This window comes from Marinomonas communis, assembly GCF_004363305.1.
Lineage (GTDB): Bacteria > Pseudomonadota > Gammaproteobacteria > Pseudomonadales > Marinomonadaceae > Marinomonas > Marinomonas communis.
On sequence record NZ_SNZA01000001.1, the window covers coordinates 57,672 to 115,342 of the forward strand.

A 57,671-nucleotide genomic window follows, 5' to 3' on the forward strand; every position below is an offset into this window, starting at 1 on the left:
AAGAATATGCTTCTGAAGATGCAACCGTAGTAATTGGCTGTGCTATTGATCCAAGTGTTGGTGAAGAGATGCGAGTGACAGTTGTAGCGACTGGATTGGAAGGTAAGGGTGGTATGGCGCAAATGCAGTCAGCTGTTGGGTCTTCCTTAACCTCCTCAGCAACTACATCTGCTTCGATTTCTCAGTCTGCTGCACCTGTTGCAAAGCCTGTTGAGTCAAAGGCTGAGATTGCATCACCAGTAAACACCGCCGTGCCTCAGGCTGAGCCTGTTCGAACGAGCTCTGCGGAGTCTGTGTCTCAAAAAGTTGAATCTAAGACAGGTGATAGTGGATCAGCCCAGACAACAGAAGATAAATTGTCATACTTGGATATTCCGGCGTTTTTACGACGTCAGGCTGACTGATAATTTGTTTTGCGCAAAAAATGCGCAGTATTGGGTTTGTGAATTGTATAAAACGAAGCTTGTTGGTATTATCCCGACAAATTTTAATTGTCATCATATTGTAGGAATATAATGGTACGTCAGCGCACGCTAAAAAACATTATTCGCGCTACCGGAGTGGGTTTGCACTCTGGCGAAAAAGTTTACCTAACACTCAAGCCAGCGCCAGTAAATACTGGTGTGGTTTTTGTGCGTACAGATTTAGAGCCAGCTGTAGAGATCTTGGGTACGGCTCAGGCTGTTGGTACGACCAACTTTGCCACGGCTTTGCGTGATGGTGAGGTAACAGTGAGCACTGTTGAGCATCTAATGTCTGCTTTTGCAGGTCTAGGTATTGATAATGCTTATGTTGAGCTGAGCTCTAGCGAAGTGCCTCTAATGGACGGTAGTGCTAGTCCTTTTGTTTTTCTTCTTCAATCTGCTGGTATTGAAGAGCAGAATGCTGCGAAGAAGTTTATTCGTATTAAGAAGTCAGTGCGTGTTGAGGATGGTGATAAATACGCGTCTTTGGAGCCGTTTAATGGTTTCCGTTTGTCATTCACCATAGATTTTCAGCATCCAGCGATTGATGAAGAAGTTCAACATACGTCAGTTGATTTTTCTACAACAACTTTCGTAAAAGAGATTGCTCGTGCCCGTACGTTCGGTTTTATGAAGGATATTGAATACTTCAAAAACAATAATCTAGCTCGCGGTGCGAACATGGAGAATGCGATTGTTCTTGATGATTATCGTGTTCTTAATGATGAAGGTCTTCGTTACCGTGATGAGTTAGTGCGTCACAAAGTGCTTGATGCGATTGGTGATTTGTACTTGCTTGGTCACAGTGTCATCGGTGAGTACAAAGCATTCAAGTCAGGACATGGCTTAAACAACAAGCTGCTACTTGAGCTGCTGCAAAATGAAGATGCTTGGGAATATGTGACATTCGAAGAGGATGAAGCATTGAACCCGATTTCCTTCAAAGAATCTGCTGCAACTGCTTAGTTATTGAGCAATAACATAAAAAGCCAGACATATGTCTGGCTTTTTTCGTTATAAGGGCTTGATAATTCATGTTTTGTAGCTATCTACCATGTTAGACTCTAAATCATTCAAATATTAAGTTGTGTGAAAAATGTTCGGAACAGTCATTAAAAAAATTGTCGGTACTAAAAACGACCGAGAAGTAAAGCGCTATAAAAAAGTCGTCTCTCAAATCAATAAGTTAGAAGATTCTTATAAGCAATTATCCGACGATGATTTGATGGCTAAGTCAGCTGAGTTTCGGGAGCGTCTGGCTAAGGGCGAGTCTCTTGACTCTCTTTTGCCAGAAGCTTTTGCGACCGTTCGTGAGGCAAGTAGCCGTGTGATGGGGATGCGTCACTTTGACGTGCAGATGATCGGTGGCATGGTGCTTAACGATGGTCGTATTGCGGAAATGCGTACGGGTGAAGGTAAAACGCTGGTTGCAACCTTAGCAGTGTATTTAAATGCCCTAACAGGTAAGGGTGTGCATGTTGTCACAGTAAACGATTACTTGGCTCGACGAGATGCTAACTGGATGCGCCCTTTGTACGAATTTCTCGATATGAGTGTAGGTGTCGTGCACGCGGGTCAAGAGCGTGAAGAAAAGCGTGCTGCTTATCAGTCTGATATTACCTATGGTACGAATAATGAATTCGGTTTTGATTATCTTCGAGACAATATGGTGTTCCGTATGGAAGATCGTATGCAACGCGAGCTAGCGTTTGCTGTTGTCGATGAGGTTGACTCGATTCTTATTGATGAGGCACGAACGCCACTTATCATTTCAGGTGCGGTAGAAGACAGCTCTGAACAGTACCGCAAGATTAATGCTCTTGCTCCATTGCTTGTTAAGCAGGAGGAAGAGGGCGAAGAGGTTGGTCACTACACATTTGATGAATCTCAGCGTAATGTTGAGTTAACCGAAGACGGTCACCAGTTTGTTGAAGCATGGCTTGTAGAGCAAGGCATGTTAGAAGAAGGTGACAGTCTTTATGCGGCCAGCAACTTGCAATTGCTGCATCACGTATACGCTTGTATGCGTGCACATGTTGTGTTCAAGAAAAATGTTGATTACGTCGTGCAAGGTGGTCAGGTTGTTATCGTCGATGAGCACACTGGTCGAACAATGGCTGGTCGACGTTGGTCTGAAGGTATTCACCAGGCTGTTGAGGCAAAAGAAGGCGTTACCATTCAAGCTGAAAGTCAAACGCTTGCATCGACAACGTTCCAGAACTATTTCCGTTTATACGACAAGCTGTCAGGTATGACGGGTACGGCAGATACAGAAGCATTTGAGTTTCAGCAAATTTATGCTTTGTCGGTTATCGTTATTCCTACTAACAATCCAGTTCAGCGTAAAGATTTTAACGATTTAATCTTTATGACAACGGAAGAAAAGTTCGAAGCGATTGTTAAGGACATTGAAGAAAATGTCCAAAATGGTCGTCCAGTATTGGTTGGTACCGCTTCGATTGAGTATTCAGAGTTGTTATCTGGCTTCCTAGACAAAAAAGGCGTTAAGCATAATGTATTGAATGCTAAGCAGCATGAGCGAGAAGCAGATATCGTTGCGGAAGCCGGTCGTCCTGGTGCTGTAACCATTGCTACCAACATGGCTGGTCGTGGTACGGATATCGTTTTGGGTGGTAACTTACAAGTTGAGTTGTCACAGCTAGGTGAAGATGCAACTGAAGAGCAGAAAGAAGCTCTGAAAGCGGATTGGCAAACTCGACATGAGGCTGTGTTAGCGGCGGGTGGTTTGCATATTATTGGTACTGAGCGACATGAGTCTCGTCGTATTGATAATCAGCTTCGTGGTCGTGCGGGTCGTCAAGGTGATGTTGGTTCTTCGCGCTTCTACTTGTCTCTAGAAGATAACCTAATGCGTATCTTTATGTCTGAGCGTATCAAGAAAATGATGCAGGCTTTGGGGATGGAGAAAGGTGAAGCGATCGAGCACAAAATGGTATCAAATGCCATTGAGAAAGCTCAACGTAAGGTAGAGGGGCGTAACTTCGATATTCGTAAGCAATTGCTTGAATACGATGATGTTGCAAACGATCAGCGCCAAGTAATTTATCGTCAACGTTACGACATGATGTCTTCTGATGATTTGTCGGCAGCGATTCAGTCTATGCGTGAAGAAGTTGTGGCGGGCTTAATCGATGAATACATTCCACCACAAAGTATCTTTGATCAATGGGATCTTGAAGGTTTAGAAGAGCGCATCCGTAACGAATTCGGCTTAGAGTTAGCGATTCAACAATGGGTGGCAGAAGACAAAAAATTGTATGAAGAGCCGCTGCGTGAAAAGATTCTGCAGTCATTTGTAGATGACTATGAGGCTAAAGAAGCGGTTGCAGGCGCTGAAGGTCTTCGTAACTTTGAGAAGCAGGTTCTTTTGCAAGTTCTTGATACGCTTTGGAAAGAGCATCTTCAAACAATGGATATGTTGCGCCAAGGAATTCACCTGCGTGGCTATGCTCAGAAAAACCCTAAACAAGAGTACAAGCGTGAAGCGTTTGAGTTGTTCCAAGGGTTGCTTGAGCAGATTAAATTTGAAGTAATTCAAGTTGTTACTCGTGTAAAAGTTCAGTCTGCTGAAGAGGCTGAAAAGATCGAAGCTGCTCGTCGTGAGCAAGCTGCTAAAACAACAGTAACGACAAATGTATCTGATTCCAATGAAGGGCAAGCGTCTGCAGGTGATGCAGGTGACGTGCCACGAGTAGGTCGTAATGAACCGTGCCCTTGTGGATCAGGTAAGAAATACAAGCAGTGTCACGGTAGTTTAGTTTAGTCATTTAGTTTAGAGCGAGAGGCCAATATGGCAGTTGGATTAGGTCCTTTTCCTGTGATTCCTTCGATTGAAGGTGTTCGTTTCGCTGCGATGGAAGCAGGTATAAAGAAAGCAAACAAAAAAGATGTTGTTGTTTTTGAGCTGGCTGAAGGATCCGCAGTAGCGGGTGTCTTCACTCAGAATCAGTTCTGTGCGGCACCTGTTCGCGTCTGTCGCGAGCATCTCGCCAAGGCTAAGCCTCGCTATCTTGTGATTAATACTGGCAACGCTAATGCTGGGACGGGTAAATCAGGTATGCAGAACGCTTTGCATACTTGTGAGACGCTTGCCAACTTGACCGGTGTGGCTCTAGAGCAGGTATTGCCATTTTCAACAGGGGTGATTGGTGAGCCGTTGCCTGTGTCAAAAATTACCGGTGTTTTGCCAAGTGCTTTGACATCTCTGGCTTCAGAGGGTTGGGAGAATGTAGGACGCGGTATTATGACAACAGACACCTTACCTAAAGGTGCCTTTCGTCAAATTGAATTAGCGGGTGAAACAATCACTATCGGTGGTATTTCGAAAGGTGCAGGCATGATTCGTCCGAATATGGCGACTATGCTGGGCTTTGTTTTCACGGATGCTGCTGTTGACCCTCTTGCTTTGCAGGCGTTGTTGGCTCAAACAACAAACCAGAGCTTTAACAGGATCACCATCGATAGCGATACATCGACTAATGATTCCTGCATCGCTGTGGCAACGGGTAAGGCTGCTAACCCTGAGATTTCTGATCTTACACAAGGTGACGGTGCTAAGTTTGCTCAGGCATTTCTTGAGGTTATGCAAGAACTTGCACATGCCATTGTTCGCGATGGGGAAGGGGCGACTAAGTTTGTCACAGTAGAAGTGAAGGGTGCTAAGGTTCAGTCAGATGCGACTAAGACCGCATTTGAGATTGCACATTCGCCACTTGTTAAAACTGCTTTATTTGCATCAGATCCGAACTGGGGCAGAATCTTGGCGGTTGTAGGTCGCGCTGGAGTTGAGAATCTAAACGTTGATACGGTTTCTTTGTCTATTAATGGTTGCGAAATTGCTTGTGAGGGCGGTCGTTCTCCTGATTACAATGAAGAAGCGGGTCAAGCAGCAATGAATCCTGAAGAGATTCATATTGTCGTAGATCTTGGTGCAGGTGATGCTTCAGATACGGTCTGGACAACTGATTTCTCCCATGAATACGTAACGATTAACGCAGAGTACCGTACTTGATGGTTATTCGAGTTGCCGCAGGCGTCATTATCCGTAATGAGCAGGTGTTCATTGCGCTACGCTCGCAAGATAAGCATCAAGGCGGTTGCTGGGAGTTTCCAGGAGGGAAGGTCGAAACCGATGAAGAGCCTCAAGCTGCGCTAGAACGTGAGTTGCAAGAAGAGTGTGGGATCGAGGTGATTCATTCGCAGATCTTTAAGCTTATTAAGCATGATTACCCGGATAAATCTGTTGAATTGCACTTTTTCAAAGTCACGGATTTCTCAGGGGAGGCGCATGGGAAAGAAGGTCAAGAAGTGGCTTGGGTGCCTGTAGCCGATCTTGCTAATTATCGCTTTCCAGAAGCTAATGTTCCTGTGGTAGACGCTTTGCTAGATGAGTAGTTGAAGTAAGGTTGTTTGATGCTTTACTAATCTCATTTAATGTAAATGGCCCGCTCAAAGCGGGCCATTTTTTTTAGTCAAGAATCTTATGTAATAGCACTCGTAGGGTTTCTGGCTCAAAGACTTTGTCGCATATTGCGTCAACGCCTTCTTGGGTGATGTTTGCCAATTGAGGTTGGTCAGCATTGGATGCCACCATAAGGATTGGTATATGCGAAAGGTGTTCAGTCATTCTTACGGTGTGTGTAAATTCAATGCCGTCCATTTCAGGCATGTTGTAATCTGTTATCACAAGGTCATAGTTTTCATCGTTCATAAGCGTTATGGCGTCGGCACCATTTACGGCAACATCGATATTAACAATCCCCATGCTTTCTAATACGCGTGTAATGTGCTTTTGAGCAAGGCGGCTGTCATCAACAATCAATACTTGCATTTCGTGTGGATCGATCAGCTCCAAATCTATTTCTTGTTCCATACTCAAATCGAGTGTTGCGTTGATAGCGCGCTGCAGGTCTTTCATGTCAAAGGGTTTCGGCAGGATGGCAATAACACCTGCTTGGCGAAGTGTTTCTAGCATATCGCGATTTCGCTCGCTCGATACCAACATAAAATGTATATGCTCTGTATCAGGGTGTTTTTTGACTAATGTGACGAGCGTTTCGGCTGTGCCATCAGGTAGGTACATTGATGACACAATGAGATCTGGCTCATTTTCCTTAATGGCGTATAGGGCTGCCTTAATAGAGTCAGCAAAGTACAGATGGCGAACGCCTGTTTCCTCAAGTGCCTTTTGAATTATTTTTTGTTGAGTGGAAGACGGTTCTACTAAAAGAATCGACAGCTCTTCCGAAGATGGCATTAGCTCCATACTATCCTCTTTGGCTAAACAAGTTATACTATATCAATGTAACACAGCTTTTGTTGTGAGTGTTTAAAATGAGTCACTAAAGAGGTCATAATGGCGACAGCAAGCGCGTGCCATATTCTGGTTAAGACAAAACAAGAGGCTGAGCAGCTGAAAGGTAAGCTTGATAATGGTGCTGATTTTCACCAGTTAGCTAAGAAATTCTCCACTTGCCCTTCTGGAAAGAAAGGGGGGGACTTAGGTGAGTTTCGTAAAGGTGATATGGTTGCGCCTTTTGATAAAGCGGTCTTTGGTGGTCCTTTGTTGAAGATTCAGGGGCCAGTAAAAACAAAGTTTGGTTTTCACCTGATTAAAGTGCTTTATCGTTCATAAATTAAGGGTTGTGCAGTTATGAAGATCACGGAATTATCTCCTCAATACTCTGTTTCGCCTCAAGTCTCCACGCAAGATATTCCTGAGTTGAAGCGGCTTGGCTTTGATATAGTGGTTAATAACCGCCCCGATGGTGAGTCTGAAGACCAGCCATCAAGTGAGGAAATTCAATCAGCAGTAGAAAGTGCGGGCTTGAGATACGTATATAATCCGATTAACTTAGGTCAGCTTTCATCGACTGAGGTATCTGTTCAAAATGAGCTGATTCAATCAGAAGAAAAAGTGTTTGCCTACTGTCGTACTGGCACTCGATCATCGGTTCTATGGGTATTGGCGCGACATAATGATGATGTTAGTTTTAATCAGCTATTCGCAGAAGTGGCTGAAAAAGGCTTTGATTTAAATCGCTGTTTGCCGGCTATGCAGCCATTGATTAAGTAATTTTTCATAATTTGATTCTAAAAGCTCGCCTTGCGGGCTTTTTTTGTGCTTTTGGATAAGCGGTGGGGCGAATATCCTATAGGTCAATAGAGTTTATTTTAGTAAACTTGTGAAGCGTAAAGGAGAAATGGCTGATGGTAAGTAGACCTTCATTAGAGACTGCAACCGCTTCTGATCCGGATCATTTCGTTGAGCCGCTTGAGCTTGGTAAGCGAGTCAAAGAGATTCGTCTGACGAAAGGTTGGACGTTAGAAGAGGTTAGTAAGCGAACAGGTATCGCACGCTCCACTTTATCGAAAATTGAAAATGATCAAGTATCCCCAAGTTTTGCAATTGTGCAGAAGTTGATTGGTGGGCTTGGTATGGATCTCCCGCAGCTTTTTGTTGAGGCGCAAGAGCACTCGATGGCTGGTCGAAGAGATATTACACGCTATGGGGAGGGGGAACCTCATCCAACGGCTACCTATGAGCATGAACTGCTCAGCTACTCGATTAGCCGAAAAAAAATGGTGCCTTTTAAAACTATCGTAAGGGCGCGTAACTTCTCTGAATTTAAGGAGTGGGTGCGCCATGATGGCGAAGAATTTCTCTTGGTTTTATCGGGTAGCGTGGTATTTTATTCTGAGTTCTATGAGCCAGTAGAACTGAATGAAGGGGACAGTGTTTATTACGATGCGACAATGGGTCACATTGTTGTGTCTTTATCCCCAGAAGATGCGCAGATTTTGTGGGTGGTTGCCCGCTAAATGTACACAGTAAGAAAATTACAATAAGAGGTATAAATGCCTAATTCATGGGACGTACAGAGCTGGCGTCAGAAAACGGCTTTGCAACAACCGGAGTACCCAAATGCTGAAGCATTATTGGGTGTTGAGCAGACATTAGCAGCGATGCCGCCGTTAGTGTTTGCTGGTGAGGCGCGTCAATTGCGTGCTGATCTCGCTCAAGTGGCACAAGGTAAAGCCTTTTTGCTTCAGGGTGGCGACTGCGCGGAGAGCTTTGCTGAGTTTGCAGCTAATAATATTCGCGATACCTTTAAGGTGTTGTTGCAAATGGCTGTTGTGATGACTTATGCAGGGAAGTGTCCTGTTGTTAAAGTTGGGCGAATGGCTGGTCAGTTTGCTAAGCCAAGATCTTCAGGCTCTGAGACTGTGAATGGTGTGGAATTGCCAAGTTATCGTGGTGACATCATCAATGGTATTGAGTTTGATGAGGCTGCTCGTATCCCGGATCCTGAGCGTTTGGTGAAAGTTTATAACCAAAGTGCTGCGACCATGAACTTACTGCGTGCCTTCTCTCAAGGTGGGTTTGCAGACTTGCATCAAGTGCATCAATGGAACTTGGACTTTATTAGTGCGAGCCCTGCAGGTGAGCGTTACAAAACAATTGCAGATAAGATCGATGATGCGTTGCAATTTATGGAAGCGTGTGGGTTGGGTGCGGGAACTTCTCAATTCCGAGAGACTTCTTTCTATACTTCTCATGAGGCATTGCTGTTGCCATATGAACAGGCGCTGACGCGTCAGGATAGTTTGACTGGTAAATGGTATGACTGTTCTGCTCACATGCTATGGATTGGTGATCGAACACGTCAAATTGATGGCGCTCATGTGGAGTTCCTACGTGGTGTTCATAATCCAATCGGCGTGAAAGCTGGACCATCAATGGATCCTGAAGATCTAATTCGTCTTTGCGATATTTTGAACCCAAATAACGAAGAAGGGCGCTTAAATGTCATTGTTCGTATGGGGGCTGACAAAGTTGCTGATGGTATGCCAAACCTAATTCGTGCGATCGAGCGTGAAGGTAAGAAGGTGGTTTGGAGTAGTGATCCAATGCACGGCAATACAGTCAAAGCAAGCACGGGATACAAGACTCGCAAAGTCGATGATGTGTTGCGTGAGGTACAGCAGTTCTTTGAAGTGCATAAAGCTGAAGGGACTTACCCAGGTGGTGTGCACTTTGAAATGACGGGGCAAAATGTGACTGAGTGTGTCGGTGGCGCTTTTCAGGTAACGGAGGCTGATCTGGCTAATCGTTATCACACCCATTGTGATCCGCGTCTAAATGCAGATCAGTCTTTAGAGTTGGCGTTTATGATCGCTGAAACTCTTAAAAAGGCGCGTGGTTAAGCGTAAATTTGGTTTATAAAAAAACCTTGGTAACGAAGTTGCCAAGGTTTTTTTTGGTTTAAGTGCTAACTAAAGCGCTTCAGTCTTAGCCTTTGCGGCGACGGAAAGCTGAGTTTGCAGACTTCGCTGTTATATCTAGTTTGGCCATGATCATTGCCATTTCGTCAGCTTGCTCTGCTTGCTGCTTACGAAGTTGTTCAGCTCGTTCTGCTTTTGCTTGCTTCTCAGCTTCGCGCAGCATTTTTTGGATGTTGCTAGCGCTGCGTGTCGTTGGCTTTTTGGCGCTGGTGGCTGAGCTTGCACTGCGTTTGATAGTTGATGGCTTGGTCGGGTCTTCGATCTGTCCTGTTGCAGGCGTGTCTAGACGATCTTCGCCGATTAGCTCACCAAAAAAAGAAGCGACCGTTGGTTTTGGTGTATCTTTCTTTGGAAGCTCAACTTTTGGCATTTCAGCGGTTTTTTTAGTGGCTGCTGCTTTGCGTGCAGTAGGTTTTTTTACTGGCTCAGCTGTTGAGTTGCCATTGGTGTCAAACATGGCCTTTTTACCAAAATCAAAAGTTTTTGCTTTTGATGTAGTTTGGCCAATCTTGTATCCGCGAAGGCTTTCAGCGTTATAGATGACAATGTAGTCTTGCTCAAGCTCGTATAGTTCTTCTTTGTCGCTGGTTTCAAATAGTTCTTCTACTGAAAAAGCATCAACACCATGTGTGCGGATGTCTTCATAAAGTGGGTAGTCTAGATCTTCACTTGACGCTTCAACGTACTGCTCAAAGCGCTGAAAGCCACTATTGAAGGATGTGCCGACATAGTGCTTTCCGGTGACATTATTTGTGATTTTAAAAACAACCAAAATCCCTGCCTCTTGAATTTCTTACAGTCAAATGCAAAAGCATGCCCAACCTCGCCTATGAGAGACGATGTCTGGGCGCTTGCAATAAATTAATGGGTTTTAAAGCTTGAAAACGAGATTTAAACCGTCTCGCACGTGGAGGTGAACATTTTCCACTCTCGGGTCTTGAGCGATACGTTGGTTCATTGCGTCCACTGCGATATCGCTGTTCTCTTCGGGAGAGAGTACTCGTCCTTGCCAAATAGAATTGTCAATTACGATGAGGCCGCCGCTCCGAACAAGTGGTACAACGGCTTCATAATAATTTAGATAGTTGCGTTTATCGGCATCGATAAAAACAAAATCTAGTGGGCCTTCGAGTGTTTGGATGGTATCCAAAGCTGGGCCAAAGATAGGGGTGATCTTGCTGCCAAAAGGGCTGCGATCAAAAAACTTTTGCGCAAACTCAATTGCACGGGGGTTGGTTTCGCAACAAATAAGCTGGCCGTCCTCAGGCATGCCTTCTGCAATTGAAAGAGCTGAGTAGCCAGTGAACATACCGATCTCTAGTGCTTTTTTAGGTTGGTGGATTTTTGCCAGCAACTTAAGTGTGCGACCGATTGTGCGTCCCGATAACTTGTTCGGGTAGCCCATGTCGGTATAAGTTTTTTCAACTAATTCCAACAAAAGGTCTGGCTCTGGTTGAGTTGTCTCAACGCAGTACTTGTCAATTGCTTCGTAATCCATAGGGCCTAAAAAATAATTTGGAGCGGTTGTTGTGAAACGAGCGCCATTTTACTCGCCTGAGATGGAATGTCTACGGTTGAAAAGCACAAAAAAAGGTTGATTTTTGTGACAGCGGATGTGTCTTTTGATTTTAGTGGGAATGTATCTTTTTCTGGGTCGCATAATATCCCAATTAATGTTAGGTTAATGCGCTTAAATTTACATGTGCTCTTACGTATGGAGCACCACTGACTCCGATAGGGGAAACAAATGCCAGTAATTACTTTGCCAGATGGTAGCCAGCGCTCTTTTGCTGAGCCCGTTACATTAATGCAAGTTGCCGAGGACATTGGTCCTGGTCTAGCGAAAGCCACCGTTGCAGGAAAAATCAATGGTCAATTGGTTGATGCCTGTGAATTGATCACCGAAGACTCTGATGTGAGCTTAGTAACGGGACGTGATGAGGAAGGCCTAGAAATCATTCGCCACTCATTTGCCCACCTGGTAGGTCACGCTGTTAAGCAATTATTTCCAACCGCGAAAATGGCGATTGGTCCAGTAATTGATGAAGGTTTTTATTACGATATCGCTTATGAGCGTCCATTCACGCCTGATGATATGGCGGCAATTGAAAAGCGTATCGGTGAGCTTGTTAAGAAAGATTATGACGTTATCAAAAAGATGACGCCAATTGATCAAGCTCGAGCTCAGTTTGTTGAACGTGGCGAAGATTACAAAGTTCAGTTGATTGATGATATGGACGAGTCTGTTAAGGCAGTTGGTTTGTACCATCATGAAGAATACATGGACATGTGTCGTGGGCCGCACGTTGCCAATACACGTGTTCTACGCCACTTTAAACTGATGAAGTTGGCTGGTGCGTACTGGCGCGGTGATTCAAATAACGAGCAGCTCCAGCGTATTTATGGTACCGCTTGGAATGATAAGAAAGATCTAAAAGCATACCTTACTCGTATTGAAGAAGCTGAAAAGCGCGATCACCGTAAACTAGGTAAAAAACTGGATCTATTCCACGTTCAAGAAGAAGCACCAGGCATGGTGTTCTGGCATCCGAAAGGTTGGAAACTGTACCAAACAGTTGAGCAGTACATGCGCCAGAAACAACTTGATAATGGTTATCAAGAGGTGAAAACACCTCAAATTGTTGACCGAGTTTTGTGGGAGAAGTCTGGTCACTGGGGTAAGTATCATGAAAACATGTTTACTACTCATTCAGAAAACCGCGACTATGCTGTGAAGCCGATGAACTGCCCTTGCCACATTCAAGTGTATAACCAAGGGCTGAAGAGTTACCGTGACCTTCCTTTCCGTATGGCGGAATTCGGATCATGTCACCGTAATGAACCATCAGGTGCATTACATGGTATTATGCGTGTGCGTAACTTCGTACAAGACGATGGTCACATTTTTGTGACAGAAGATCAGATTCAAAATGAAGTGTCTGAGTTCATCGGCTTGCTACACGAAGTGTATGCAGATTTTGGTTTTGATCAAATTATTTACCGTTTATCGACTCGCCCAGAGCAGCGTGTAGGCTCTGATGAAGTGTGGGATAAGGCAGAGAAAGCGTTGTCTGATGCACTGGACTCAGCTCAACTAGATTGGGAAGAGTTACCTGGTGAAGGTGCTTTCTACGGTCCTAAGATCGAGTTCTCTTTGAAAGATGCCATTGGCCGTGTGTGGCAATGTGGTACAATTCAAGTAGACTTCTCGATGCCAACTCGATTGGGTGCTCAATACGTTTCAGAAGATGGCTCTCGCCAAACTCCTGTAATGTTGCACCGTGCAATCGTTGGTTCTCTAGAGCGATTTATCGGTATTTTGATCGAAGAGACGGAAGGTGCGTTCCCTGTTTGGCTAGCGCCAGAGCAGGTTGTTGTGATGAATATCACTGATCGCCAAGCCGATTACTGTGCGAATTTAGAGAAATCTCTAAATTCTAAGGGCTTCCGTGCAAAACTTGACTTGAGAAACGAGAAGATCGGGTTTAAAATCCGCGAGCATACTTTACAACGAGTGCCTTACTTGATCGTTATCGGTGACAAAGAGGTTGAGAACCAGCAAGTTGCTGTTCGTACTCGTACCGGTGAAGATCTAGGTGTGATGAGTATTCAAGAATTTGAAGATTTGCTTCAAAAAGATATCTCACGCCGTAGTCGTAAATAACAAATGGAGATAGAGCTATAAAAGGTAATATGAATCGTGGACGTGCTGCAGCTAAGCAACGTCCTCAAATCAACGAAAACATTCGAGCTACCGAAGTGCGCCTTATCGGTGCTGAAGGTGATCAAATTGGTGTTGTTTCGATTGAAGAAGCACTGGCCGCTGCTGAAGAAGCAGGACTAGATCTAGTGCAGATTGCTGATTCAGATCCGATTGTTTGCAAAATCATGGACTACGGTAAGCATATCTTTGAGCAGAAGAAAGCTAAAGCTGCTCAGAAGAAGAATGCGAAGCAAATCCAAGTAAAAGAAATGAAATTCCGTCCAGGGACGGAGGAAGGGGATTATCAGGTAAAACTCCGCAACCTGATACGTTTCCTTGAAGGAGGGGATAAGGCTAAGGTTTCTCTACGTTACCGCGGTCGTGAAATGGCCCATCAGGAGCTTGGCATGCAACTTATGAACCGAGTCGCTCAAGACTTGGAAGAGTACGGTGTAGTAGAACAAGCTGCGAAAATGGAAGGTCGTCAATTGACTATGGTGCTGGCCCCTAAAAAGAAGAAGTAATAAAAGCGGCTAAGTCTTGAGCTTAGCCCTTGTTATTACATTTAACATTAACGAATGCGAGAGTGGTTTTACCATGCCAAAAATTAAATCTAACAGTAGTGCTCTTAAGCGCTTCAAACGTACCGCTAACGGTTTTAAGCATAAGCAGTCTTTCACTAGTCACATCCTGACTAAAAAGTCTACTAAGCGTAAGCGTCAACTTCGTTCAATGCAGCAAGTTAAATCTTGCGACAAGCCATTGATCGTTCGCATGCTTCCATACGCTTAATCGATATTTTCAGTCAACAACTAGTTAAAGGGTTTATATTATGCCTCGCGTAAAACGTGGTGTTCAGGCTCGTCGCCGTCACAAAAAGATTTTAAAGCAAGCTAAAGGTTACTACGGTGCTCGTAGCCGTGTGTTTCGTGTAGCGAAACAAGCGGTTATCAAAGCAGGTCAATACGCTTACCGTGACCGTCGTCAACGTAAACGTCAATTCCGTGCTCTATGGATTGCTCGTATCAACGCGGCGTCTCGTCTAAACGGTCTATCTTACAGCCGCTTCATTGCTGGTCTTAAGAAAGCTTCTATTGAAATCGACCGTAAAGTATTGGCTGACTTGGCAGTTTACGAAAAAGAAGTTTTTGCTGCGATCGTTGAAAAAGCGAAAGCAAGCTTGGCTTAATTGAGACGTAGTGCCTAGGGTGAACATGCATTTGATGTGTTGTCACTCAAGCAGTCTTTGATAGGGGAAGAGCCAACGCTCTTCCCCTATTTTATTTTTTGGAGTATGAAATGGAGAACCTAAACCAGATTCTTGCTGACGCCTTAGCTGCGGTAGCTGCATCTGAAAATGAGGCCGGTCTTGACGAGGTACGTGTTCAGTACTTAGGTAAGAAAGGTGCTCTGACATCGCTTCTTAAGCAACTAGGTAACGTTGCGCCGGAAGATCGACCTAAGTTCGGTCAATTGGTAAACGAAGCAAAACAGCAAGTTCAAGAGAAAATGAATGAGCGTAAGACTGCTCTAGCAGCTGCCGCATTGAACGCAAAGCTTGCCACGGAAACAATCGATATTTCTTTGTCTGGTAAAGGTCAAGAAATCGGTGGTTTACACCCAGTTACTCGTACTATGGAACGAATTGAAAACTTCTTCCGTGGTATTGGTTTTGATGTCGCCTCTGGCCCTGAAATCGAAGATGACTACCACAACTTCGAAGCGCTAAATATTCCTGCGCACCACCCAGCTCGTGCGATGCAAGACACATTCTACTTTAATCCGAATACGGTTCTTCGTACTCACACTTCTCCTGTGCAAGTGCGTACCATGGAAAACAACCAGCCGCCGATTCGTATTATCTGTCCAGGTCGCGTTTACCGTAGCGACTCGGATCAAACCCATACGCCGATGTTCCACCAAGTGGAAGGTCTACTGATCGACGAAAATATTTCATTCGCTGATCTAAAGGGTATTTTGCAGCAGTTCCTAAACGTATTCTTTGAAGATGATCTAAAAGTACGTTTTCGCCCAAGTTATTTCCCATTCACAGAGCCTTCGATTGAAGTCGACATTATGCGTACTAATAGCAAAGGTGAAGAGTCTTGGTTGGAGGTATTGGGTTGTGGCATGGTGCATCCAAAAGTATTGGAAATGTCTGGTATTGATCCAGAGAAGTACACTGGTTTTGCCTTTGGTATGGGTGTCGAGCGTTTCGCGATGTTGCGTTACAAAGTAGACGACCTACGTATGTTCTTCGAAAACGATCTTCGTTTCCTAACGCAATTCAAGTAAGGACCAAGGCTAACTATGAAATTCAGTGAAAATTGGCTAAGAGAGTGGGTCAATCCAGAAGTCACGACAGATGAGCTTGTGGCTCAAGTGACATTGGCTGGTCTAGAAGTGGATGAAGTGGAAGCCGCTGCGGGTGTGTTCACAGGCGTTGTTGTTGGTGAAATCCTAGCAGCCGAGCAACACCCTAATGCTGACAAGCTGCAAGTATGTACTGTTTCTGATGGTACAGAGCAGTTCCAAGTCGTATGTGGTGCGCCAAATGCTCGTCCAGGCATTAAGATTCCGTTTGCGAAAATCGGCGCGGTGCTTGGTGGCGATTTCAAAATCAAAAAAGCGAAGCTACGCCAAGTTGAGTCGTTTGGTATGCTGTGTTCAGCGTCTGAACTTGAAATCAGCGATGATAACGATGGCATTATGGAGCTTGCTGCGGACGCGCCGGTCGGTGCAGACATCCGTGAATACCTAAACTTAAATGACAGCATCATTGACGTTGATCTAACGCCAAACCGTGCTGACTGCTTGAGTATTGCTGGTCTTGCTCGTGAAGTGGGTGTTATCAATAAGGTCGATCTAACGCCTGTTGCGATTACTGAACAAGCTGTTTCCATCGACGATACCTTCCCAATCCGAGTGGATGCAACAGAAGGCTGTCCACGTTACCTTGGTCGTGTGATCAAAGGTGTTAACGTCAAAGCAGAAACACCGCTTTGGATGGTTGAAAAGTTACGTCGCAGCGGTATCCGTTCTATTGACCCGATAGTCGACATTACAAACTACGTAATGATCGAACTTGGTCAGCCAATGCACGCTTTTGATCTGAACAACCTTTCTGGCTCTATCGTTGTACGTATGGCCGAAGAGGGTGAAAAGCTATTGCTACTGGACGGTCAAGAGATCGCGCTACGCGCTGATACAATGGTGATTGCGGATGAGCAAAAACCATTGGCGATGGCGGGTATCATGGGTGGTGAGCACTCTGGCGTAAACGATCAAACGCAAACCATCTTCCTAGAAAGTGCTTTCTTTGCGCCACTGGCTCTAGCGGGTAAAGCGCGTTCATACGGATTGCATACCGATTCATCTCACCGTTTTGAGCGTGGTGTAGACGCGAGCCTAGCGCCAAAAGCAATTGAGCGTGCGACTCAGTTAATCCTTGAGATTGCAGGCGGCGAAGTGGGCCCTGTCAATGAAGTTGTGACAGAAGCAAACTTGCCGAAAGCGAACCAAGTAACATTGCGTCGCAAGAAGCTTGACCAATACTTGGCGACCTCTCTAGACAAAGATCTAGTGACGGATATTTTGACACGTCTTGACCTTGAAATGGTTGAAGTGACGGATGAGCAGTGGGTAACGGTTGCGCCGTCACACCGCTTTGATATCGAAATTGAAGCCGATTTGATTGAAGAAGTGGCACGTATCTACGGCTACGACAATCTGCCTTCTTCAATGCCTACGGCAGCAGTGAACTTTACTCCAGCGTCTGAAAGCAAAACGCCGATTCAATCGCTACGTGCGACTTTGGTTTCTCAAGGTTACCAAGAAGCGGTGACCTACAGCTTTATTGATCCTGTGATGAGCAAGCAGTTCTTCCCTGCGATCGATCCAGTACCACTAGAAAACCCAATTTCTGGTGACATGGGTGTGATGCGTCCAAGTCTGCTTCCTGGTCTTGTGAAGGTTTACCTTCATAACCAAAACCGTCAGCAGTCTCGCGTTCGTATTTTCGAAACGGGTAGCCGCTTCGTAGGGGATGTGAACAAACTAGATGAACTGGATCAGAAGCATCAAGTAGCCGGTCTAATTGCAGGTTCTCGTTACCCTGAAGGTTGGTATCACAACAACGAAAAAGTGGACTTCTACGACCTTAAAGCGCATGTAGAAGCACTGTTCGCACTAAACCAGGGTCCTAAGCCAGAGTTCGAACGTGCAGATGAGGTGTACTTGCACCCAGGCCGTTCAGCTTATGTATTAGTAAACGGTGAACGCGTTGGTGTGATTGGTGAGCTTCATCCACAACTAGCGAAGCAGCTAGGTACAAACCAAGCGGTTTATGTGTTTGAAATGGATTTGAACACTGTGCTGGGCGCGAAGCTTCCTGAGTACCAGCGTGTATCGAAATTCCCAGAAGTACGTCGTGACCTTGCTCTACTAGTTGATCGTGCAACACCGGTTAACGAACTTGAAAAAGTCATTGCTGATAATGCTGGTGAAGCGTTCCAAAAAGTCGCTGTTTTCGATGTTTATCAAGGCCAAGGCATTGATGAATCTAAAAAAAGTGTCGCTTTGGGCTTGACGTGGCAGCATCCTTCACACACTCTTAGTGATGAAGAAGTGAACAGTGCGGTGGAAACTGTCACTGCAGCATTGGCTGAGAAACTCGGAGCAGTTATTCGGGGGTAATGATATGGCGTCCTTGACGAAAGCAGATATTGCAGAAAACTTAGTAGACTCACTTGGCTTAAGCAAAAAAGATGCGAAAGACCTTGTTGAGAGCTTTTTTGATACCGTTAGAGAAACCTTGGTAGAAAGAGAGCAAGTAAAACTGTCTGGCTTCGGGAATTTCGAAGTGCGTGAAAAGAGCCAACGTCCAGGGCGTAACCCGAAAACGGGAGAGGAAATTCCTATTACGGCTAGAACCGTCGTGACGTTCAAACCTGGTCAAAAGTTAAAATCCAAGGTTGAAAGTTACATGGAAGAGTAATCTTTCAGTTATCAAAAAACCGCTTTAAGTTACGCTTAAAGCGGTTTTTTTTATGGTTCGTGATTGAACTAAATCAATCCTGTTAGAAAAGCTCTATATTTGAGCTGCCCGCTTTTGATTCAGTAAAGACACTTGTTGCTTCTTGTGTTGCCCCTGATCCATCTATTGCGGCTTGATGTCGTTTACGTTGGTCTTCCATTTTATATTCTTTGTGTAGTAACTCTAAATCTAGAGGTTCAAGCTTTCGCAACTCAATTTTGTCCAAGGCTGACTCATCAAGCTCCGAGAAATAGTCATCAATGGTCTTATGAGCAGTAATGACCTGTTCTAGACGTTGTCTGGTGATGTCTTGGAACTGAGCTCCTGCAAAGATCTCTGCAATGGTATTGATCAAGTTAGCAGAGGTTACGTCCACCTTGGTTCTGACAGAATCTTGTAACTCACTAAGATGCTCTAACTCTTTGATGGCTTCCAGAAAAGCATCTGCAAATTCATGCAGCGAGTCATGGGTATCCCCACCTGAATCATTATTAAAGAAACCTTTTAGGCTCTCATGCACTTTTTCAATAACACCACTGATCTCGCCATCAATTCTTGAGGCAACTTCAAGTGATTGGTTCGACAGAGTTCGCACTTCATTGGCGACCACTGCAAAACCTCGACCAGCATCGCCAGCGCGAGCGGCCTCTATAGCAGCGTTTAGCGCCAGTAAATTCGTTTGCTCGGCAATATTTTTAACCAGATCTGTTAGTTCAGAAAGCTTGTCTAATTGCCCTAAAGCATTTTTAACCGATTCCGCACGTTCATGATTGGCACTCACTTGGGTTTTTAAGAATTCACTAAGCTCGTGGGCACTGGTTCTATTTTCTGCGAGTTTCTCGCGGTAGAGGTCAGTAGTCTTAGAGGTACTTGATACCGCATCAAAAATATCGTTCAACGCCTGAGTGGCTTCGTCTTCTGCGGTGCGTATTTTTGTCATGAGATTGATAGCGGCATCGTCTGTCAGCTCAATGATCCCGGTTAACTGCTCATCTAAAATCTTATTGCATTGTTTGACGGTTATATTGGACTCTTTGTAGCGACTGATGCAGTCCAACATATGTTCCTGATCAAGTAAGTCGGACTCCATTAAATGCATACAGCCAAGGTCCACAAATGCAATTTTAATTTTTTGCTTTTGAAGATAAGACTTATAACTCATGCCACAAGCATATGCCGCGATGCATGCAGTAACCAAAATAAGAAGGATTTCTTGTGTTAGTCCTAAATTAAACTCATACCAATTTACAACGGTCTCAAAGGCAATCAAAAGCGAGGCCGTTATTAATGCGGTAAAGGTTGTCAGTTTGAGCACTTCTTTCTTTGAAGAGCGCTGTTCAGTGTTCTGCGGCTTCATCTCAGACATGAGGGCCCCCTTGAATTCAGTTAAAATCTAGGCACCAGGGAGAACTTTTTTGATGACGCCAGTTAGATCTGTTGGTGACACAGGTTTCACGAGCCAACCTGTTGCGCCAGCTGCTTTGGCCTCAACTTTTTTCGATTCTTGCGACTCTGTGGTGAGCATTAATATGGGTTTGAAGCGCATGCTGGCGTTTTGTTTAATCTTTTTGATCAGCTCAATCCCATCCATGCCAGGCATGTTCAAATCGGTGATTACTAAATCAGGCGCGTAGCTATCAATGAGCCCAAGGGCTTGGTTACCGTCAGTCGCTGTTTTGACATCAAAGCCAGCGCGTTTTAAAACACCCTCCATGCTCATCAACATGGTCATAGAGTCATCTACGAGAAGTATCTTTTTCATTGCGTTCTCCTAATGAATCACTAAATCTAGATCATGAGCGAGCATGTGATAATCCATCGCTCCACGGCAGTTGGGAGAATAATCTTGGATCGGTGATCCTTGTTCGAATGCTTCAGCCAACCGTATATTTGTTCTGATTCCTCTTAACAGTTTGTGCGATCCAAACCGATTTGACAGTGTGTTTATTACACGATTTTGTAATCTAATGTGACGGTCTTCCATCACAGGTAACAGTCCCATGAGCTTTAGTGTCGGATTGTGTTTGGTCGCGATATCTTTGAACAACTCGCTAAGTTGCATGATGCCGTTCAAGGATAATGCGTGAGGAATAAAGGGAATTAACACCCATTGCGAACAGACTAAAGCGGATAACAGGGCATTACTGAGGGAAGGGGGAGTGTCGATGACAACCAGATCAAAATCGTATTGAGGTAGACCGCGTAACAACTCTCGCAATCTTGTAATGTCCGCAGTCAAATCTGACTCGTTAAAATTCAAGTCTGCTGGCAGTACACTCAACTGCTCAAAATCAGTTGCTAATATATGTGGCTCAATGACCGAATTAGCCCTACTCAGTATCGAATGAATCCCCAGTTGAGGGCTCGTCAGGTACTTTGTGCCCAGTAAACCAAGGGTAGCGTGACCTTGCGAGTCTAAATCTATCACGAGCACTTTCTTGCCCTGTAGAGCCCATTGTCTGGCTAAGTTAACTACGGTGGTGGATTTCCCCATACCTCCTTTGCGATTGCATACCGTGATCACGTTCATTAAGTCGTCTCCGTCTCCGCTGACATCACTGTTGCGATTGACTCACGCCAGAATATTTCAAATTCAGGATCTTCTGGCGTAACAGACACTGTAGGCTGCTGACACATGATGATTTGAATCAGTGCTGTGTGAATATGCGTGGACTGTTTCAAATTGATTTTGCCTTTGGGATGTTCACTAAACCATTGCAGTAAGTCATCGCCTTCTTCAATGCCGCAAACGCCATCGAATACGGCTACGTTGGTTTTGTAGGTTATTGGCATGATAGCAACTCCTTAATGTTGAGGATCAGTAATACTCGACCATCGCCTAATAGTGCGGATCCTGAATAGTAGTTGTATTGAGACATCAATCCCGCAAGCGGTTTTTGGACAATGTCGATTCCTTCATGGAACTGGTCAATTTTCAGCGCGATGTCTTCTCCATTGAGGCTCATGATGAGAAGTGGCACTTCCTCTTCGTACTCCGTTTCGGGCATAGACAATAAAGAGTGCAGGGACAAAACAGGAATGACTTTATCCCGTAAGACAATGGCTTCTCCCTGCTTGATGCGCAGTAAGCGATCGTGAGGCACTTTTACTGTCTCAACAATATTTTCCATGGAGATACCAAAGCATTGATGCTGTACCTCCACCATCATGACGCGACTCACAGCCATGGTAAGTGGTAAGAATAGACGAATGGTGGTGCCTTTACCCAATTCACTATCGATGGTGACCTTGCCACCAGCCTGTTGCACCAAGCCATTGACAACGTCCATACCGACCCCACGACCGGATAAGTCGGACACTTGCTCTGCCGTAGAGAAGCCAGGCGCGAAGATCAGGTACAGTGCTTCTTGGTCGGTGATGGATTCAAGTTTTTGTTCATTGATGATGCCTTTGCGATACGCACTTTGCTTAAGCTTTTCAGGGTCCATTCCGCGGCCATCGTCTACTACCTCAATAATGACTTGATCGTCTTTCGGTATGGCCCTTAAGTAAAGCGTACCTTGAGCAGACTTGCCTTGGTCAACGCGTTCTTGCTCCGTTTCAAAACCATGGTCTAAGCTATTGCGAACCAAGTGAATCAATGGGTCGGCCAGATTTTCAACCACGTTCTTATCCGCTTCTGATTCTTCCCCTTCTAAAATTAGGCGCACATCCTTATTCAATTTGCGTGACAAATCTCTGACAAGGCGCGGAAAGCGTTGAAAGATCGTTGACACTGGTACCATGCGGATTTGCATCATTGTGCTTTGCATGGACTCTGCTAGGCGGTTAATCACGGCGTATTGGCTTTTAATCTCTTTAGCTAAGGCTCTGACTTGGTAGTCATCTTCTGCCTTTTTAGCGAGATAGGGGAGGCTGTTCTTAGCGACTACTAATTCCCCCACCAAATCCATCAAAAGATCGATACGGTGCTGGTCGACCTTTAAAACCTGTGGTTTTTGGTTGTGACTCGGTTCATGTGTGGTATTACTTGAAGCCGGTTTGGTTGCAGGTGTTATGGGTGTGTCCGCATCGTTAGAAAGAGCATGAGGTGTCACAACAGCTGTACTATCTGTCGCTTCCTCTTGATCAGGTGCTTGGCGAAGCTGCTGCTCTTGTCTAACGAGGGATGCGATATCCATTTCATCCCCTTCATCGCTACTATTTTCATCGGTCATTGAAACACTATTAACGCATTTGTCTTCAGTAACGGCGGTGACTTGAGTCTGATCTGCATGATTTAATTCAAGTACATTTTGAATCAGTGATATCAACCCGATAGTAGAACTGCTTTCTAGGCATTCGTGAACGACAGCCCCTAAGTTAGAAGGTGTAAGTGCATCACCTAAGATTCGCTCTATTACCAATTGAGCCGATGCGACTCTGCCTTCAATATCTGATTCGGTACTGAATTCAAGCATCTGCATTTGGGTGGCGAGGAGAGTTCTTTGAGCATCACTTAATGCATGGCAGGAAGCTTCTTCCGGTGCGTTCTCTGTGTCATGTTCACTGCTGTTTGCTTCGGATAAGGTTACCGTTTCAGAAATCTGTTCGTCGTAATCATATTCGAATGCGCCGTTTTCTAAAGCATTAAGTAGTGCGCTCATAAGCGTCGGTTCAGCTGCGTCTTTCTCGGCGAGCGCTTTGATCCATTGCAAGCAACTAACCTGATAAAAGTCAGGGTTGGCTAACTCAATAACAGGTTGCAGTAAGTTAGGAATGGCATGCCAAGTCTGGTTTTTAATGTGCTCTGACAATGGCGCTAGGACATCTTGGAACAAACTTTGATCATCGCTCCATTCTCCGCTTGGGAATACTAGCCAAGGCAATTCAATGTCTAAGATCTTGGTATCGTCTTCTACATATTTGAAGTGATCTAAAAGGGATTCGATGTCCGCACAAGAGATCAGATCGAAGCTAAGGTTGCATGCATAAGGATCGAGCTCTGTTATGGCTGGCCAAGGTGCAATAGAGGCTATTTGGGTAACCACACAATCTGGAGTCAAACGAACAGTATGGATCGGATCATCACCAGTGAAGAAACAGTCTGTCTGAGGTGTGTAATGAATATAGGTTGCCAGATCGTGCTGAGTGAAAATACGCAATCGAGTTGCTATGGGAAGTGTCTCTAGCACATGCTTGAGGTCTTCTCGGCTATGATCGCTTGCTTGATTTTCACTTTGATGGCTTGTTGTACCGACTGAATCAAGTGTGTCACCGGCCTCTTTGGGAATGATGGCCAACAACTCAGACATGTGTGGCGCTCCTTGTTGCTCAGCGTCACTACCTAATTCCCCAAGTTCTTCGAGTTCGTCAATCCAAACTGTTATTTGGTCCATTGCGTTGAGTAACACGTCAATGTGTTCCGAGCTGAGGCTTAAATCTCCTGCTCTGGCCAAATCAAGGATGTCTTCTGCCACATGCATCAAGCGTGTGAAAGGGCCAATATCAAAGAGTCCTGATGATCCTTTAATCGTGTGCATCGCTCTGAATAAGTTTTGCATGATACTGGCATCATCTGGTGACTGCTCCAATGCAAGGAAACATTGGCTGGCTTCTTCTAAGTTGTCGCGTGACTCGGAAATAAAGGATTCCAGCATTGGATTCATTGTACACCTCCTGTTAGAAGCTCTGCGTAGGTTTGTAAGGCCTCAATTCGAACGGGCTTCACTAAATAGAAATTGGCTCCTGCTGCGTAAGCTTTATCTTGGTCCTGCTCAGTTTCTTCGGTACTAATCATGATGGCAGGGGTGGCACGTACGTCAGGTGTTTTCCTCACTTCTTCAATAAAAGTGTAGCCATCCATCTTTGGCATATTGATATCTACTAGAAGCAAATCAAAACTTTCTTGATTAATGCGTTCTAGTGCTTCAAGTCCATTGCCAGCTTCCTCTACCTGATAGCCTATGCTCTCCATCAATTGACGGTGATACATTCGAACAGTTGTGGCGTCGTCAACGATTAATATTTTTTTCATGACTAACGTCTCCTATGCAATCGGCTTTTGGTAGGCCAGCGCTTCTTTGAACTTGCGTACCTTGAATAATGAAGAGATTCGACTCATAGACTCTGAATGGCCAAGGAAGATAAAACCACCTGGTGCTAGAGCGTCATAGAGTGCTTCAGCAGCGTTTCTGCGCGACACATCATCAAAATAGATCAGTACATTTCGACAAAATATTAGGTCAATGTCGCGATACTTTTGCATGTCTTTTTGTTCATTTAGGTTTACTTTTGAAAAATGAACGCAGCTACGTAAATCGTCTGTTGCTTGGTAAAGACCGTGTTCTGTTTTGGTAAAGTATTTTTTCTTTAAGCTTGGCCCTAAATTTTGCACCGAGCGCTCGTTGAATATTCCGGCTTTTGCTTTTTCCAAAACAGAGGAATCTATGTCTGATGACATTAACTCGATGTCAACGCGCTCTATAGAAGGCCAGCGCTCCATCAAATAAATGGCAATGGAATAAGGTTCTTCGCCAGTGCTCGAAGGAATTGACCATATTTTTAATTCCTTCTTCTGCTGAGTCGTGACGATTTCATCGAGTAACTCTTCTACCATGCAGTCAAATTGGTGGGCTTCTCTAAAGAAGTAAGTCTCATTGACTGTCATAATGTTGATCAATTCTTGCAATTCCGCCCCTGAGGCTTGGAAACGCATGGCAGTGAAATAGTCTCTGAAGGAATGCGCCCCCGTTTTTTTAACGCGGTCAACCAAGCGCTTATCGACGAAGTAGCGTTTACTGTCTTCGAAGCGAATCCCTGTTTTGCGATAAAAAAAGTCACGAAAGCGCTCGAACTCCGCATTAGTGATTTTAATATCTAGATCTTTGTTAGTAAGGGTCATGAACTACTCCTCAGTTAAGCGTTTAACTGCAAGGTTCACTACAAATTCGATATATGGCTCACCTGGAAAGCGTGCTTTAACAGCGCTGATTGCAGGTAGCATTTCTGGTGTGCCGATCTCTGTCAGCCGGTCAATGGCAGTAGCAACAACGTTAATGTGCTTATCGTGTAAAATCACATCAATCAGCCAGTTAGGTGAATCAGGGTGAGCAAGGGTTTGCAATATATCGATGGCAAAAATTCTTACATCAGAGTCATGGTCATGAAGTAGGTCTTTGATGTATTCGCCAATCTCTTCTGGCATGCCCTGAAGAATTTCAATGACGCCATTTCTAAGGGCTGCATTTTCTGAACGCAAGAAGGGTAGTAATCCCTCTAGCACTCGGTGACCGCCAATACATTGCAAACTCACCAAGATAGCCCCTTTGACGCGGATGCTTTTCTCTCGTGCAAGTGCGTTCAATAGGGCGGGTGTTGCGACAGAATACTCGCCAAGGGCACGAGCCGCTAAACGCCGTTCATCTGTGTCTTGGCTGTCCAACAACGTAAGCCATTCTTGTAAACCGCGAACAGCTGGCGCGGTGTTTGGGTTGCTGGCAATCGCCGATGCTTTTTTCAGAACCATGAGTCATGTCTCCTAGGCTGTACGCATTACCCATTTCACTAATTGATTAGCGACTTTGTGGGAGGGCAAGACGCAGCTCGCACCATTCTTTTTTATTAATTCTTGGGGCATACCAAATACCACAGCAGTCTCTTCAGACTCTGCAATGGTTAGTGCACCTTGTTGTTTCAGGTGAGCCATTTCTTGTGCGCCATCGTTACCCATGCCTGTAAGCTGGACACATACAATGCGCTTTGCTTGTGTAGCTTTGCCTGCCGACTCCACCATCCTCGACACGCTGGGGTGCCATAGATGGTTCTCTGAACTGGGCGCTGGTTGAGCGACTAACTTACCGTTACGGCGCTGAATCAAAATGTCTGCATCACCTCTGGCAATGTACACTTTGCCGGGCTCCAAAGACGTCATTCTTTCAACATGCTCCACTTGAATGCTTACGAGCCCATTTAAGCGTTTAGCAAGGTTATGAGTGAAGGTGGCTGGCATATGTTGAGCAATCACCACTGGCGCCTTGAAATTTGCGGGTAGGCCTCTGAGTAATTCCTCCAGTGTGCTCGGGCCACCTGTTGAGACACCGACGACGATTAGGTCAATGTCTGCGGAAGGTTCTATGTTGATCACCTTCTCTTGCACTGCGGTTCGAGCCTCTTGCACCGGTCTAACAGTGTGTTGTCTTGAGCGTCGCTCTGCTGTTTTTGTATTGGGTGCGGTTGGTTCACTAACGGTTCTAGGGCGTTTTACTCGCGCTCTCAAAGCAATGCGAATTTTGCTAAGGAGATCAGGGAACGCTTCATTGATGTTTAACGAAACCGTGCCTCCTGGTTTGCAAACATAGTCGACTGCACCCAGCTGAATCGCTTCAATGGTCGACATGGCTCCACGTTTGGTTAAAGAGGAGAGCATGACGGTAGGGCAGGGATTGCGTTCCATTATATGGCTTAGGCAAGTTAGCCCGTCCATTACCGGCATGTTGATATCCAAAGTGATCGCGTCAGGCTGGAAGTGCTGAACCTTTTCCAGACACTCCTCGCCGTTACGAGCAATTTCTACACGATAGCCCTGTTGGCGTAAAAACTCACCGATGTGCTTACGCATGAGGGCTGAATCGTCTACTACAAGTATCAGCTCATTCATGAATAATTACCCTAATTGATCAGCAACGATAGTTTGCTCATTGGCGCTTAGTAGTTCTCTTGCAGACAGAATCTGAATAATTCGGTTACGTTGAGAGAGATTGACTACCTTGCCGAGCATACGATTTTGGTCGTCAGATAGTGGAGGAGCATCTTCTATTTGACGTTTTGAAAGACGCAGTACTTCAGCAACAGAGTCCACCACGAAGCCCGTTTTTACAGAATCGATAGTGACCACCAAAATGCGTTGTCGATCACTTGCTTCTATACGATTCATGTCAAAACGTGTACGCATATCGACGACCGGTAAAATCGTTCCTCTAAGGTTCACCATGCCATCAATAAAGCTGGCGGTTTTAGGTACCTTGTCGAGTTTTTCTGGGACGCGTGTAATTTCTTGAACATCTTCGATACTGATACCGTATTCCTGATCGGCAAGTTTAAACACCACCATTTGCTCGTTATCACTATCAAGGTCTAGATCATTATCTTGTTGTTGCTCCATGGTCTGATCCTCTTGATGGGCTTCGTCAAACGCTTTCTGAACGCTAGGGTATTGCAGCAAGCTGCTAGGCTTTAGCACTGACACCAGCCGTTTTCCATTGTCTAAACGACAAATTTTTTCAATGTCGTCGCTGTTAAACGTGTTAAGTAATTTCGGTACTTCTCCTTGCTCATTTGGAGAAACTCGCAACACTTCTTTAACACCGTCAACAACTAAACCAACACAGCTGCTTTGCGAAGGTTTCTCGTTGAGATCCACCACCAGAATGCGATGGTCTTCATTGGCTTCACCTTCATACATGCCAAACAAGGAGCGCAAACTGATCAGAGGTAGCACGCGACCGCGAAGATTGATCAGTCCAAGCACATGGGAATCCACATGAGGAACCTGTGAAATATCATCGGGGAGGCGTACGATTTCCTGAACAGACCCTAAGTGAAAAGCGTATTCTTGTTCATCAACGTTGAAGCTGACGAGCATATCGACGTCTTCATCCGCTTCCTCTTCTTCAATAGTTATTGATGTTGTGGAGCCATCAGCCATGCTATTTGATTGGACTGCATCAGAAATGATGTTCTGAAATTGGGTTTCTACGCACTGTTTTGGTAACAGAATTTGTATAAAGCCCTGATCGTCACCACCATTGATCACACCCTGTAATAGTTCGGCATTGATACTGCTTTTGATGCCTTGAGCGTCTTGTATATCACTTTCAGTGACATCAATGACGCGTGATACACGGTCAACCATAAGCCCAATGTTGGTGCCGACATTGACGACCAATATGCGCGAGCTTTCAGTTTGTTCAACACTGTTAAAAGATAAAATGGTACGTAAGTCCAATACCGGTAAAACGTGTCCCCTTAAGTTAGCCAACCCAAGTAATGAGGAGGAGGTAAGAGGCACATCCACCATACTTGGGATGCGAATAATCTCGACAACATCGGTCATTGGGAATGCATAACGCTCTTTGCCAATGAAAAATGTCACGTACTGGTTTAATGATTCTTCGAACTCTTCGTGATTGAGTTCCGCTACCATGGCATTGGTCATAAGAATCTCCTATACATTCGTATAAATGAATCGCTTAGACGTTTTGCAATTCGTCAGCAACGGAAGCAATCTCTTCGATTGACATGGACAGTTCTTCGGTACTACGAGACTGCTGCTGGGCCGCAGTGGCACACTCTTCTGCTGCTGTGCTCGCTTGTTCCGCTGCCGCTGCAATCTGTTCCATACCTTTAACGGCTTGGCTAACTGCAGAGGAAATCTCTATCGCGGTTCGCTCTACTTGAGTACTGTTATCTCGCACTGAAATGATATCTTGCTCGATCTTATTAAGGTCTTGGGTGGACTGAGCAGCTTTATCTACTTCGCGTTTGGCACTTTCTGATGTTTCGGTTAGGTCGATGCGCACACGCACAGTTTGATCGCGAATGGCTTTGACCAAATCTTTAATTTGGTCGACGTTCTCGGCAGCTTCGTCAGCTAAGTTTTGAATGTCGCCAGAAACCACTGCAAAGCCTTTACCGTATTCACCCGCACGAGCTGCTTCTACAGCACCATTGACTGCCAACATACTGGTTTTGATGGAAACAGTTGTGATGGTGTCGATGACTTTATCAATGGCGCTGACCATTTGCTCCATTGATGTGATCGCATCAACGTTGCTGCGAGCTGCTTCTAATGATGTGCTGATTCCTGTGATCATTTCATCAACACTAGTTTTGTTAGTGGTGAGTAATTCTTGGATCTTCGATACCAGTTCAAGGGTATTTTTGGAGCGTGTGGAAGCAAGTTCTGAGCCCGTCTCAAGTTGTTTCAAAGCTGCAGCAGATTCTTCTGCAGCTGCCGCCGCTGTTTCGGCACCGCGGCTGATTTCTGAAATCGCAGCACTAATTTCGCTGGCTGCTCTGTTGATTTCTTCTATAGAGCTGGAAAGCTCTTCTGATGCAGAAGCTACGTCTTCTGCACTTTTACTGATATCAGAACTGTTTTTGAGGTCATCAGCGACACTTTCTAAATCTTGTGAGGATTCTTCTGCGGCTGTTAAAGCAATGCCTTGCTGTTCAATGGTTTTTACGACTTGTTCTGCTGCGGCGGATTGCTCTTCTGCTGCCGAGGCGATTTCTTCTGAACCTTTTAAGATATCTCGGCTGGCGGCAAACATCTGATCTGCACTCCCAAGAAGCTCATCGGATGAGGCGCTAATATCACTGATATCAATGAGGATTTGTTGTAATTGAGAAGTGACCATGCGACCTTTTTCAACTTCCTCAAGAGCTGTCGTCGCTGATTCTTGAACTGAGTCACTCACTTGACGAGACTGTTGCTGGATGCGTTCGATTTGAGCTGCAATATCAAGCGCGCTTTTTTCAGACACTTCTGCAAGGGATCTAACTGTGTCTGCTACCACCGCAAACCCTTTACCGTGTTGACCCGCTCGACCAGCTTCGATAGCGGCGTTAAGAGCAAGAAGGTTGGTTTGATCCGCGATGCGAGTGACTTGTTTCACTGTTTCGCCGATGTTGCTTGCGAGTTGTTCTAGTTCAGACATCATGGCAACCGAAGCTGTTTGCTTGTCACTGGCGGTACCGATGTTGTCGACAAGGTTTGAAATCTCATTAGAAACATGTTCGATGAGAGTTTGTAGAACATCTGATCGTTCTTTTGATTCGGTAATGACTTCTTGTTGAGTTTTTAGAGATTGGTTAACTTGGTTAATGGCTGCCAAGCTTTCTTGGCAAGAGCTGCTGCTTTGTTCTGCGCCAGCAGCAATACTTGCCGAAGCTTTGGACAATTGCTCTCGTGCGCTACTGGCTTCGGTGATGGCGCTGGCCAGTTCAGCAGTTGAGGAGGCTATCCGTTCAGCAGCTTGCTGTTGCTTAGCAACAGTTCTTGCTTGTTTACGTTGGGCTTCTGCGCGCTTTGCCGAAGCAGCTGCGTTATCAGTGAGGGATGACGAAGGGGCTGCAACAGTGGACTTTTTTAGGGCCATAACTCAATCTCCAAACACATTAGTCTCTAGTTCCGCAGTGAAGAGTGCTGAACTGCATTAGTCGTTTAAAGATAGAGAAATTTATTCCAGGTAATAGTGGAGTCCTGTTGAGAGACTGTGATCAATTTGTGAACAGTTGGTATCTGATTGTAAATTGATCAAAGACGTTAAGTCGGTGAGATTCTGATAGAGCATTTTCAGGAGGGGGGCGAGGTTTTCCTTATATATAAATAAGTTAGCGGGAAGGTATGTTTTTTGAGCAAGAAAAATAAACTGAAAAAAATCTAAAAAAAATCTTTCCTTTTGAATTCGTTATAGTAATATACGCACCCGCTGACAGGGGCAGCGCTCTGGTTAGCAACGGGGCGTAGCGCAGCCTGGTAGCGCACTAGCATGGGGTGCTAGTGGTCGCAGGTTCAAATCCTGCCGTCCCGACCAAAAATTAGAAATGCCGCTATAGCTCAGTTGGTAGAGCACCTGACTTGTAATCAGGGGGTCCCGAGTTCGACTCTTGGTGGCGGCACCATCTAAAGTTTGGTTGTACAATTCGTTAAGCGTTTAAGCCGCTATAGCTCAGTTGGTAGAGCACCTGACTTGTAATCAGGGGGTCCCGAGTTCGACTCTTGGTGGCGGCACCACTTAAACACTTCTCGATATATGCCGCTATAGCTCAGTTGGTAGAGCACCTGACTTGTAATCAGGGGGTCCCGAGTTCGACTCTTGGTGGCGGCACCATTTACAATTTGAAGCGTTTCTTTTGCGCCGCTATAGCTCAGTTGGTAGAGCACCTGACTTGTAATCAGGGGGTCCCGAGTTCGACTCTTGGTGGCGGCACCATCCTAATGATGTAGCAAAAGATTATATGCCGCTATAGCTCAGTTGGTAGAGCACCTGACTTGTAATCAGGGGGTCCCGAGTTCGACTCTTGGTGGCGGCACCATCACTTCATGTTAAATGGGTGTGTAGCTCAGTTGGGAGAGCGTCGCCCTTACAAGGCGAATGTCGGGAGTTCGAACCTCTCCACACCCACCACTTATAAGTCAGTGGTTAAAAAACTTATGACAATATGGAGCGGTAGTTCAGTTGGTTAGAATACCTGCCTGTCACGCAGGGGGTCGCGGGTTCGAGTCCCGTCCGTTCCGCCATCTCTATGATGGGTGTGTAGCTCAGTTGGGAGAGCGTCGCCCTTACAAGGCGAATGTCGGGAGTTCGAACCTCTCCACACCCACCACTTATAGTCCATATTGATTCCTATGATCACATCAAACTAGTTATTCTCTCGTAGCTAATTCTCTTTTTTATTTAGTAAACCACTTCTTCATCCCTGTCTTATATATCTCGTCTGGTGCGTTATCTCCTTTCTTCTAAGACTCCTACACTAAACAATTCAAGTTAAAGTTCACTAATCAGTTAGCAAGATGGGAAGCGCTGTAAGTAAAATCTATTTTATTCGTTAGACGCACGATTTAGAGTTTTTAGAAATATGCCATTTCAGTATTTAGAAGTGAAAGCTATCAATTCATTCAATTTAACAGAATAGGCAAGAATTAAACTCATATTGACTACCTGGTGGAGCTGATACAGCGACAAAATAAGCGCGTATTTAGACCTTATCGGAGGAAGTGAAGTATGAAGTTGCTGAAACAGGTGGTTGTGTTATTAGCGATCGCTACAAGCTCTGCAATGACCTTAGCGCAGGACATGTCAAATGGCGCAGACAATTTTTATGTGAGTGATAGCGTTAACGTTGAAAAAGTACGCTTTAAAAATCTTTATCAGATGGAAGTAGTTGGTAATCTTTTTGTGCCAAAGAATGTCGACTCTGAAAAAAAACTACCCTGCAATAGTTGTTGGGCATCCTATGGGAGCGGTTAAAGAGCAAAGTTCTAACTTGTATGCTGCAAAGCTGGCTGAGAAAGGTTTTATTACTCTAGCTATCGACCTTTCATTCTGGGGCGAAAGTGAAGGTGAGCCGGGTCATTTAGTTTCTCCTGAAATTTACTCGGATGACTTTAGTGCTGCTGTGGATTATCTGAGTACCCATAGTTCAGTTGACCCAAATAGGATTGGTGTATTGGGGATTTGTGGCAGCGGTAGTTTTGTTATTAGCGCGGCGAAGATTGATAGCAGAATGAAAGCCGTGGCGACTGTCAGCATGTATGATATGGGAGTTGCTGCCAGAAGTGGTCTTAATGGATCTACTTCGCTTGAGCAGCGAAAAGAGTTGATTGCCTTGGCTACTCAGCAACGCTTAGTGGAGTTCAAGGGTGGGGATAAAGTCTACATTCCAGGTACGGTAAATGAGATTGATGAGAATACTCATCCTATTCAGAAAGAGTTCTATGACTTTTATCGCACGCCACGAGGTGCCTACACTCCAGAAGGAGAGCGCTCTGAATTGACGACAAAGCCTCTTCTAAGCAGCTTGGTCAAGTTTATGAATTTCTATCCTTTTAACGATATTGAAACTATCTCACCAAGACCGATGCTATTCATAACGGGTGATATTGCCCATTCTAGAGAGTTTAGCGAAGATGCTTACGAAAAAGCACAAGAGCCGAAAGAGCTAGTAATTGTGCCGAATGCCGGGCATGTTGATTTATACGATCGAGTTGGTTTAATCCCATTTGAGAAGCTGTCAGGTTTCTTTACTGATAACTTGTAATGGCTTATGCCCGACTTTAGTCGGGCATTTTCTTAGCAAGCTCTTTGAAATCTTTTAGAGGAGGCAACCCGAACTCTCTTGAGTACTCCCGACTGAATTGAGAAGGACTCTCATAGCCTACTGAAAACGCAGCATTTTGAGCGTCTTTTAGCCCACTTAAAATTAATTTCCTTGCCTCATTTAGCCTTATCCTTTTTTGGTACTGTAAGGCACTCATGCATGTTATGGACTTAAAGCATTTATTGAAGGAAGAGAGGCTCATACTGGCTTGAAGGGCTAGGTCTTCCATTTTAAAGGACATCGCATGATTATCCTTGATCCATTTGGCTGCTTTGGAAACTTTATATAAGTTACTCCCTCTAGTAACAATTCTTCTTAAGTGATGGCCTTGTTCGCTGCAGAGTAAGTGGTAGTAAAGCTCTTTCTTAATATTGCTTTGAAGGAATGTAGAGTTTTCTCTATTTTGAGAAAGTTTGGATAATCGGTAAACGGAACTTAATATTTCACTTGATATGCTGACTACAGTAACAAACTCATTTCTCACATCAGCATCATGGTAGTTGAAGCTTTCCTCAGCTGTTATTTCGGCTAAGAGTTCTAGGTCTAGAGCTACGGTTAAGCCCAAGTAAGGGGCTGCTGGCTCAATATCGTGCACCCTTGAGACGATAGGGGCATTGAAAGCAGAAACTAACATGGAGCTACTATCGTAAACATAGCTTTCCTTGCCCAAAAACGCTGTTTTTCTACCTTGTAGAATGATGCAAATATTAGGCGATAATATATAGCTCTCTTCTTTAGTTGGTTCATCGAACCTTATAAATGTAAGTCCAGATACACTGGTTGAGACGATGTTTTCTTGAGATGTGGAATCGAAGACGATTTCCTTAATGAGTTTTCTATAATGCTCTAATTCATTCATATCGATTTAATGTAATCAAAAAAAGCCACTACAGAGAATATAGTGGCTAAACACTTAAGCAATTCATGCTTAAGACTAGGTGTGGGAAGGTTTAGTCAAATCTCTTTAGTATTGACTGACTTCTGTTCTCAAGCCTTTGACCAGACTGTAGCTCAGTAGTAAAAGCACGATCAGGAAAGGTAATCCAGTTGCTACAACGCCAGCTTGAATGGTCGATAGAGCTTCTGCTCCACCACCTAGTAACAGACAGATAGCAATCATTGAGCTAGATGTAACCCAAAACACTTTTTGCTTCGTTGGCGAAGTTGCTTTGCCACCACTGGTTATCGTGTCGACAACAATAGCGCCAGAATCTGCGGATGTAACAAAGAAAATGACCGTTAAGATTAAAGAAGTGATTGCGATGACAGATGCAAATGGCAGTTCAGCGTACATTTCATATAGGGCTAATGACGCATCAGTAATCCCATTAACCAAGACTCCTTGGTTGTTTGCTATCATATCCAATGCTGCGCCACCCATAACGGAGAACCAAATGCCTATAAAAATGATTGGAGCAATAAACACGGCCAAGAAGAATTCTCTTACGGTTCTGCCTTTGGATATTTTCGCCATGAAAATACCCACAAAAGGTGACCAGCTAACCCACCACGCCCAATAGAAGATCGTCCAACCGTGATACCACACTTCATCTTCGCGCTCATACCAGTTAGATAAAGGAATGATATTGCTTACATAGGATGGAAAAATCGCAAGCGACTTTTCAATGATAGAGCTGCTGGAGGCCAGAACTAGAATCGTTGCAAGTAATAAAATAGATAGGACAATGTTGATATTACTTAAAAGTTTTACGCCGTTTTGCATTCCTCTAACGACTGAAAAATACGTGACACCCGTTATTAAAATAATCACAGAAATTTGTGTCACGACGGTATTTTGAATACCAAAGACATAATCTAAACCAGACGCAATTTGTTGCGCTCCTAGTCCTAGTGACGTAGCGATCCCGAAAACTGTTGCAATGGCGGCCAGTATATCAACGACATTGCCAATTGGGCCCCAGCATTTTTCGCCAAACACCGGATAAAATGCAGATCGTAACGTAAAGGGAAGCCCTTTGTTATAACTAAAAAATGCAAGTGCTAAGCCCACGATACCGTACGTCGCCCAGCCGTGAACGCCCCAGTGATAGAGTGATGCGGAGAGAGCCAACGTTTCGGCTTCTGGTGTCCTAGCCGTTACATTTAATGGTGTTCCATACCAATCCGTAAAGTATGCGACAGGTTCGGCAACCCCCCAAAATAGCAGACCTATGCCAACGCCAGATGCGAACAGCATACACAGCCAAGAAATTAAACTGTATTCCGTCTTAGCGGATTTTCCACCCAATCTAATCTTACCCAGTGGCGACAGCACAATCACTATACACAGAATAATCATGAAGTTGATGGCCATCATGAACAGCCAGTCAAACTGATTAATGATCCATGACTTAGTTTGATTGAGTGCTTCCCCTGAGTACTCCGGAAATATAAGCGTAAGTACGATAAACATGATGATCAGAATCGCACTAACGCCGAAAACCGAGTTATGAACATCAAACCCTAAGAATTGGACATTATCCTGGCCGGCTTTGTAATCAGTACGATAGTCATCGTTAGATATCGAGTTATTATATGTATTATCCTGTTCTCTCATTATTCTCTCCTGTTAAATAAAATAGCTACTTGAACGTAGCTATTTTTTAGAAAGTCTAAACTTGTCCAGATAAAGCAATATCCACGGCGCTTTTCCCCATTGTTTGATTCCCCACATAGTGTGAATCAAAGGGCTCTCTACTGAAGACCTCTCGGACTAACGGCTCAAAATAGCTAAGAGGTTTGGTTGGATAGTCTGGATCAAAGGAGGCTTGATCCCACTTTTCACAGAAATCTACGCAGCTTTGATACCATGGGTGGTCGATTAAATAGTCACGCTCATTTCTGTTTCCTCCCAAGAAATGGGCGTAGTAGTAATTCTGAAATAAGCCATGCTGATTGATTACCCAGGTGACCTCAGGGCGAACATAAGGTCGTAAAATAGAGGCGGCATATTGTGAGTGGTTGTAGGGTGCTAGATCATCACCAATATCGTGAACCAAGGCCGCGACAATCATTTCAATGTCAGCGCCATCGGCTTCCGCCCGTGTTGCAGATTGAAGAGAGTGTTCTAATCGTGTGACTAGGTAGCCAGATAAGGTGTTTTCTAGATTTTTTAGAGCCTCTAAAATTCTGTCAGGTAACCCTTTGGCGTATTGATCCTCATAAGCGTGAAGAAACTTATATTCCTCTTGCGTACCATCTTTCATTTGTTTGAACTGAACCGTTTTCATGGTTACTCCTTATAGTCCTAGTTGTCGTTTAATCGCTTTATAGCGGCCTTTGGGAGCGTCTAAATCGATATAAGCTCCTTGGAGGTGACGAAGCCCCTCACTGGCATCAAACCCAGTTCTACCGTGCAAGACACGAGTGTTGTGGAACATCTGGAGTTGCCCTGGCTCCAGTTTGAATTTCCACTCGTAGTCAGAAGAGTTCAGTAGTTCACCGAGTCTTTGCCTGGCTCTATGGAAGACTGCTAGCTGGTGCTGAGGAAGTAGAGGCAAATAATCTAAGCGAGGACTATAGGAAATGCCTGTCACTCGCCCTGAAACATCGGACTCGATCATGGTTCTTCTTTCAATCAACTCGATGCTTTTATCAATGTGTCGGTAACGGATCGGTACGGTATTTAAAAGCTGGTAGCCCTCGGGATTTTCACTTTTAAGTTGAGCTAGTACGGAAAGGCTGTCGACTAAGGTTGATAACCCACCAGAAGTCTCATTCTTAATACAATGCAGTAACTGAATGCCTGGCATCGGGTCTCGGTATGGGTTATCAGTGTGAGGCCCAAGTGGCACGGATTTGCTAGAAAGGTCGATGTAATCAGGGCGAGTGTAGACTTCGAAGCTTCTGCCAAAGTTCGTTTCGCGCACATGACCGAACTTTTCAGCCACATCTAACACCATGTTTGCTTCATTGGGGATCTCGTTAACGATCAAAACCCCATAGGTCAGGAATTTCTCAAGTGCCTTTAATAAGCCTTGCTCATCATTTAGTTCAACGTAGTCGACGTAGAACTTTGATTTGTCAAAATTTGCTGTCCAAGGCTGTGGCGTTGGGGCGCCGTCATATGTGTCGAAATCAGCTCGAAATTCGTTAAAGTCGTAATCGCCTTGGTAGCCATCACTAAACATCAATTGATAGATGCCATCACTTATTTTTCTAATGCTGTCTAACGACACATTTGCATCCAGCTGGTGGGGATCAAAAAGCCTCTGTTGAGTGATTTGATCCAAGTTTTGTTCATCTTGGCAACGTTCTCTCAACCATAGTGCCGGTAGCTCGAAAGACTGGTCATTCAAACGCGCTGTAACCGAAACCGCTTCTTCATTGACGAAAAACTCTACTTGTTGCATGTTCTTTATACTCCTGTATTGACCTTGAGCATATTGACAGGTTGAGATTGTCGTAACAGAGTCAAAAGCTAATACATAAGATGCAAATAACTAATGATGAACGAATCTGAATTACCTACTTCAAACAGCTTGCTGGCATTCGAAGCAACTGTCCGACATGGGTCGATGACTGCTGCGGCCGATGAGCTTGGAATAACTCAACCGTTGGTGTCACAAAGAATCCGCTCTTTGGAAGAGGAACTTGGTAGTGTTCTATTGGATAGATCGCGTAAGCCGCTCAAGCCAACAATCATTGGTGAAAAATTCTACGGCCGAATTAAAGAGCCGATTCAGCTGCTTTTTAAGGCTTGCGATTTTGTAAAGAATGAAAGAAACGACAAAAAGACCAGAGTGTCGATAAATGTGTATTTTGGCTTTGCATTTTACTGGTTGATGCCAAGACTAAATAAACTGCAAGAAGCCTTTCCGGATTATGTTTTTGAGATGACTCCTACCAACAGCTTAAGCGATATGATGGTTTCGAGTTCCGATATCGTTTTTCATTTCTCGAACAGTTTGGGCCGCTATAAGTTCGAAGAGATGTTTATCAGGGAAGAGGTTTTTCCTGTCTGCTCACCTGAGTTGCTCGAAAAATATGAAATCAATGTCGACAAGCCTTTATCTGACCTGAGATCTCTACCTTTACTACACAAAGATAAAGATGACGCTAGATGGTTTAACTGGATCAATTGGTGCAAAGTTTTAGGCGTTCAGCCTCCGGAAGAAGGCGTCATTTTTTGTTACAACAATTACCCACTTGTTTTAGAAGCAGCCATAAGAGGAGAAGGCTTCTGTCTAGCTTGGAGAGGATTAGTGGACCCCTATATAAAAGAAGGTAAGCTCGTTGAGCTGGGGCCGTCCTTGAAGTCAAAAAGCAGGGGCTACTTAATCTGTACGGATTATTACGATACCTACGCTATCAAAAAGGTGGTGGATTGGCTGATCAAGGAAGTTGAGAGTGGCGACCGATAGCATTAACAACATGAGCCGAGAGATCCTACAACAGCCTTTAGCGTAGGCATAAGTCTGTTGTAGGTAGGCTTGCTCAGTCTTTTTTCTCCCGATCAGTTTCGCTTTCCTCAACCTCGTCGTCTTTATTCCATAAGGTATCAGGAATGACTGATTCAATGTCTTCAGCGTGTTCTGGCGTTTTTTCTGAAATGTAATCCACTACGCTGTGAATGGTTTGCTCTAATTCACCTTCTTCTGCCAAGCGATCTGCGTAACGCATCTCTTCTAGGTTTGTGGTTGCTGTGGTGACATAGGCCTCAACGATGTCCATGACGGTTTCAGGGTGTTCTTCAACGACTGTCTCTGCAGCTGCTTCGAAAATTTCTAAGCTGTGCTCAGGATCAGCATTGGTAATCATAGCTGTCAGTTCTGGTAGGTCTTCGTAATCTGCCTCATCAAATACCTGTGCGACAAACTCGGTGGTTGATCCAGAAGCATTAGTAATAATTGTCTCGATCAATTCATGCTTATGGTTTGGGTGAAATTTAAGCAATCGCTGATAAAGCTCTGAAATATCAATGCCTTCGATATTGGCTAACGCTTTGGCGAAATCTAAAATTTGTTCAGGGTACGAACGGGCTAAGATACTGACCATTTTCAACGCTAATTGAGGTTGTAACTGGGCAATATCGACGGCAATTTCCACTTCATGACTCAGGGTTGAGTGGTCCACGTATTCTGTACGAGGGTCCAACTCACTACTGACCCAACCCATGGCAGCACCTTGAGCAACGAAGGCTTCTTGTTCTTCAACAGGGATCGATTCGCGCACTTTACTGCGGTAAATAACAAACAGAGCAAACGCTAATTGGATTAAGCCTAGTGCAATAAAGAAAAAGTCGATGCCAACATATTCCATGATCAGACCGATGATATAAGGCCCTATGATCCCCCCCGCCGCGTAAATGATAATGATCGCTCCGATGGCACCACTCATTTGATTTTGTTGTAGACGGTCGAAAGTTTCTGAAATACCAAGAGGGTATAGGCTTGACACAATGCCGCTACTAATACTGATCAAAACCAATGCAGGGATAAAAAAGTCCAACTCCAGAATGGCTGGAATGGCTAAGGTGCAGACGATTGAAAATAATGCGGTGTATAGAATGACTTTGCGGCGCTCAAATCGGTCCGCAAAGTAGCCAATCGGAAATTGCAGTGCAACACCACCGATGATGGCGGCACCTACCAATAGTGATAGGTTGATGCCTGAAATGCCTTTGGAGTCCGCGTATACCGACAACATGCTAAATAGTGAGCTTAAAATAAAGCCGCATACTAATACCGCCGTTGCACCGACTGGAGACGTGCGAACAAGCTGTAGTAATGGCATAGGAACGGTATCCTCCACCTGTGGTGCCGTCGCCTTACTAATCGCAATAGGAACCACACCACCGCACAGCAGTAGGCCAGCAATAATATAGAGGGTTGCATGGGTGACATCTGCAAGGTTGACGACGAATGAACCTAAAAACATAGATAGCAGAACAACAATTTGGTTGGTCGCCAAAATTCTTGAACGCGTCTCTGAAGTGGAGCGCTCACTTAACCATCCATCGGAGACAATGTTGGTCGCAGCAATACAAAAGCCCATCAAAATGCGCATGATTGCCCACACCCATTCGTTGAACCAAAGAAAGCACACTAGAATACTGATCGCAGCAAGGGCCGCAGAGGCGGTGTACATGCGAATATGTCCTACTCGTGACATGATTCGTCGCGTGAACACGCCACCTAAAAGCAACCCCACAGAAAACATCGACATAATCAAACCAATGTTGCCGGTATTCACTTGCTCGAAGTTCAAACGTAACGGAAGCAGAACATTTATTAGGCCATGGCTGATGTAAATGAAAAAGCCGCTGACGAATAAAGCCAATAAAGAGAGTAGCATTGCCGACATAATGATTAAGTCCTGTGATCTCCAGAAGGTATGAGTTATCACTTGATATACGTAATTGTGATCATTTATGTAAACGCTAGAGGCTATCGAGGAATGATGTCGTTATCCAGTAAATGACGTGTAACTAATGTGGCTATTCTTACTATGTGGCGATAAATCTAATTTAACTCAAGAAAATTAGGATGATAAAAAAGCACCAATAAAACGATGGCCTGACAGAGCTTAAGTATTAAAAATTTAATTCTGCAACCTGTAAGATTTTTTGTTTTCAAGCGTCTACTCTATACCCTTTGTTATTTTGCTCACTAAATCGAGCTTGTGTGGAGATATTAATGAAGAAGGCAATCTTATTGGTGTTAATTGCTGCTCTGGTGGCGCTGTTTTTCTATTTTGATATACACCATTTACTGACGCTCGAAGGCCTGAAAGCAGGTTTGGACCAGTTTGAATCTTTGCGTTCTGAGTCACCTGTGCTGGTGATGGGCGTTTTCCTCGTGTCGTATGTATTGGTCACTGCGCTGTCACTTCCTGGGGCGGCGATTATGACGTTGGCGGCGGGAGCGCTGTTTGGGTTAGGTGTCGGTACATTACTGGTGTCTTTTGCAAGCAGCATTGGCGCAACGCTGGCTTTTTTAGTGTCTCGTTACCTTCTTCAAGAAACCGTACAAAAACGTTTTGGTGACCGCTTAAAAGCCTTTAATGAAGGGATCGAGAAAGATGGGGCATTCTATCTTTTCACCCTTCGCTTAGTGCCAGTTTTTCCATTCTTTTTGATTAACCTACTGATGGGCTTAACCAATATCCGTGCGATCACCTTCTATTGGGTTAGCCAAGTGGGCATGTTTGTTGGCACATTGGTTTATGTCAATGCGGGTACGCAGTTGGCTCAGTTGGAAAGCCTTTCTGGTATTTTGTCGCCTTCGTTGTTGTTCTCCTTTGTGCTATTAGGTGTGTTTCCTTTGATCGCCAAAAAAGTACTGGCGGTCGTAAAAGCAAAGCGTGTCTACAGTGGCTATCAAAAACCTAAAAAGTTTGACCGCAACATGATTGTCATTGGTGCGGGGGCCGGTGGCTTGGTCAGTGCCTACATCGCGGCAGCGGTGAAGGCAAAAGTGACCTTAGTGGAAGCCCATAAAATGGGAGGAGACTGCCTAAATTACGGTTGTGTACCCAGCAAGGCCATTATCAAGAGTGCCAAAGTCGCCAAACAGATTCGTCATGCTGATCAGTATGGTTTGGAAGCAGGTACACCTCGCTTTTCATTCAAACAAGTCATGGCACGAGTGCATGAGGTCATTGCGAAAGTAGAGCCCCATGACAGCGTTGAGCGTTACACCAAATTAGGCGTCGACGTGGTGCAGGGCTACGCCAAGATCATTGACCCTTGGACCGTTGAAATCCAACTAAATGAAGGCGGTAGCCAACGCTTAACGGCACAAAGTATTGTATTGGCGACAGGGGCTCGTCCAGTGGTGCCTGCCATTCCAGGTTTAGAAGAGGTTGGCTATTACACCAGCGATACCTTGTGGTCTGAGTTTGCCAAATTTGACGAGCCACCAAAGCGTTTAGTAGTGCTCGGAGGCGGTCCCATTGGTACTGAGTTGTCACAGACTTTTGCTCGTTTAGGTTCAAGTGTTACGCAAGTTGAGCGTTCAGAACGCATTATGATTCGTGAAGATCGAGACGTTTCTGAACTGGTTCAGCAAAGTTTACGCGAAGATGGCGTCAATATCTTAACCTCCCACCAAGCTGTGCGCTGCGAGAAAGAGGGGGCTAGTCAATACTTGATCGTTGAACAGGGCGGGCAGGAAAGTCGTATCGAATTCGACGCACTGATTTGTGCCGTCGGGCGCGAGGCGCGCTTAGAAGGTTATGGACTGGAAAATCTAGGCATCGAGACCCGAAGAACCATTGTCACGAATGATTACTTAGAAACACTTTATCCAAATATCTATGCGGCGGGTGATGTGGCAGGGCCTTATCAATTTACCCATGTGGCTGCGCACCAAGCGTGGTACGCTGCGGTAAATGCTTTATTTGGCTCTTTCAAAAAATTTCGTGCGGATTATCGAGTGATTCCATGGGCAACCTTCGTGGATCCAGAAGTGGCGCGTGTGGGGTTAAATGAGCAAGACGCCAAAGCCCAAGGCATTGACTACGAGGTGGTGCGCTATGGTATTGATGATTTAGATCGTGCAATCGCTGAGAGTGCTGAAGTTGGTTTTGTAAAAGTGCTAACCGTCCCAGGTAAGGACAAAATACTTGGTGTCACCATTGTCGGACAACATGCGGGCGAGATCCTACCTGAATTCGTTTTAGCCATGAAACACGGTTTAGGTCTGAACAAGATATTAGGGACCATTCATACTTATCCAACTTGGGCAGAGTCCAATAAATACGCTGCCGGGGAGTGGAAACGTGCTCACGCTCCAGAGAAAGTATTGAACTGGTTGGAAAAATATCACGCGTGGCGTCGAGGTTAGGCGAATGAAAGTATGGCTTGTTGTGCTCTTGTTCAGTCTTGGCGTTTCCAGCAATGTGTTGGCAAATAATGCCTTTAATCACGGTGGTTGGGATCAACTACTGCAAAAACATGTGCGACTGATCGATGAGGGTAAAGCCAGCCAAGTGGACTATCAGGGCTTTCTAGAGAGTAAAGGCGCTCTTGTGCAGTACTTAAAACAGCTAGAAAGTGTGAATCAGCAAACATTTGATAGTTGGCACAGGAATGATCAACTGGCTTTCTTGATCAATGCCTATAACGCTTGGACGGTACAATTAATTTTAACCAAGTGGCCTAATTTAGACTCCATTAAAGATCTTGGCGGACTGTTTCGCTCACCGTGGCGCAAAGAGTTTATTCCTCTTTTGGGACAAGTTCGTTCACTTGATGAGATTGAGCATGAATTAATTCGAGGCTCAGACCGTTACCAAGATCCTCGCATTCACTTTGCGGTGAATTGCGCCAGTATCGGTTGTCCTGCGTTGGCAAATGTCGCCTATCAAGGAGACAGCCTTGAACAGCTTTTAGAACAGCAAACTCGATTGTTTTTAGCCGACCGTTCTAGAAATCGACTGGACGGCAAAACGCTGAAACTCTCATCGATTTTCAAATGGTACAAAGAAGACTTTGAAAAAGGTTGGCAAGGCTATGACTCCCTTGAATCCTTTTTAGTCCATTACAAAGAGGCCCTGTCATTACCGGAAAGTAGTGTGCAAAGTCTTATGCGTGGGGATTTGAAACTGTCATTTCTGCGCTATGACTGGGGGCTCAATAGTGTGGATCGATAAAGATCGCCTTAGCTTGGGCAGCAAACACGAGTCGAGAGAGAAGATAAAAAAGAGGGCAGGTATATGAAATGGCTAGTAAGTATTTGTTTGGCATGCTTTAGCATGATCGCGCTGGCGCAAGCGCCTATTTCTACCGGTTTTTTTAGTAATAAAGCATTAGACGGTTACGACACAGTGGCTTACTTTACCGAAGGTAAGGCAATCAAAGGAAACCCTGAGTGGTCAACCAACTACAAGGGTGCTGAGTGGCACTTTTCTAAGGTTGAACATTTGCAGATGTTTTTGAAAGCACCAGAGAAATACGCGCCACAGTATGGCGGTTATTGTGCCTGGGGTGTTTCGACAAAAAATGATTTTGCGCCATCTGATGCCACACAGTGGGCCATTGTCGATGGGAAGCTGTACCTCAATTACAATGAAAAAGTGAAGTCGAGATGGGACCAGATGCCATTGCAACACATTGAGCAAGCTGACCGTAATTGGCCTGCTTTGATCGCGCAGTAGCATGATTATGTCGTCTATTCATGTAATTTTCTCATAGAAGCATTCGCTATTTCCTAACTAATTTAATCAATTCATTCCCCATAAAATAGAGTCATACCGTTTTATGGGGATCTGAAATGTCGCAATTTTCATCGCGTCAGCGAAATGCGCTGGCGATTATCTTAGCCAGTTATTTATTAATCTTGTTAGACACCTCCATCGTGATTACCGGTTTGCCTGAAATCCAAGCATCGCTAGGGTTTTCACAAGTTGGTTTGTCTTGGGTGCAGAACGCCTACACACTTGCTTTCGGTAGTTTGTTACTGCTGGGTGCGCGCGCAGGGGATCTATTTGGTCGAAAGAACGTGTTTATGTGGGCGATAGCCTGCTTTGCTTTGGCTTCGTTTGTTATTGGCTTAACCCAGTCGACATCCGTGATGATTGCTGCGCGAGCGGCCCAAGGTGCGAGTGCTGCGGTGCTGGCACCTGCTACGTTATCGCTGTTATCGACTTACTTTTCAGAAGGAGAGGAGAGAGTAAGAGCGTTGTCCTTATACGGTGCGACGGCTGGCATTGGCGCCACATTGGGATTGGTTTTAGGCGGCATATTTGCCGGTTGGTTGTCTTGGCGCGTCGGATTCTTTGTGAACATTCCTGTGTGCGTTGTCTTGTTTTTCGCTGCTAGATTTTTATTGGAAGAGTCTGAGCCGGAGTCTGGAAAACTGGATGTTATGGGCGCGATATACTCAACGTTTGGCATGGCTTGTTTAATATACGGCATTATTGAGGGTGGGGAATTAGGCTGGCAGCAGACGATTCCTTGGGGATTCCTAGGTATGGCTTTGTTGTCGTTGATGATCTTTGTGGCGAACGAAGCGCGTCATCAAGCACCTCTTATGCCTCTTCGTCTGTTTAGTGATTTTGAGCGAACCAGTGCCTATCTCGCGCGCATGACATTTGTTGGTGCCATGGTGAGTTTCTTCTTTTTCTCCACTCAGTTTATGCAACATGTTCTTAACTACTCTCCTGTGGAGGCGGGGCTAGGTTTTGTGCCAATGACAGCTTTTACCTTCATTTCTGCCATGTGGGTGCCTAAAGTCACTCGCATCATAGGTAATAAATGGGTGGTGATGGGGGCGTTTGCGCTCTTGATCCTAGGCCTTTGGTTGCTCAGTAACTTGAATGCAGGAGCCGAGTATTTTGCTGATTTATTGTTGCCTATGATGATCATCGGTCTTGGGAACGGTGCCGCTCTCGGGCCGTTAACGGTTTCTGGTGTAAAAGGTGTCGCGGCCAAGGATGCAGGGGCTGCATCAGGTGTTGTGAACACAGCACACCAATTAAGTGGCACTATTGGACTGAGCGTGCTCGTGGTCATCTTTGCTTCAGCAAAAGACCCTTCGTTAGATCCCACGTCAGCGTGGGCTGGACAGATTTCCGTTGGCTACTTAGGGTGCGTGGTTATGCTAATCGTAGGATTACTGATTCTACTGGCTAGTGCATTGAACTCGAACATGAGGCAACGCAAGATGGCTTCTGTTTAGTTGGCAGAGGATGCCAGCACATCGCAGTGTGCAATGTGCTGGTTTATGTTTATTGAGCGATTAAAACCTGCTCAAAAAATGCATTGATACCTTGGATATCATCTAGAGGAAGGACTTTGGCAACGTATTGATCCGGTCGAACAATAATGACGCAGCCCTTATTGCGATCAATACCACGCATATCGTAGATATCCTTGCCTTTTTTCAATGGAGCGCAGTACACCTTTTCATAGTCTTTTAAGCCAAACTTTCCTTTCTGAGGTGTCAGTAGGGGATCGAGTTGCGATCTTTCCAAGGCGTGGTGATGACATTGGAAAATCGCTCTGATATCGATCACAGAATCAATGTCAGCACCATCTGGCGTAAAGCGATGAACAGGAGAAGACGGGTCCTTCATCAGGTAGTCAGCCAGCTTTCTTACATGACAGTCATTCGACATAGGTGCTTGCTGGCCGGCAAACAGATACATGCGATAGGCGCCATTGGCAGTATGGCAATGGCCTAATTGCACTGGTTTGGCGTCTCCGTGACGTATGACTTTGGCAGAATGGAAGCGCAATCCAGCTTTCAGACCCGTGGCTAATTCATCGTATTTGTCCGACCCCATGGCTTGGGAAGGGCGATATTGGATGGAAACACCTGCGGTATAGCGACCAAATAGCTTAAAGTAGCGTTGGAACTCTGCGGGATCGATTCCCTCGGGGTGTTCTGCAGATTTAGGCTTTGCACTAAACATCGCCGACCATTCACGGTCAAAGTCGATCAAAGCTTGGCCGTATTCATGGCGCTCTAGTGAGTAGGTGGCCAACAGACTTTCAGGTGCTAATCCTGTCAGAACATGAGCCAGTTTCCAACCTAAGTTCCAGGTATCCATCACCGATGTATTAAGGCCTTGGCCTGCTTTGGGGCTATGGGTATGACAAGCATCTCCCGCCAAGAACACACGAGCGGAGCGCTCAGCGGTAGCATCGTCAAAGGCTGTAGTGATGCGCTGGCCGATTTCATAGACACTCCACCACGCCACATCTTTCACATCCATTGTAAAAGGGGCAATGATGCGATTGGCGGCGGCGATCAGAATGTCTGGCGTCATTTGGTCTCTGGCAACACGCTCATTCTCTTTGAGTTTGTCGAGCTCCACATAGATACGAGCCATGTAGCCCCCTTCGCGGGGAATGATCAACATATTGCCTTCTTTGTTCGATTGAATCAGTGACTTCAAGCGGATATCTGGGAAATCCGTATTTAAAAGAACGTCCATTACCCCCCACGCTTGGTTTAGGGCATCTCCTACCAATTTATGGCCAATAGCAGTTCGGACTCCAGATCGTGCACCATCACAGCCAACGACGTACTTAGCTTTTACAGTTTCAATTTCTTGATTGAACTGGGAGTAGTTGACCATTCTTTCGAGCTTGACTGTAACAGGGTACTCACAGTCCTGTTCATTAACTTCAAGCCCTAGAAATTTGCGTTGATAGTGAGGTTCTACCTTACCCGGTCCTTGTCGCATGACGCGAAGAAACTCATCGTGTACCCGAGCTTGATTGATGATCATATGAGGCATTTCCGATAGGTCTTCCTCAACGTCTTCGACCTTACCTGTGCGGGAAATGTGCTCAGGGTTTTCTGCATCAGGTTTCCAAAAGGCTGCTTCATTGACTTGGTAACCTTCTTGAATGATCTGATCAGCAAAGCCGTAGGCTTGGAACATTTCGACTGTGCGACAAGCAATGCCATCCGCTTGCCCAACGAGCAAACGATCATCTTTGATATCGACGATTGCAGTTTTGATTTGACCAAACTGAGACAACTGCGCCGCAAGGTTTAATCCCGCTGGGCCACAGCCAATGATTAAAACATCCACCTCACTAGGCATTGGGCGCTTGATAGGTGGCGCAACCACTGCATCTTGTGGGTCACTAAAGCGAGGGTCTCCAGGGTGAAAACCATTGACGTGATACTGCATCGTACGACTCCTTTATTGTTCTGATTGTCTCGATGCCTTTACTGTAGTTCATTCTTTGGTATAGGTAATAATTGGTTTTTGTCTCTAGATAAAAAGAAATTAAATATCTAGCGACTATAAGGTTTGGTCGATAGCATTACTTATCAGCGTTATGAAGGCTTCTTCTACGTTTTTAACTGAAAAGAAGCCTTTGTTCATAACTGCAAATGCTGAAATAAACAGTAGTGCTTAGAACGGGTAGTGTTGGTTCGGGTCTTCAATCGTAATCCAACGCAGGTCGGTGAATTCTGCTATCGCTGCTTTACCACCAAATCGTCCGTATCCCGAATCACCGACGCCGCCAAAAGGCATGTGCGGTTCATCCGCGACGGTTGGGCCATTGATGTGACAAATACCACTTTGAATGGCGTTGGCGCATGCCAGTGCGCGATTAATATCTTGCGAAAACACCGCCGCCGATAGACCGTATTCAGATTGATTGGCGACTTGGATGGCCTCTTGATCACCATTGACTCGAATAATGGATTTCACAGGACCAAAGCTCTCTTCTGAGAAGATACGCATCTCTGGGCTAACATAATCCAATAGGGTCGCGGAGAACATGGAGCCATTAGACTCCCCGCCGCACACCACAGATGCGCCTTTGCTGGTGGCATCGTCAATGAGTTCATGCATTTTTTCAGACACATTTGGATTCACCAACGAGCCTAAGACAACGTGATCACGAGGATTGCCCCATGGCAATTGGGATGCTTTAGCGGCGAGTTTTTCAACAAAGACATCAGCAATGGCGTCATCTACGATCAGGCGCTCAGTGGACATACAGATTTGTCCTTGGTTCATGAAAGCACCAAAAATGGCGGCATTAACAGCGCCATCGATGTCTGCATCGGAGAGGACAAGTAACGGCGCTTTACCACCCAGTTCCAACAAGGCTGGCTTCAAGTTTTCTCCCGCTAATCGACCAATAATTCGGCCTACTGGACTAGATCCAGTAAAGTTAACATGGCGCACTTGCGGTGCTTCGATCAGGGTTTTAACCACTTCAGCCGCATCTTCTGGGGCGTTTGAAAGTACGTTCACCGTACCCGCTGGAAAGCCTGCTTCGATAAAGCAGTCCACGATCAGTCGGTGAGTTAGTGGGCAAAACTCAGAGCTTTTTAAAATCACGGTATTACCGCAGGCCAGTGGCGTTGCAATAGCGCGAGCACCCAGAATAACGGGAGCGTTCCAAGGAGCCATCGCTAAACAAACGCCCTTAGGCTTATAGACAGACATGGCTAGTGTGCCTGGCTTGTTGGACGGGATCACTTCGCCATTGATGTGAGTAGTCAGCGCTGCGGCTTCTCGAATATGACCTGCGGCAAGCGAAACGTTAAAACCTGCCCAAGGGCCTGTCGCCCCGGTTTCGGTAATCATGGCGGCAACAAACTCATCGCTTTTGCTGTCCATGATGTCTGCAGCTTTATTCAGTAACGCACGTCGTTCGGCAGGTGTGGTGGTGCTCCAAGACGCAAACGCAATGTGTGCTGCAGTAACTGCCTCTAGGGCATCTTGTTTTGACGTGGCGGCGGCTCGGGAAGCAACTTCACCGGTCACAGGATCAATACGATCAAACGTTTTATTTTCGTTTGCTGTTTGGTCTTTACCACCAATGTGTAACAACACTGTCATTTTATATCTCCTTACTTATATTTATTGTGCTAACTAACTCCACGATGGGATGTTTATTAGAGGGTTATCCAACGTAGTTCAGTGAATTCATCGATGCTTGCATCGCCACCAAAGCGTCCATAGCCGCTGGCCTTTAGACCACCAAAAGGTTGTTTGGGATTGTCTCTTACGGTGGACGAATTGATGTGGCAAACACCTGATTCAAGCCTTTGGGCAATGCTTTGAGCTAGGGCATGATCTCGACTAAAAATGGCGGCGGCTAAGCCGTATTCGCAGTCGTTAGCCAAACTAATGGCTTCGTCAACGGAATCGACTGGATAGATGCCAGCAATAGGACCAAAGCATTCTTCGGAATACATCCGCATCATAGGAGTGATGCGGTCGATTAATGTCGCATCGATAAATTGACCTTGGATGGCGGTTCCAGTTAGCAGACGAGCCCCTTGATTTAACGCATCTTCAATTAGTTCAGAAAGTCGTTGGGCGATGGATGGGCTAGCAACGGGGCCAAGCTTACAGTCCTCGTGATTAGGGGACTGTGCTTGTAGTTTTTTCGCTTTCTCAACCAACAGAGTGGTGAAGTCATCCGCAATCGCTTGTTCAACAATGATACGGTCAGTGGCCATGCATATCTGGCCTTGATTTAAAAAGGCACCGTGAATAACAGCGTCACAGGCTTGCTCTAAATCAGCGTCCTGTAAAATGATCGCGGGGGACTTACCGCCGAGCTCCAACAAGCAGCGCTTGAGGTTTTGCGCCGCCATACCTGCAATAATTCGCCCGACACGCGTGGATCCAGTAAAGTTAATACGTCGAATGGCCGGACTGGAAATCAGAAAGCGAATCACATCTTCCGATTGCTCGGGAGCATTATTGATCACATTCAAAACCCCTGCTGGAAGGCCCGCTGCATGAAGCAGCTCCGCGATTAGAATGTGCGTCTCTGGTGACATATCCGATGCTTTGAATATCACGGTGTTACCAAAGATCAGCGGGAAAATAATCGCTCTCATGCCCAGTGCAATGGGGGCATTCCACGGTGCGATGGCTAAACAAATGCCAGCAGGTTGTCGTAACTGATAGCCGTCACTGGACATTTTCGAAGGCACGTTAATAGGGTGTTTATGGGCTAAGTCGATAGCAGCATCGATGACGTCGATGCAGACTTTTAGATTGAAATGGATCCAGTCATTAGTCGCGCCAATTTCGTTACGCATAGCGTTGGCGATCCGTTCACTAAAGCTTGGTAAGAGCTGTTTCGCTTGTTGGAAAATGTGGATACGTGCCTCTAAAGACAGGCTCGCCCAAGATTCAAAACTGCGCGTGGCGGCAAAGACCATCTGTTGCGCATCTCGTTTATTGCCATCTGCAACATAACAAGCCGGTAACTGAGTTGAGGGGTTTAATCGCTCAAAAAAATGACCATCCAGGGCGGGTCTAAATTCGCCATCAATGAACAGATTCACCACTTTGTTTTGCTGCTTGTTAGCCGTCGCTGAATGCGCCATGGAACCACCTTTACCTTATTAATTTTTTTATTGGGTGATGATTAATAACCAGATTAACAACTTATACTCTTTAAAAATTGTTAAATTATGGGTTAATTATGATTTTTATTGGGTATTTTGGAGGTTGGATTGATACAAGAGATTGTCGGTACCAGAATTCACTTCGAAAGTTTCGTTGCAGGGCTGCAGCCCCGTAGCCACTCTCTGAATAGCGCAGATAAGAGAGCGTTTTACTATTTAGTGGTGCAGCAGGAGGGGCATTCTGTTATTCGCTGTGATGAGCAATCCCACACACTGCAGAGCGCTAGTGTGGCGGTCATTTCACTGAATAGCTCAGCTAAATTAGACATGCGCGGTGGTAGTCAGTTATGGCTGATTGGGTTTGATGAGGCATTGCGCTCTATGATCATCGGCAATGAAGTCGACGGGCCTAAAATCAAACAATTACTGCAGCAACCTAGTCTCTTGTCATTAAGTGCGAATGAGCTTGAGAGGACTTTTATTCCACTTATTCAGTTGTTTGAAAGCGAGATTAAAGAAGACAAGAAACGTTCTTTGGTTATCTTATCCTCTTTGTTGAGGGTTCTATTGCTACAAAGTCATAGGGTTTTACAAGATCATTCGAGTGTAACTTCTGAATCCAATGATGAAATACTGGTACAACAGTTTCAGCAATTGATCGAAGTATGTTTTAAACAAAGAGTGCCGCTAACTTATTACTGTGAGCAGATGAATCTCACCTACGATAGGTTGCATGATGTGTGTCGACGCGCACTCGGCAAAACACCGAAAGAATTACTGAGTGAACGGACCCTCATGGACGCCATTTACCGACTTAAAAAATTACCGGATTCGATACAGACAATTTCAAACGATCTTGGCTTTTCCGATTCCAGCCAGTTTAGTCACTTTTTTAAAAAGAAGGTGGGGTGCTCTCCTAAGCAATATCGACAGCAGCAAAAAGAAAGTCATCAACTTTCGACAGCCTCCAAACTGGCCGACTTTTCTGATTGGCCATAGATTTAGCATAATTAGTAAATCTGTCCCTACTAATTATTTGGTTTTTTGTGCCTGTGTCGGTTTTATAAGCTTAACTAATATGGACTTCATCATAAGACGATGAGGTCTCACAATGATCGATCTTTCTGCTATAGATTTGGCGCGAATACAATTTGCGTTCACGGTTTCTTTTCACATTATTTTTCCAGCCATCACCATTGGTTTAGCCAGTTACTTAGCGGTGTTAGAAGGGCTTTGGCTGCGTACTCGTAATCAGGTATATCTCACGCTGTGCAAGTTTTGGATGAAGGCTTTTGCAGTGAATTTCGCCATGGGCGTTGTCTCTGGCATTGTCATGGCCTATCAATTTGGTACCAATTGGAGTGGCTTTTCAACCGTGGCGGGGAGTGTCACGGGGCCACTTTTAACCTATGAAGTGCTGACAGCTTTTTTCCTTGAGGCAGGCTTTTTAGGTGTGATGTTGTTTGGTTGGAATAAAGTCACCGAACGCACGCACTTTATCGCGACCTGCTTGGTGGCATTGGGCACATTGGTGTCCATGACTTGGATTTTGGCATCCAACAGTTGGATGCAAACACCACAAGGTCACGAAATCGTTGATGGCATAGTGGTGCCCGTAGATTGGTTTGAAATTATTTTCAATCCTTCTTTCCCGTATCGCTTGGTACATATGGGGCTTGCGGCTTTTCTATGCACAGCGTTGCTGGTGGCAGCAACGGGCGCTTATCACTTGCTGAAACATCAATACGAAGTTGAGTCTCGCAAGATGGTCATGATGGCGCTTTGGATGCTCGCCATCGTGGCACCATTGCAAGCATTGGTAGGGGATCAACACGGTTTAAACACGCTCGAACATCAGCCTATTAAAGTCGCCGCTATGGAAGGTCATTGGCACCCAGCGGAAGAAGGTGAGGGCGTGCCATTAGTGTTGTTTGCATGGCCTGATAATGAGTCCGAAACCAACCACTTTAGTTTAGAGATCCCGCATCTCGCAAGCTTAATTCTCACACACTCTTTGGACGGAGACATACCTGCACTGACGTCTGTAGCCAAAGAGGATCGCCCAAACGTTGCTTTGGTTTTTTGGAGTTTTCGCATCATGGTGGCGCTGGGTATCGCCATGATCGTCTTGGCTTGGGCGGGATTGTGGCTCAATCGAAAGCAATCACTCTTTCAAAGAACTCGTTTTTTACAGGTTTTGGTCTGCATGGGGCCGAGTGGTTTGGTGGCACTGTTAGCGGGTTGGTTTGTAACCGAAGTGGGGCGTCAGCCATGGGTAGTGTACGGCGTGTTACGTACGGTGGAGGCATCGTCTGCACACAGTGTACAGACCATGACCTTGTCACTGGCCAGTTTTGTCATCGGCTATTTAGCGATCTTTGGCCTCGGCATTTTCTATTTGATTCAACTGCTTCGTAAAGGGCCTCAGCTGACCAGTGATGCACCGCTTTCCGCACAGCGTCCCGCGAGACCGTTATCTGCCGTAAACGATTTGATTAATTAAGAGGAAACACAAATGGGATTAGATTTAGTCACTGTTTGGACGCTCGTCATAGGCTTTGGCCTGATGATGTATGTCCTATTAGATGGGTTTGATTTGGGCATTGGGTTGTTGTTCTTAGGCGTTCGTAATAAACACGACCGTGACATCATGGTGAATTCGGTAGCACCGGTTTGGGATGGCAATGAAACGTGGTTAGTACTTGGGGGCGCTGGTCTAATGGCCGCGTTTCCTCTGGCGTACTCGGTTATATTGGAGGCCCTGTATATTCCTTTGCTAGCCATGCTGTTTGGCTTAATTCTTCGAGGTGTGGCGTTTGAATTCCGCTTTAAAGCCATTCCAAAGCATCAAGGCGTTTGGGATATCTTGTTCTGTGTCGGCTCTTTGTTAGCGACCTTTTTCCAAGGCGCGTCCATGGGTGCTGTGATTCAAGGTTTTGCTGTTGAGAATAGTCAATATGAGGGTGGTACTTGGGATTGGCTGAACTGGTTCAGTATTTTAACTGGCTTTAGTTTACTACCAGCTTACGCGCTACTCGGATCGACTTGGCTCTTGATTAAGACAGAAGGCGATCTATACAAAAAGATGCGCCATTATTCCCATCATTTATTGGTGTGGTTGGGCTATGCCATGACAGCGATTCTGCTGATCACGCCATTTTTAAACGATGCCCTGAGAGAGCGCTGGTTAACCTTGCCTAACTTCTTTTACATGGGCTTTGTACCGATGTTGGGGCTCATGCTGTACACCTGGGTGTACTACGTCATTCGCTTCTCTGATTGGGAAAAATGGCCTTTTGCCATCACCTTAACCATGCTTGGCACTGCTTATTTCACACTGATAACCAGTTTATGGCCAAACATTATTCCACCGTATATCACCACTCATGAAGCCGCTGCTCCAGAGTCCAGTTTACGCTTTGCATTGTGGGGTGTGGTGATCATCGTGCCGGTCATCTTGGGCTATACCTACTGGTCCTACCATGTGTTTCGCGGCAAAGTTCGCGACACGGAGGGGTATCACTAAATGAGTACTTGGCAAAATTTGAAATGGCTAATTTTGCTTTGGGTACTGGGCTTCGCCACAGTGACCGGAGCGGGTTACGCCTTAAAAGGACTGATTTTCCTAACCTTTGGTTAGGTTTCTGTACCCCATTTCTTAGGACAAACTATGTATCAGTATGATGATTATGACCGTGCTCTGGTGACGGAGCGCGTCGCACAGTTTCGTGATCAGGTTGAGCGTTACCAAGCAGGTCAGCTAAGCGAAGACGAGTTTTTACCACTGCGTCTACAAAATGGTTTATATCTACAAAAACACGCTTATATGCTACGCGTTGCCATTCCTTACGGCGTGTTATCTGCAAACCAGTTACGTGCCTTGGCTCAGGTAAGTGATCGTTTTGATAAAGGCTATGGTCATTTTACGACACGTCAAAACATTCAATTTAACTGGGTGAAGTTACCGGAAGTCCCAGACTTGCTGGCCTACCTTGCTGAACATGATATGCACGCCATTCAGACTTCGGGCAATGTGGTTCGCAATGTCACCACGGAAGCCTTTGCGGGCGTGGCGGCAGATGAGGTGTATGATCCAAGGATATTTGCTGAGATCATTCGCCAGTGGTCGACGATTAATCCAGAGTTTTTGTTCCTGCCACGAAAATTCAAAATTGCCGTAAGCGCATCTGAGGAAGATCGTGCCGCGGTCCGTATTCACGATGTGGGGCTGTATTTATTTCGCGATAGCGAAGGTGAGCTTTACTTTAAAGTCATGGTTGGCGGCGGTTTAGGTCGTACACCGTTTATCAGCCAAGTCCTGAATGAGAAGCTGCCGTGGCGCGATTTGCTGACCTACCTAGAAGCAGTTTTACGAGTATTTAATCGCTACGGTCGTCGCGACAGCAAATATAAAGCGCGTATTAAGATTCTGGTGAATACACTGGGTTTAGATGCGTTCAAGGCCGAAGTTGAGCAAGAGTTTCAGCAAATTCCTAAAGACATTAATGGACTGACAGAGAGTGAGTTAAGTCGAATCGCGTCGCAATTTTTACCGGCGGTCTATGAAACCTTAGGTGAAACGGATTTAGAGTTTGCCACGCATTTGCAAAACAATGAGGCATTTTCAGATTGGTACGATTTGAATGTACGTTCCCATAAAGTGTCTGGTTATCGCTCTGTCGTCATCTCCACCAAGTTTCCCAACAACATCCCTGGTGATGTAACCAGCGCACAAATGCGTGGTATTGCAGACATCGCTGAGCGCTTTGGTTTCGGCGAAATTCGAGTGACTCATGAACAAAACTTGGTATTACCTGACATTCCAAAGTCATCCCTCTTTCAAGTATGGGTAGAGCTTAATCGCATCGGTCTGGGGCTGGCGAATCACGCTCTATTGTCTGACATGATCGTGTGTCCGGGAGCCAGTTACTGTAACTTGGCAACGGCTCATTCCTTCCCCGTAGCCGAGCAGGTGGTCAACGCATTTACCCTTGAAGAGCAACAGGACATTGGCCCGGTTAGCATGAACTTGTCTGGCTGTATCAACTCATGTGCTCATCACCATATCGCCAACATAGGTATGTTGGGGTTGAACAAAAGCAAAACGGATCATTACCAAATTACTTTGGGCGGACGCCAAGGAACAGACAGTCGCTTAGGTAAAGTGCTTGGACCAGCCATTGCTGAGTCAGATTTGCCCCAAGCAATCCGTACCCTAATGGACGTCTATCGAAAATACCGAGAAGTGGATGAAACCTTTATCCAAGCGGTTGATCGTTTGGGTCTAGCACCTTTTAAAGAAGCACTTTATCCGGAGGCTCAAGGATGAAAAATGTCATAGTCATCAGCGATGGAGAGGCAAGGGTAGACCTCAATGATCCGTGGCAGTTCGGACAAGAAAGCGAACAGGTAGAGTGCTCAGCTCGAGTTGACGAGGTCGCTACCTGGCTTGAGCATTCAGCTTCAAATCGCAGTCATGGTGTGTTGATTCAGAAAGAAGAAGAGCTTGAATTAATCGCTCCACACTTAGCCAACATCACCATGATTGCCTTAACGTTTAAAGACTTTAAAGATGGCCGTGCATACAGTTTGGCTTATCTACTAAGAACACGCTTTCATTTTAAAGGCGACTTACGTGCAGTTGGGGACGTGATGCGAGACCAGCTGAGTCTGATGCGTCAATGTGGTTTTACCAGCTTTGTAATCAAAGAGGGCAAGGACCCGTTTGACGCCCTAAAGGGCATCAAAGGACTGTCGGTGACCTACTCTGGAAGTGTCAGTAATCCTGCCCCATTGTTTAAACGAGTGAGGCGTTACTGATTTGTCAGTAACGTCTGAAACAATAAGTGAAGCGCTGCTCGGCGGCGCTCAGTTAGCGGTTGCGAGAAGCTAAGGCGCATGTGGTTTTTGTACAAACCATGGGCTGAGAATAATACTCCTGGAGTCAGTACGATGCCTTTTTCCAAAAGGACCTTATAGCTTTGCTTGGTATCGATATGGTCGGGTAGTTCGACCCAACAGCTCAATCCACCATTAGGCTTGGTGAATTTGATTTGAGTGCCCCAGTTCCTCTTAAGCTCCGCTAACAATTGATCCCGTTGCTCTTTTAGCTGTTGACGATGTTGGTTCACATATCGCTTGAAGTGCCCTTGGCTGATGAATTCTGCGAGCCCCTCTTGCACGGCTTGGGGGCTGGCCAGTTGCGTGATTAGCTTAAGTTGAACGATTTTGTGATGCAGTAATCCGCCAGCAATCCAGCCAATACGTAATTCTCTCGATAGGCATTTCGAGAAGGATCCGCACAGAATCACACGACCTTCATCACAGACGCTTTTAATCGGTGGACATAACTCACTACGAAAGCGTAATTCGCCGTAAATATCGTCTTCGATAATATAGAAATCATGCTGATTGGCGAGTTTTACCAAGGCTTTCATATTCGCAAGCGGCATTTTGGAACCGGTTGGCGTATGGAAGTTTGGTGTGACAATACAGGCTTTGATCGGCCAGTCTTGAATTTTCTCGGCAAGCTCCTGTAGATC

The 57,671-nt window shown here is 45.3% G+C and carries 51 protein-coding genes and 9 tRNA genes (2 of these 60 cut by a window edge); 37 read left to right on the forward strand and 23 right to left on the reverse strand.

What is annotated here, in order from left to right; translation table 11 throughout:
* The 5 genes from ftsZ to mutT all read left to right on the forward strand — a co-directional run.
* A protein-coding gene (ftsZ, locus tag C8D85_RS00265) for a cell division protein FtsZ (protein ID WP_133560722.1) crosses the window boundary here: on the forward strand, positions 1-404 show its 3' portion. 859 nt of this gene lie to the left of the window's left edge; 404 of the gene's 1,263 nt are visible here — the last part of the coding sequence; its start codon lies beyond the left edge, outside the window; it ends in the stop codon at positions 402-404.
* 111 nt (positions 405-515) lie between these two features.
* Positions 516-1,430: a UDP-3-O-acyl-N-acetylglucosamine deacetylase gene (gene lpxC, locus C8D85_RS00270; RefSeq protein WP_133559374.1), complete on the forward strand. Its 915-nt coding sequence runs from the start codon at positions 516-518 to the stop codon at positions 1,428-1,430.
* A 130-nt stretch (positions 1,431-1,560) separates the two neighbouring features.
* The gene (gene secA / locus C8D85_RS00275; protein ID WP_133559375.1) at positions 1,561-4,248 is read left to right on the forward strand and encodes a preprotein translocase subunit SecA; all 2,688 of its coding nucleotides are present in this window, start codon (positions 1,561-1,563) and stop codon (positions 4,246-4,248) included.
* Positions 4,249-4,275: 27 nt separating this feature from the next.
* Positions 4,276-5,496, forward strand: a complete 1,221-nt coding sequence (argJ, locus tag C8D85_RS00280) for a bifunctional glutamate N-acetyltransferase/amino-acid acetyltransferase ArgJ (protein WP_133559376.1) — start codon at positions 4,276-4,278, stop codon at positions 5,494-5,496.
* Positions 5,496-5,879, forward strand: a complete 384-nt coding sequence (mutT, locus tag C8D85_RS00285) for an 8-oxo-dGTP diphosphatase MutT (protein ID WP_133560724.1) — start codon at positions 5,496-5,498, stop codon at positions 5,877-5,879. Before argJ ends, mutT begins: the two co-directional genes overlap by 1 nt.
* A 73-nt stretch (positions 5,880-5,952) precedes the next feature.
* Here the strand turns inward: mutT and C8D85_RS00290 are convergent, their stop codons facing one another.
* Positions 5,953-6,750: a response regulator gene (locus tag C8D85_RS00290; RefSeq protein WP_133559377.1), complete on the reverse strand. Its 798-nt coding sequence runs from the start codon at positions 6,748-6,750 to the stop codon at positions 5,953-5,955.
* A gap of 90 nt (positions 6,751-6,840) precedes the next feature.
* Between C8D85_RS00290 and C8D85_RS00295 the strand changes: the two genes are divergently transcribed.
* The 4 genes from C8D85_RS00295 (at position 6,841) to C8D85_RS00310 (ending at position 9,692) form a co-directional block, all read left to right on the forward strand.
* A complete protein-coding gene (locus tag C8D85_RS00295; protein ID WP_133559378.1) occupies positions 6,841-7,119 on the forward strand; it encodes a peptidylprolyl isomerase in 279 nt (92 codons plus the stop codon).
* Between the two features lie 18 nt (positions 7,120-7,137).
* Positions 7,138-7,560, forward strand: coding sequence for a protein tyrosine phosphatase family protein (locus C8D85_RS00300; RefSeq protein WP_133559379.1), 423 nt, complete (start codon positions 7,138-7,140; stop codon positions 7,558-7,560).
* A 134-nt stretch (positions 7,561-7,694) separates the two neighbouring features.
* Positions 7,695-8,306 carry a helix-turn-helix domain-containing protein gene (locus C8D85_RS00305; protein ID WP_133559380.1) on the forward strand — a complete coding sequence of 204 codons (612 nt, stop codon included), beginning with the start codon at positions 7,695-7,697 and terminating at the stop codon, positions 8,304-8,306.
* Positions 8,307-8,342: 36 nt separating this feature from the next.
* Entirely contained in the window at positions 8,343-9,692 is a 1,350-nt protein-coding gene (locus tag C8D85_RS00310; protein WP_133559381.1) for a class II 3-deoxy-7-phosphoheptulonate synthase, read from the forward strand.
* Between the two features lie 85 nt (positions 9,693-9,777).
* On the opposite strand, the gene C8D85_RS00315 is transcribed toward C8D85_RS00310, so the two are convergent.
* Positions 9,778-10,542 (reverse strand): GIY-YIG nuclease family protein, encoded by a 765-nt coding sequence (locus tag C8D85_RS00315; RefSeq protein ID WP_133559382.1) that lies wholly within the window; start codon positions 10,540-10,542, stop codon positions 9,778-9,780.
* A 99-nt stretch (positions 10,543-10,641) separates the two neighbouring features.
* Positions 10,642-11,268 (reverse strand): O-methyltransferase, encoded by a 627-nt coding sequence (locus tag C8D85_RS00320; RefSeq protein ID WP_133559383.1) that lies wholly within the window; start codon positions 11,266-11,268, stop codon positions 10,642-10,644.
* Positions 11,269-11,517: 249 nt separating this feature from the next.
* Between C8D85_RS00320 and thrS the strand changes: the two genes are divergently transcribed.
* The 7 genes from thrS to C8D85_RS00355 all read left to right on the forward strand — a co-directional run bounded on the left by thrS (position 11,518) and on the right by C8D85_RS00355 (position 18,469).
* Entirely contained in the window at positions 11,518-13,434 is a 1,917-nt protein-coding gene (gene thrS, locus C8D85_RS00325) for a threonine--tRNA ligase (RefSeq protein ID WP_133559384.1), read from the forward strand.
* A 29-nt stretch (positions 13,435-13,463) separates the two neighbouring features.
* Positions 13,464-13,997 (forward strand): translation initiation factor IF-3, encoded by a 534-nt coding sequence (gene infC / locus C8D85_RS00330; RefSeq protein ID WP_133559385.1) that lies wholly within the window; start codon positions 13,464-13,466, stop codon positions 13,995-13,997.
* 73 nt (positions 13,998-14,070) lie between these two features.
* Positions 14,071-14,265, forward strand: a complete 195-nt coding sequence (rpmI, locus tag C8D85_RS00335; RefSeq protein ID WP_055464289.1) for a 50S ribosomal protein L35 — start codon at positions 14,071-14,073, stop codon at positions 14,263-14,265.
* Between the two features lie 40 nt (positions 14,266-14,305).
* Complete coding sequence (rplT, locus tag C8D85_RS00340) at positions 14,306-14,662, forward strand: 50S ribosomal protein L20 (protein ID WP_133559386.1); 357 nt, start codon at positions 14,306-14,308, stop codon at positions 14,660-14,662.
* Positions 14,663-14,772: 110 nt separating this feature from the next.
* Positions 14,773-15,768, forward strand: a complete 996-nt coding sequence (gene pheS / locus C8D85_RS00345) for a phenylalanine--tRNA ligase subunit alpha (protein WP_133559387.1) — start codon at positions 14,773-14,775, stop codon at positions 15,766-15,768.
* A 15-nt stretch (positions 15,769-15,783) separates the two neighbouring features.
* Positions 15,784-18,168, forward strand: a complete 2,385-nt coding sequence (pheT, locus tag C8D85_RS00350) for a phenylalanine--tRNA ligase subunit beta (RefSeq protein ID WP_133559388.1) — start codon at positions 15,784-15,786, stop codon at positions 18,166-18,168.
* 4 nt (positions 18,169-18,172) lie between these two features.
* Entirely contained in the window at positions 18,173-18,469 is a 297-nt protein-coding gene (locus C8D85_RS00355) for an integration host factor subunit alpha (protein ID WP_067210537.1), read from the forward strand.
* An 82-nt stretch (positions 18,470-18,551) separates the two neighbouring features.
* Here the strand turns inward: C8D85_RS00355 and C8D85_RS00360 are convergent, their stop codons facing one another.
* The 11 genes from C8D85_RS00360 to C8D85_RS00410 are packed head-to-tail and all read right to left on the reverse strand — an operon-like array spanning position 18,552 to position 30,609.
* Positions 18,552-19,874, reverse strand: a complete 1,323-nt coding sequence (locus C8D85_RS00360; RefSeq protein ID WP_133559389.1) for a methyl-accepting chemotaxis protein — start codon at positions 19,872-19,874, stop codon at positions 18,552-18,554.
* A 27-nt stretch (positions 19,875-19,901) separates the two neighbouring features.
* The gene (locus C8D85_RS00365; RefSeq protein ID WP_133559390.1) at positions 19,902-20,270 is read right to left on the reverse strand and encodes a response regulator; all 369 of its coding nucleotides are present in this window, start codon (positions 20,268-20,270) and stop codon (positions 19,902-19,904) included.
* Positions 20,271-20,279: 9 nt separating this feature from the next.
* Positions 20,280-21,038 (reverse strand): ParA family protein, encoded by a 759-nt coding sequence (locus C8D85_RS00370; protein ID WP_133559391.1) that lies wholly within the window; start codon positions 21,036-21,038, stop codon positions 20,280-20,282.
* On the reverse strand, positions 21,038-21,301 hold the full coding sequence (locus C8D85_RS00375) for a hypothetical protein (protein WP_133559392.1): 264 nt from the start codon (positions 21,299-21,301) through the stop codon (positions 21,038-21,040). The genes C8D85_RS00370 and C8D85_RS00375 overlap by 1 nt, the downstream gene beginning before the upstream one ends.
* The gene (locus C8D85_RS00380; RefSeq protein WP_133559393.1) at positions 21,292-24,117 is read right to left on the reverse strand and encodes a chemotaxis protein CheA; all 2,826 of its coding nucleotides are present in this window, start codon (positions 24,115-24,117) and stop codon (positions 21,292-21,294) included. The genes C8D85_RS00375 and C8D85_RS00380 overlap by 10 nt, the downstream gene beginning before the upstream one ends.
* Complete coding sequence (locus tag C8D85_RS00385; protein WP_133559394.1) at positions 24,114-24,485, reverse strand: response regulator; 372 nt, start codon at positions 24,483-24,485, stop codon at positions 24,114-24,116. Before C8D85_RS00385 ends, C8D85_RS00380 begins: the two co-directional genes overlap by 4 nt.
* A 12-nt stretch (positions 24,486-24,497) precedes the next feature.
* Positions 24,498-25,352 (reverse strand): CheR family methyltransferase, encoded by an 855-nt coding sequence (locus tag C8D85_RS00390; RefSeq protein ID WP_133559395.1) that lies wholly within the window; start codon positions 25,350-25,352, stop codon positions 24,498-24,500.
* A 3-nt stretch (positions 25,353-25,355) separates the two neighbouring features.
* A complete protein-coding gene (locus C8D85_RS00395; protein WP_133559396.1) occupies positions 25,356-25,976 on the reverse strand; it encodes a HEAT repeat domain-containing protein in 621 nt (206 codons plus the stop codon).
* A 12-nt stretch (positions 25,977-25,988) separates the two neighbouring features.
* Complete coding sequence (gene cheB / locus C8D85_RS00400; RefSeq protein WP_133559397.1) at positions 25,989-27,107, reverse strand: chemotaxis-specific protein-glutamate methyltransferase CheB; 1,119 nt, start codon at positions 27,105-27,107, stop codon at positions 25,989-25,991.
* 6 nt (positions 27,108-27,113) lie between these two features.
* Entirely contained in the window at positions 27,114-28,664 is a 1,551-nt protein-coding gene (locus C8D85_RS00405) for a chemotaxis protein CheW (protein ID WP_133559398.1), read from the reverse strand.
* A gap of 34 nt (positions 28,665-28,698) precedes the next feature.
* Positions 28,699-30,609: a methyl-accepting chemotaxis protein gene (locus C8D85_RS00410; RefSeq protein ID WP_133559399.1), complete on the reverse strand. Its 1,911-nt coding sequence runs from the start codon at positions 30,607-30,609 to the stop codon at positions 28,699-28,701.
* A 361-nt stretch (positions 30,610-30,970) separates the two neighbouring features.
* On the opposite strand from C8D85_RS00410, the gene C8D85_RS00415 reads away from it, so the two are divergent.
* The 11 genes from C8D85_RS00415 to C8D85_RS00460 all read left to right on the forward strand — a co-directional run bounded on the left by C8D85_RS00415 (position 30,971) and on the right by C8D85_RS00460 (position 33,274).
* A tRNA-Pro gene (locus tag C8D85_RS00415) sits at positions 30,971-31,047 on the forward strand.
* Positions 31,048-31,059: 12 nt separating this feature from the next.
* A tRNA-Thr gene (locus C8D85_RS00420) sits at positions 31,060-31,135 on the forward strand.
* Between the two features lie 36 nt (positions 31,136-31,171).
* Positions 31,172-31,247 (forward strand) — tRNA-Thr (locus C8D85_RS00425).
* A 21-nt stretch (positions 31,248-31,268) separates the two neighbouring features.
* Positions 31,269-31,344, forward strand: a tRNA-Thr gene (locus C8D85_RS00430).
* Positions 31,345-31,370: 26 nt separating this feature from the next.
* Positions 31,371-31,446: transfer RNA gene (locus tag C8D85_RS00435), tRNA-Thr, on the forward strand.
* A 27-nt stretch (positions 31,447-31,473) separates the two neighbouring features.
* Positions 31,474-31,549: transfer RNA gene (locus C8D85_RS00440), tRNA-Thr, on the forward strand.
* A gap of 16 nt (positions 31,550-31,565) precedes the next feature.
* Positions 31,566-31,641 (forward strand) — tRNA-Val (locus tag C8D85_RS00445).
* Positions 31,642-31,677: 36 nt separating this feature from the next.
* Positions 31,678-31,754, forward strand: a tRNA-Asp gene (locus C8D85_RS00450).
* A 10-nt stretch (positions 31,755-31,764) separates the two neighbouring features.
* A tRNA-Val gene (locus C8D85_RS00455) sits at positions 31,765-31,840 on the forward strand.
* Positions 31,841-32,238: 398 nt separating this feature from the next.
* A complete protein-coding gene (locus tag C8D85_RS18130; protein ID WP_211342101.1) occupies positions 32,239-32,484 on the forward strand; it encodes a hypothetical protein in 246 nt (81 codons plus the stop codon).
* On the forward strand, positions 32,423-33,274 hold the full coding sequence (locus tag C8D85_RS00460) for an alpha/beta hydrolase (protein WP_211342102.1): 852 nt from the start codon (positions 32,423-32,425) through the stop codon (positions 33,272-33,274). Before C8D85_RS18130 ends, C8D85_RS00460 begins: the two co-directional genes overlap by 62 nt.
* 16 nt (positions 33,275-33,290) lie before the next feature.
* Here the strand turns inward: C8D85_RS00460 and C8D85_RS00465 are convergent, their stop codons facing one another.
* From C8D85_RS00465 to C8D85_RS00480, 4 genes are all read right to left on the reverse strand, one after another.
* Positions 33,291-34,193, reverse strand: a complete 903-nt coding sequence (locus C8D85_RS00465) for an AraC family transcriptional regulator (protein ID WP_133559400.1) — start codon at positions 34,191-34,193, stop codon at positions 33,291-33,293.
* A gap of 105 nt (positions 34,194-34,298) precedes the next feature.
* Positions 34,299-35,891, reverse strand: a complete 1,593-nt coding sequence (locus C8D85_RS00470; protein ID WP_133559401.1) for a BCCT family transporter — start codon at positions 35,889-35,891, stop codon at positions 34,299-34,301.
* 55 nt (positions 35,892-35,946) lie between these two features.
* Complete coding sequence (locus C8D85_RS00475; RefSeq protein ID WP_133559402.1) at positions 35,947-36,564, reverse strand: HD domain-containing protein; 618 nt, start codon at positions 36,562-36,564, stop codon at positions 35,947-35,949.
* A gap of 9 nt (positions 36,565-36,573) precedes the next feature.
* The gene (locus C8D85_RS00480) at positions 36,574-37,686 is read right to left on the reverse strand and encodes a TauD/TfdA family dioxygenase (RefSeq protein ID WP_133559403.1); all 1,113 of its coding nucleotides are present in this window, start codon (positions 37,684-37,686) and stop codon (positions 36,574-36,576) included.
* A gap of 93 nt (positions 37,687-37,779) precedes the next feature.
* On the opposite strand from C8D85_RS00480, the gene C8D85_RS00485 reads away from it, so the two are divergent.
* Complete coding sequence (locus C8D85_RS00485) at positions 37,780-38,697, forward strand: LysR family transcriptional regulator (protein ID WP_133559404.1); 918 nt, start codon at positions 37,780-37,782, stop codon at positions 38,695-38,697.
* Between the two features lie 73 nt (positions 38,698-38,770).
* Here C8D85_RS00485 and C8D85_RS00490 read toward each other — a convergent pair whose 3' ends face one another.
* A complete protein-coding gene (locus C8D85_RS00490) occupies positions 38,771-40,639 on the reverse strand; it encodes an MFS transporter (protein WP_133559405.1) in 1,869 nt (622 codons plus the stop codon).
* 332 nt (positions 40,640-40,971) lie between these two features.
* On the opposite strand from C8D85_RS00490, the gene C8D85_RS00495 reads away from it, so the two are divergent.
* From C8D85_RS00495 to C8D85_RS00510, 4 genes are all read left to right on the forward strand, one after another.
* Entirely contained in the window at positions 40,972-43,122 is a 2,151-nt protein-coding gene (locus C8D85_RS00495) for an FAD-dependent oxidoreductase (RefSeq protein ID WP_133559406.1), read from the forward strand.
* Positions 43,123-43,126: 4 nt separating this feature from the next.
* On the forward strand, positions 43,127-43,930 hold the full coding sequence (locus C8D85_RS00500) for a DUF547 domain-containing protein (RefSeq protein ID WP_133559407.1): 804 nt from the start codon (positions 43,127-43,129) through the stop codon (positions 43,928-43,930).
* A 63-nt stretch (positions 43,931-43,993) separates the two neighbouring features.
* Complete coding sequence (locus C8D85_RS00505) at positions 43,994-44,434, forward strand: YHS domain-containing (seleno)protein (protein WP_133559408.1); 441 nt, start codon at positions 43,994-43,996, stop codon at positions 44,432-44,434.
* A gap of 116 nt (positions 44,435-44,550) precedes the next feature.
* On the forward strand, positions 44,551-45,957 hold the full coding sequence (locus C8D85_RS00510; protein ID WP_133559409.1) for an MFS transporter: 1,407 nt from the start codon (positions 44,551-44,553) through the stop codon (positions 45,955-45,957).
* A gap of 49 nt (positions 45,958-46,006) precedes the next feature.
* Here the strand turns inward: C8D85_RS00510 and C8D85_RS00515 are convergent, their stop codons facing one another.
* The 3 genes from C8D85_RS00515 to C8D85_RS00525 all read right to left on the reverse strand — a co-directional run bounded on the left by C8D85_RS00515 (position 46,007) and on the right by C8D85_RS00525 (position 51,108).
* Positions 46,007-47,926 (reverse strand): FAD-dependent monooxygenase, encoded by a 1,920-nt coding sequence (locus C8D85_RS00515; RefSeq protein ID WP_133559410.1) that lies wholly within the window; start codon positions 47,924-47,926, stop codon positions 46,007-46,009.
* A 228-nt stretch (positions 47,927-48,154) separates the two neighbouring features.
* Positions 48,155-49,600 (reverse strand): aldehyde dehydrogenase, encoded by a 1,446-nt coding sequence (locus C8D85_RS00520; protein ID WP_133559411.1) that lies wholly within the window; start codon positions 49,598-49,600, stop codon positions 48,155-48,157.
* Positions 49,601-49,656: 56 nt separating this feature from the next.
* Positions 49,657-51,108, reverse strand: coding sequence for an aldehyde dehydrogenase family protein (locus C8D85_RS00525; RefSeq protein WP_133559412.1), 1,452 nt, complete (start codon positions 51,106-51,108; stop codon positions 49,657-49,659).
* Between the two features lie 129 nt (positions 51,109-51,237).
* Between C8D85_RS00525 and C8D85_RS00530 the strand changes: the two genes are divergently transcribed.
* The 5 genes from C8D85_RS00530 (at position 51,238) to C8D85_RS00550 (ending at position 56,949) form a co-directional block, all read left to right on the forward strand.
* Positions 51,238-52,128, forward strand: coding sequence for an AraC family transcriptional regulator (locus C8D85_RS00530; RefSeq protein WP_133559413.1), 891 nt, complete (start codon positions 51,238-51,240; stop codon positions 52,126-52,128).
* A gap of 112 nt (positions 52,129-52,240) precedes the next feature.
* Positions 52,241-53,632, forward strand: coding sequence for a cytochrome ubiquinol oxidase subunit I (locus C8D85_RS00535; RefSeq protein WP_133559414.1), 1,392 nt, complete (start codon positions 52,241-52,243; stop codon positions 53,630-53,632).
* A gap of 12 nt (positions 53,633-53,644) precedes the next feature.
* On the forward strand, positions 53,645-54,655 hold the full coding sequence (gene cydB, locus C8D85_RS00540; RefSeq protein WP_133559415.1) for a cytochrome d ubiquinol oxidase subunit II: 1,011 nt from the start codon (positions 53,645-53,647) through the stop codon (positions 54,653-54,655).
* A 144-nt stretch (positions 54,656-54,799) separates the two neighbouring features.
* The gene (locus tag C8D85_RS00545) at positions 54,800-56,458 is read left to right on the forward strand and encodes a nitrite/sulfite reductase (RefSeq protein ID WP_133559416.1); all 1,659 of its coding nucleotides are present in this window, start codon (positions 54,800-54,802) and stop codon (positions 56,456-56,458) included.
* Positions 56,455-56,949 carry a DUF934 domain-containing protein gene (locus C8D85_RS00550; RefSeq protein ID WP_133559417.1) on the forward strand — a complete coding sequence of 165 codons (495 nt, stop codon included), beginning with the start codon at positions 56,455-56,457 and terminating at the stop codon, positions 56,947-56,949. Before C8D85_RS00545 ends, C8D85_RS00550 begins: the two co-directional genes overlap by 4 nt.
* Here the strand turns inward: C8D85_RS00550 and C8D85_RS00555 are convergent.
* A protein-coding gene (locus C8D85_RS00555) for an aminotransferase-like domain-containing protein (protein WP_211342103.1) crosses the window boundary here: on the reverse strand, positions 56,943-57,671 show its 3' portion. 684 nt of this gene lie beyond the right edge of the window; 729 of the gene's 1,413 nt are visible here — the last part of the coding sequence; its start codon lies off the right edge, out of view — the gene reads right to left on this strand; it ends in the stop codon at positions 56,943-56,945. The two genes, C8D85_RS00550 and C8D85_RS00555, sit on opposite strands and share 7 nt — an antisense overlap.

Excerpts from the sequence above, each read along its gene's own strand:
- lpxC (WP_133559374.1), top strand. The coding sequence starts at position 516 with ATGGTACGTCAGCGCACGCTAAAAAACATTATTCGCGCTACCGGAGTG.
- secA (WP_133559375.1), top strand. The coding sequence starts at position 1,561 with ATGTTCGGAACAGTCATTAAAAAAATTGTCGGTACTAAAAACGACCGA.
- argJ (WP_133559376.1), top strand. The coding sequence starts at position 4,276 with ATGGCAGTTGGATTAGGTCCTTTTCCTGTGATTCCTTCGATTGAAGGT.
- mutT (WP_133560724.1), top strand. The coding sequence starts at position 5,496 with ATGGTTATTCGAGTTGCCGCAGGCGTCATTATCCGTAATGAGCAGGTG.
- C8D85_RS00290 (WP_133559377.1), bottom strand. The coding sequence starts at position 6,750 with ATGGAGCTAATGCCATCTTCGGAAGAGCTGTCGATTCTTTTAGTAGAA.
- C8D85_RS00295 (WP_133559378.1), top strand. The coding sequence starts at position 6,841 with ATGGCGACAGCAAGCGCGTGCCATATTCTGGTTAAGACAAAACAAGAG.
- C8D85_RS00300 (WP_133559379.1), top strand. The coding sequence starts at position 7,138 with ATGAAGATCACGGAATTATCTCCTCAATACTCTGTTTCGCCTCAAGTC.
- C8D85_RS00305 (WP_133559380.1), top strand. The coding sequence starts at position 7,695 with ATGGTAAGTAGACCTTCATTAGAGACTGCAACCGCTTCTGATCCGGAT.
- C8D85_RS00310 (WP_133559381.1), top strand. The coding sequence starts at position 8,343 with ATGCCTAATTCATGGGACGTACAGAGCTGGCGTCAGAAAACGGCTTTG.
- C8D85_RS00320 (WP_133559383.1), bottom strand. The coding sequence starts at position 11,268 with ATGGATTACGAAGCAATTGACAAGTACTGCGTTGAGACAACTCAACCA.
- thrS (WP_133559384.1), top strand. The coding sequence starts at position 11,518 with ATGCCAGTAATTACTTTGCCAGATGGTAGCCAGCGCTCTTTTGCTGAG.
- infC (WP_133559385.1), top strand. The coding sequence starts at position 13,464 with ATGAATCGTGGACGTGCTGCAGCTAAGCAACGTCCTCAAATCAACGAA.
- rpmI (WP_055464289.1), top strand. The coding sequence starts at position 14,071 with ATGCCAAAAATTAAATCTAACAGTAGTGCTCTTAAGCGCTTCAAACGT.
- rplT (WP_133559386.1), top strand. The coding sequence starts at position 14,306 with ATGCCTCGCGTAAAACGTGGTGTTCAGGCTCGTCGCCGTCACAAAAAG.
- pheS (WP_133559387.1), top strand. The coding sequence starts at position 14,773 with ATGGAGAACCTAAACCAGATTCTTGCTGACGCCTTAGCTGCGGTAGCT.
- pheT (WP_133559388.1), top strand. The coding sequence starts at position 15,784 with ATGAAATTCAGTGAAAATTGGCTAAGAGAGTGGGTCAATCCAGAAGTC.
- C8D85_RS00355 (WP_067210537.1), top strand. The coding sequence starts at position 18,173 with ATGGCGTCCTTGACGAAAGCAGATATTGCAGAAAACTTAGTAGACTCA.
- C8D85_RS00360 (WP_133559389.1), bottom strand. The coding sequence starts at position 19,874 with ATGTCTGAGATGAAGCCGCAGAACACTGAACAGCGCTCTTCAAAGAAA.
- C8D85_RS00365 (WP_133559390.1), bottom strand. The coding sequence starts at position 20,270 with ATGAAAAAGATACTTCTCGTAGATGACTCTATGACCATGTTGATGAGC.
- C8D85_RS00370 (WP_133559391.1), bottom strand. The coding sequence starts at position 21,038 with ATGAACGTGATCACGGTATGCAATCGCAAAGGAGGTATGGGGAAATCC.
- C8D85_RS00375 (WP_133559392.1), bottom strand. The coding sequence starts at position 21,301 with ATGCCAATAACCTACAAAACCAACGTAGCCGTATTCGATGGCGTTTGC.
- C8D85_RS00380 (WP_133559393.1), bottom strand. The coding sequence starts at position 24,117 with ATGAATCCAATGCTGGAATCCTTTATTTCCGAGTCACGCGACAACTTA.
- C8D85_RS00385 (WP_133559394.1), bottom strand. The coding sequence starts at position 24,485 with ATGAAAAAAATATTAATCGTTGACGACGCCACAACTGTTCGAATGTAT.
- C8D85_RS00390 (WP_133559395.1), bottom strand. The coding sequence starts at position 25,352 with ATGACCCTTACTAACAAAGATCTAGATATTAAAATCACTAATGCGGAG.
- C8D85_RS00395 (WP_133559396.1), bottom strand. The coding sequence starts at position 25,976 with ATGGTTCTGAAAAAAGCATCGGCGATTGCCAGCAACCCAAACACCGCG.
- cheB (WP_133559397.1), bottom strand. The coding sequence starts at position 27,107 with ATGAATGAGCTGATACTTGTAGTAGACGATTCAGCCCTCATGCGTAAG.
- C8D85_RS00405 (WP_133559398.1), bottom strand. The coding sequence starts at position 28,664 with ATGACCAATGCCATGGTAGCGGAACTCAATCACGAAGAGTTCGAAGAA.
- C8D85_RS00410 (WP_133559399.1), bottom strand. The coding sequence starts at position 30,609 with ATGGCCCTAAAAAAGTCCACTGTTGCAGCCCCTTCGTCATCCCTCACT.
- C8D85_RS18130 (WP_211342101.1), top strand. The coding sequence starts at position 32,239 with ATGAAGTTGCTGAAACAGGTGGTTGTGTTATTAGCGATCGCTACAAGC.
- C8D85_RS00460 (WP_211342102.1), top strand. The coding sequence starts at position 32,423 with ATGTCGACTCTGAAAAAAAACTACCCTGCAATAGTTGTTGGGCATCCT.
- C8D85_RS00465 (WP_133559400.1), bottom strand. The coding sequence starts at position 34,193 with ATGAATGAATTAGAGCATTATAGAAAACTCATTAAGGAAATCGTCTTC.
- C8D85_RS00470 (WP_133559401.1), bottom strand. The coding sequence starts at position 35,891 with ATGAGAGAACAGGATAATACATATAATAACTCGATATCTAACGATGAC.
- C8D85_RS00475 (WP_133559402.1), bottom strand. The coding sequence starts at position 36,564 with ATGAAAACGGTTCAGTTCAAACAAATGAAAGATGGTACGCAAGAGGAA.
- C8D85_RS00480 (WP_133559403.1), bottom strand. The coding sequence starts at position 37,686 with ATGCAACAAGTAGAGTTTTTCGTCAATGAAGAAGCGGTTTCGGTTACA.
- C8D85_RS00485 (WP_133559404.1), top strand. The coding sequence starts at position 37,780 with ATGATGAACGAATCTGAATTACCTACTTCAAACAGCTTGCTGGCATTC.
- C8D85_RS00490 (WP_133559405.1), bottom strand. The coding sequence starts at position 40,639 with ATGTCGGCAATGCTACTCTCTTTATTGGCTTTATTCGTCAGCGGCTTT.
- C8D85_RS00495 (WP_133559406.1), top strand. The coding sequence starts at position 40,972 with ATGAAGAAGGCAATCTTATTGGTGTTAATTGCTGCTCTGGTGGCGCTG.
- C8D85_RS00500 (WP_133559407.1), top strand. The coding sequence starts at position 43,127 with ATGAAAGTATGGCTTGTTGTGCTCTTGTTCAGTCTTGGCGTTTCCAGC.
- C8D85_RS00505 (WP_133559408.1), top strand. The coding sequence starts at position 43,994 with ATGAAATGGCTAGTAAGTATTTGTTTGGCATGCTTTAGCATGATCGCG.
- C8D85_RS00510 (WP_133559409.1), top strand. The coding sequence starts at position 44,551 with ATGTCGCAATTTTCATCGCGTCAGCGAAATGCGCTGGCGATTATCTTA.
- C8D85_RS00515 (WP_133559410.1), bottom strand. The coding sequence starts at position 47,926 with ATGCAGTATCACGTCAATGGTTTTCACCCTGGAGACCCTCGCTTTAGT.
- C8D85_RS00520 (WP_133559411.1), bottom strand. The coding sequence starts at position 49,600 with ATGACAGTGTTGTTACACATTGGTGGTAAAGACCAAACAGCAAACGAA.
- C8D85_RS00525 (WP_133559412.1), bottom strand. The coding sequence starts at position 51,108 with ATGGCGCATTCAGCGACGGCTAACAAGCAGCAAAACAAAGTGGTGAAT.
- C8D85_RS00535 (WP_133559414.1), top strand. The coding sequence starts at position 52,241 with ATGATCGATCTTTCTGCTATAGATTTGGCGCGAATACAATTTGCGTTC.
- cydB (WP_133559415.1), top strand. The coding sequence starts at position 53,645 with ATGGGATTAGATTTAGTCACTGTTTGGACGCTCGTCATAGGCTTTGGC.
- C8D85_RS00545 (WP_133559416.1), top strand. The coding sequence starts at position 54,800 with ATGTATCAGTATGATGATTATGACCGTGCTCTGGTGACGGAGCGCGTC.
- C8D85_RS00550 (WP_133559417.1), top strand. The coding sequence starts at position 56,455 with ATGAAAAATGTCATAGTCATCAGCGATGGAGAGGCAAGGGTAGACCTC.